This window comes from Oxynema mangrovii CENA135 (assembly GCF_016632315.1).
GTDB classification, from domain to species: domain Bacteria; phylum Cyanobacteriota; class Cyanobacteriia; order Cyanobacteriales; family Laspinemataceae; genus Oxynema; species Oxynema aestuarii.
Genome location: NZ_JAEOXH010000001.1, coordinates 632802 through 690472 on the forward strand (window position 1 = coordinate 632802; position 57671 = coordinate 690472).

A 57671-nucleotide genomic window follows, 5' to 3' on the forward strand; every position below is an offset into this window, starting at 1 on the left:
GAGGGGTTTGGTAACCAAACCCCTACAGGACATTCCTTCGGGTTTCAATCCCCTTGCGGGGAGTTGGGCATAAGTGACTAAAGTGTACTCTCCCGAATGTAACTGGTTCTCAGAGGAATCTCCTGAGTTTCAATCCCCTTACGGGGAGTTGGGCATAAGTGACTGAGTACGATGAACAGTGGGAAAGCTGTAAGGAAGTCATTCCGTTTCAATCCCCTTACGGGGAGTTGGGCATAAGTGACGATTGTGGGGATAGAATCCTTTACGCTTCTCTAGAAGACCAGTTTCAATCCCCTTACGGGGAGTTGGGCATAAGTGACTTGATGCAGAGGAGATCTTCCTGGCTCCTTCAGAGGTGTTTCAATCCCCTTACGGGGAGTTGGGCATAAGTGACCTAAGTTACTATCTCGCTTGGAAGAATTAGGTGTAAGGTTTCAATCCCCTTACGGGGAGTTGGGCATAAGTGACTTACCTTTCAATATCAATCTTCCTATCAAGGGAGAACTGTTTCAATCCCCTTACGGGGAGTTGGGCATAAGTGACTCGGAAAGTACTTATGAATATCGATTCCATTTGGGATCAGTTTGTTTCAATCCCCTTACGGGGAGTTGGGCATAAGTGACCCGAGTCGTATGTATGGTCACCCCAGTCCCTTAAATAAGTTTCAATCCCCTTACGGGGAGTTGGGCATAAGTGACTTTATTATTTGAATAGCTAAAGAGAAGTCTTCTCGATGTTTCAATCCCCTTACGGGGAGTTGGGCATAAGTGACGGAAGATGGACACCGGGAGACATTCAACCATATGGATGCGTTTCAATCCCCTTACGGGGAGTTGGGCATAAGTGACGGAAGATCCGAATACCCTTTAAGTATTTAGGCAATCAAAGGTTTCAATCCCCTTACGGGGAGTTGGGCATAAGTGACTTCTGTAATCACTACAACTCCTCGTAACAGTAACGGTGAAGCTGTAAGGTTTCAATCCCCTTACGGGGAGTTGGGCATAAGTGACTGTGTGCTACAACTGGAACCCCAATAAAGAAGGGTTCAAGGTGTTTCAATCCCCTTACGGGGAGTTGGGCATAAGTGACAGAGTTACCCGCTCAGTTCCCTGAGAATAATGAGTACAGTTTCAATCCCCTTACGGGGAGTTGGGCATAAGTGACAGATGATCTCTAAAGCAACCTCCCCAATAGGTTTCATATCATTAGTTTCAATCCCCTTACGGGGAGTTGGGCATAAGTGACAGATTGGATGAAGCGGGAACGTACCTGGTGGGCTGAAGGTTTCAATCCCCTTACGGGGAGTTGGGCATAAGTGACCCTATGCCATTGAAACCCTTGCTGTATCTGGTTTTCAAGGTGCGTTTGCGCCAGAGTACGGAGACCGTCCGTTACAAAACTTAACGCTTTGTTTTAGCGACTGAGGATTTGCCCAAAATCGGGCAAAAACGAGGAAGAAGGTAATCACGACACCGTAACTGCGGAAAAAACAGATAAGGCTCGCTGCCAATCCCTTAATCGCTGTATCCAACCATAAAGCTCTTTCCGTCATCGGTCAACCCTCGCGCAAACAATCGTTACAAAAACCCCGATCGCCCGACCTGAAGCCGATCGCGCCCACTGCCGACCCCCTTATCCCCGAGGAACCCGAATGAGGGCTTCACAAATCACTGCCGATCCGGCCCCGGGACGACAGGCGTGCTCGCTGATGTGGCGCTTCCAGGCGCGCGACCCCGGCTGTCCGGCAAACAGTTGCAACAGGTGACGGCTCATTTTGTGCAAGCGCACCCCGGCGCCCACCCAGCGATCGATATAAGGCACCATCCGTTCCACCACCTCGTGACGGGTCGGCGGCGCCGAGGCTACCCCGAAAATAGCGCGATCGCACGGCGCGAATAAATAAGGATCGTCGTAAGCGGCCCGTCCGACCATCACCGCATCGACCTGCTGCAACTGCTGCTCGATTTGCGCCACAGTTTTAATCCCGCCGTTGATTTCGATCCACAAATGCGGAAACTCCTGCTTCAACCGATAGACATCGGCGTAACGCAACGGCGGCACATTGCGATTTTCCTTGGGATTCAACCCCGACAACCACGCCTTGCGCGCGTGGACCGTGAAGCGACGACAGCCCGCCCCGGCGACCACCGACACAAAGTGAGCCATGTCCTCGTAGCGGTCGCGATCGTCGATCCCGATCCGGTGTTTGACGGTTACGGGTAAGCGCGTCGCCGCCCGCATCGCCGCTACCGCCTCCGCCACCCGTTCCGGTCGAGCCATCAGACAGGCGCCGAAATTGCCATTCTGCACCCGAGAACTGGGACAACCGACGTTTAAATTGAGTTCGTCGTAACCGAAATCTTCGGCAATTCGGGCGCATTCCGCCAATTCGCGCGGGTCGTCGCCGCCAATTTGCAGTGCAAGCGGTTTTTCTTCCGGGGAAAACCCCAGGAGGCGATCGCGATCGCCGTGAATAATTGCCGCCGAGACCACCATTTCGGTATACAACAAAGTCTCGCGGGTAATTTGACGCATGAAATAGCGGAAGTGGCGATCGGTCCGATCCATCATCGGCGCCACACTCAAGGGACGGCCCGCCGGGCGATCGTCGGGGGAGTGGAGGACGGAAGCAGAACGGGGAAGGGTTGAGGTCATTTTGATTTGAGATTTTAGATCCTTATTGATTTTAGATTGTTTTGATTTTAGATCTTTGGGTGGGAACGGTCGATATACGTTGCAAAGCTAATACAAAATTGAATTAATTTTTTCAAAAAAACGGGAGACGGGCGATCGGGCGATCGCCGGGGTATGCTATAAAAGTACAGTATCCCGACTAATTTACCGTAGATTCTGACCGAGGCGATCGTCCCGTCTCGGCCAACTTGTGGATCTCGTGTCACAATTAAGTTAGGGAAAACGACTTTTAAATCACTCCCTGAGAGGTCACCAATCGTGGGTATTGTTGTTGAAAACGTCTCGAAACGATTCGGAAATTTTGCCGCCGTCGATTCCGTCAGTTTGACCGTAAAAACGGGCTGCCTGATGGCCTTACTCGGCCCGTCCGGTTCGGGAAAATCCACCTTATTGCGCTTGATTTCTGGCTTGGAAACCCCGGATAGCGGCAAAATTTGGCTGATCGGCCAGGATGCCACCTACCAAAGCGTCCAAGAGCGCAATATCGGTTTCGTTTTCCAGCATTACGCCCTATTTAAACATCTGAGCGTTCGGCAAAACATCGCCTTCGGGCTGGAAATTCGGAAAATGCCCAAAGCGAAGGTCAAACGGCGCGTCGAACAACTGCTCGATTTAATCCAATTAGAAGGTTTGGGCGATCGCTACCCCAACCAACTCTCCGGCGGTCAGCGACAACGGGTCGCCTTGGCCCGGGCCCTCGCCGTCGAACCCCAAGTGTTGCTCCTCGACGAACCTTTTGGCGCTTTAGATGCAAAAGTTCGCAAAGATTTACGCGCTTGGTTGCGCCGCCTCCACGATGAAGTCCACGTCACCACGGTGTTCGTCACCCACGACCAGGAAGAAGCGATGGAAGTCGCCGACGAAATCGCCATTTTCAATCAAGGTCACATCGAACAAGTCGGGTCCCCCTCGGAAATTTACGATCGCCCCGCCACGCCGTTCGTGATGAGTTTCATCGGTCCGGTCAACGTTTTACCCAGTCATTCGCGCATTTTCCAAGATCGGCCCGTCGATGGCGCCGGAAAACAGGTGTTCGTTCGCCCTCACGATGTAGCCGTCGCCCCCGTCGCCAGCGACAACAGCGCCCCGGCGCGCGTCGTGAGAATCGTCAATCTCGGTTGGGAAATTCAAGCGGAACTGCAACTCGATGACGGTCAGATGGTGGTCGCCCATTTAAGCCGGGAACGGTTCGACGAACTCAATCTCGAACCGCAACAACGAGTCTTCGTGAGTCCCAGAGAAGCAAAATCGTTTCCCCTGCATTATTCGATTTAATTTGGCTAATTCTCCCTGATTTTAGCTTAAATTCCTCTTTTTTAACCGATTATCTCGCTTCAGATCCGGTTTCTCTTTTCAAAGAGAGCGCGCGGGGGGCAGCCCGGTTGGCTCTTCTCTCATTTCCCTCTCTCATTTCCTCCCTGGTGGGATTGCATTTCTATCTCAAACCATGTAAAATCGACCCTCGTCATTGTTAACCCCATAATCTCGACCGATTTACCGTAGATTAAAAGGAAAAGCACTCATGAATTGGCATCGTTCTATCGCTCTATTGCTGGTCGGAACCTTTTCCGGCGTGGCGATCGCCGCCTGCACCGGGGGCGATCGATCCTCCGAAAATTCCCTCGAATTGACCCTAGTTTCTTATGCCGTCACCCGCGCTGCTTATGAAAATATCATTCCTAAATTTACTGCGGAATGGAAAGAAAAACACGGCCAAGATATCACCTTCACTCAAAGTTATGGCGGTTCTGGATCCCAAACTCGTGCCGTAGTTGACGGTTTAGAAGCGGATATCGTCGCCCTCGCCTTAGCCTTAGATACTCAAAAAATTGAAGAAGCCGGACTGATCGATCCGGGCTGGGAAAATGAAGCGCCGAATGGGGCGATCGTTCATAAATCCGTCGCCGCTTTAGTCACCCGAGAAGGCAATCCCAAACAGATTAAAACCTGGCAAGATTTAGCCAAACCAGATGTCGCCACCATTACCGCCAATCCGAAAACCTCCGGGGGCGCGCGCTGGAATTTCCTCGCCTTATGGGGTGCCGTAACCCGCACGGGAGGCGACGAAACGGCAGCCGGAAACTTCGTCACTCAAGTTTTTGAAAACGTCCCCATCTTACCCAGAGATGCCCGGGAATCGAGCGACGTTTTCTTCAAACAAGGTCAAGGAGATGTGTTAATTAACTATGAAAATGAGGTAATTTTAGCCGCAATTAACGGTCAAAAACTTCCCTACGTTGTTCCCGATGTCAATATTTCTATTGATAATCCGATCGCCGTGGTCGATGCCAATGTAGACCGACATGGAACCCGGGAAGTCGCCGAAGCTTTCGTCGAATATTTGTTCACGCCAGCAGCACAACGGGAATTTGCTAAGGTCGGCTTTCGTCCCGTCGATGCCAGTGTCGCTGAAGAGTTTAAAGAGCAATATCCGGAGGTGAAGACTTTATTTACTGTTGAGGATTTAGGCGGCTGGGATAAGGTGCAAACTCAATTCTTCGATGAAGGAGCATTTTTCGATCGAATGCTCGCCGAAATTAATCGCTAAGGTTCAGGGATATTGCGGATATGAATGGCAATTTCGGGTTTTGAAAATGAACAAAAATCGCTTTTACTGGCGAATTTTCCCAGCGCTGACTTTGGGAATCGGGACAGTTTTAATCGGGGCGATCGCGGGGTGTTCGCCCTCGGGAAATTCGGGGAACACGGTAGAGTTGACCCTCGTATCTTACATGGTGACTCATGCCGCTTACCAGCACATTATTCCCCAATTTGCCGAGCAGTGGCAGCGCGATCGCGGTCAAACCGTGGTCGTTCGTGAAAGTTACGGCGCCTCTGGAAACCAGACCCGGACGGTGTTACACGGATTGGAAGCCGATGTCGTCGCCCTCGCGTTGACCCTCGATATCCGGCAAATTGAGAAAGCCGGACTGATCGATCCGGGGTGGGAACAAGAGGCGCCAAATGGGGCGATCGTGACGCGATCGGTTCCAGCCCTGGCCGTTCGCGAGGGCAATCCCCAGCAAATTAAAACATGGGCGGATTTAGCAAAACCCGGGGTGACTGTCCTGACGCCCAACCCGAAGACCTCCGGTGTCGCTCGTTGGAATTTCCTCGCTCTCTGGGGTTCGATAACGCAAACGGGGGGGAGTCCGGAAGAAGCTTTGCAATTTACCCGCAATGTATTTGCCAACGCTCCCGCCTTGCCGAAGGACGCGCGCGAAGCGACGGATATTTTCTTTCGCGACCATCGCGCCGACGTGCTGATTAATTACGAAAACGAGTTGATTTTAGCACAATTAAACGATCGCCCGATTTCTTACTTCGTTCCCGAGGTCAACTTGGCGATCGAACATGCGGTCGCCGTGGTCGATCGCAATGTCGAAGCCCACGGCAATCGAGAAGTCGCCGAAGCTTTTGTGCGATACCTGTTTACGCCGGAAGCTCAACGGGAATTCGCCAAAGTCGGTTTTCGTCCCGTCGATCCCACGGTGGCGGCAGAGTTTAGCGACCGCTATCCCCCAGTGAATCGTTTATACACTATCGAAGATTTAGGCGGTTGGGATGCCTTACAAGCCCAGTTTTTCGACGAAGGGGGGATCTTCGATCGCATTGAAGCGGCGATCGGCCCTTAAATCCGTTGCTAAATACCATGCAAAACCAACGTAAAACAACGTGAAATAACCTGAAATAATGAAACATATTTCTTGGCCGTGGCGGATAACTTTCGGCTACATGACCATCATGTTACTGTTACCGATTGCCGCTTTATTCCTCAGTGCTTCTACCAAAGGATTCGCCGAATTTTGGCGAATTGCGACCAGTCCGATCGCGATCGCCGCTTACGATGTTACCTTTATCACCGCCTTACTCGCTGCCGGACTCAATGGTATTTTTGGCACCTTAATCGCTTGGGTTTTAGTGCGTTATGAATTCCCATTCAAGCGAATTGTCGATGCGACGATTGACTTACCTTTTGCCCTTCCCACGGCGGTTGCCGGATTGAGTTTGGCAACAGTTTACAGTGAAAATGGTTGGATCGGTTCTTTACTCGCACCCTTTGGGATTAAAATTGCGTTTACGCGATTGGGAGTTTGGGTCGCGATGCTGTTTATTTCTTTACCATTTGTGGTCAGAACGTTGCAACCTGTATTGCGAGAAATTGAACCCGAGATCGAAGAATGTGCCTGGTGTTTGGGGGCATCGAAAAGCCAAACCTTTTGGCGAGTTCTTCTCCCTCAAATGATTTCGCCTATTTTAATCGGTGTCGCCTTGGGATTTTCAAGAGCAGTCGGTGAATACGGCTCGATCGTGATTGTCGCGTCCAACATTCCTTTTAAAGATTTAATTGCTCCCGTTTTAGTGTTTCAACGCTTAGAACAATACGACTATTACGGAGCAACGGTTATCGGTACGGTTTTGTTAGTTGTTTCGTTGCTTATTTTATTAGCTATCAATTTTTTACAAGCTTGGGGAAGACGCTATGCATGAAGTCAATCAAACTCGATCTGATTTAGCGATTTATCACTCTCAAAAATCGATTGAGTGGGGAAGAAAAATTGCAATTGTTCTCGCGATTATTTACCTCGCTTTAGTGTTATTTATTCCGGCAATTAATGTATTTTTTCAGGCATTTCGTAAAGGGGTTGCTCCTTTTCTCCATAATCTCGCGGAACCTGCGTTTTTACATGCCGTTACTTTAACCGTAATTGTGGCTGCTATTGTGATTCCAATTAATACAATTTTTGGATTATGTGCGGCTTGGGCGATCGCCCGCGATAAAATTCCGGGACGAACCTTAATTACTAGCGTCATTGACTTACCCTTTTCCGTCTCTCCGGTGGTGGCGGGATTGGCGATTGTTTTGCTTTACGGACGCAATGGATGGTTTGCTTCGATCCTCGATTTTGCCAACATTAAAGTGATTTTTGCCCTTCCCGGCATCGTCATTGCCACTTTGTTTATCACTTTGCCCTTCGTCGCCCGTTCCGTGATTCCCGTTCTCGAAGAAACAGGCGCCGACCAAGAAGAAGCGGCGAAAACCCTCGGCGCCACAGACTGGCAAATTTTCTGGCGCGTCACCTTACCTAACATTCGCTGGGGTTTACTCTACGGACTGATTCTCACAAATGCGCGCGCGATGGGCGAATTTGGGGCCGTCGCCGTCGTTTCCGGGAATATTATCCGCAAAACCCAAACCCTGCCTTTATTTGTCGAGGAAGCGTACAAGCAATATCAAACCCAAGCCGCCTTTTCGGCGGCGGTGTTGCTGTCGTGTCTCGGGGTCGTCACTTTAGTTCTCAAGGAAATTTTGGAACGCAAAACCAAAATTGAAGACCTTTGATAACACCGGGTGTATGATTTAAAGAGATCTTTTAAAGAGATCTTTTAAACAGATGCGATCGGGTGTGAGACCGTGGAAGAATTAGGGCGCTTCTTTGAGGTGGGCTTCAATATCGGCATTTTGGCGGAGATCGAACGTCGCAATCTCCGCCATCCTTTCGGTTCGTGTTACCGACAGGAGTTAGCAAGTCTCAGGTTATCGAAAATTGTCCGCCGAATTGTTAAGAAATATGAGGCGATCGCCCCTCAAAATGTCGCGATTGTCACTCAATGGACGCAGTTTTTTTTACTCAAAGGATTTGTATCGGGATTAAACTTTTTTCGAGAATATTTAAAGGCTACCAATTGGAGCGATCGCCAACTTCAACAACTAGAAATTCTTTACTATCAATGCAATTTTGGTAACGACAACACGGTAGGAACTTCCCAAAAAACCCATAGAGATCGAATACGGGACTATTTCGCTCAATTAGGGATGGCAGAAGAAAGCGATCGCCTCAACCTGCAGTACAAAGGTAAAGGCCAATTTTTGCAAGCCGATACTCTTTTATGGTTGCGTCATCGTCAAAAACACCGGATTGTTTGTGTCGATTTATCCGTATTTTCGGTCAAATCCGCCGCCGATTTAGTTCCCCTCGACGAAATCGAAATATTGCGACAGCTACTCGCGACTGAAATCAAGTATTTGCGATCGAAAAGTGTGTTTTCCAAACTGCGGATCGATACCGGACAGCAAGAAGATTTTGACTTGCACTTTTCTCAAGATTTAAGGCGCTATTTTACCGCTTTTAAGCGTAAAGACAAAGAAAGTGCTAAATTAATTCAAGCCGGATCTTACACGTATAGTTTTTATCAGTTTTTGCAAAAACTCGGTCGTTTAGACAATGCAAAATCGGTTATTTTAAATGTTGTCGGCTACAGCGATCGCCAGATTAGTAATTTATCGATCTCTCCCGAAAATATCGATCTTTTAAAAACTTGCGCCTATATTTATAAAAACGAACCATCAGACGCTCAAATTAAAGAGACACGACATCAAGTATTAGAGATCGTTCGGCGTAATGCAGCCAAAAGTTTTGAAAATGGAACTGATTTAGTCAATCAATTATTAGATATTTTGTCTAATAATTCAGCCAATGGTATTTCTCAAGTTGTTCATCAAGAACATCTCGATAACTTTGTCAATTCCATTGGGATTGTAGGCGACGATCTCGCCGATCGCCTGCAAGTGGAAAGAGGGAGTCAATTGCGATCGGCGCACGCTCAACTTATTGAAAAAGCTCTTAATTCCGACGATATTTATTTATTTTTAACGGGAAATCCTGGGATCGGTAAAACAACGGCGATCGCCAATTTCTTAAAACAACATTTTGATGAAGGCTTTTTGTTTTTATATATCAGTCCGCGAAAACAAGTAAATTTAGATATTATTGAAAAATTTAAAGATGAAACTAGCAATTTATGCGACGATCGTCTTTTCTGTATTACTAGCAACTCGGTCATTATCAAAGAAAATAACGGCCTCAAAACAGTTCTCTATCACGCCAATAAAAACCAAAATAATTTCACAGTAAACACCGTCAATTTTATCCCAATCAACGATCGAAGTTCCAATTCTAAAAAGTCGGAACGACCCACTTCGTTACACCAACCCCGACAAGATACCATCTGTAGTTTAAAAAATCGAAGTTCTGGAGTTTTACAGAGTTTATGTGAAGCTATTAATGGCATTCTTATTCAAGAAATTTCTAACCATACAATTGCTACAGTTGCCATTCAGTCTTTACGTATGACTGGCGAAGAGTCTTCGACATTAACCCATCTCGATCGCATTTTTGCTAGTGCCTACAATAGTAGAGAACAGCGAGTTATTCCTGCAAAAATGGCGGCAATATCGCGACGAATTAAACATTTGTTTATCGCGATCGATGAGATTACAGGAGATGATAGTGGGGTTAGCTTTTTTAAAGGAATTCGCGAGTTTATCGATAAATTTAATCTAACTGAATATGGATTTAATCTTAAAATTATTGTTGCCGATGCTTCAATTGTCGATTCTCAAGTCATCGAACAACATCTATCCGATTCTTCACCGGAACTGGATAAAATATATGTTCGGCGCACGAAATCGGATATAGAACCGCTTTCCGTACAGGAATTTAATTTTAAAAATAAGAAAGCGCGATCGATTAACACCAATTCTTATCCCGCGTCCAGTTTAGATTTAACTTACAAAGTTTTTCTGGAAACCATCGAATTTTCGCGAAATCCTTTTAAATACGATGCTAATAATGCGCTAGTTTCGAGTATCCAAGAGAGTATTTTTCAAGATATCTGCAATCTACTCGATCGCGAGGGTTCGGCGCAAATCTTAGTTTATATCCAGGACAAACGACGATTGCAGCAACTGATCGAACAGTTAAAAAATCAGCGCAAACGATTTCAATACGGTTCTGACTATTTAGAAATTCATGCAAATTTATCCGATGCAGAAAAATCGCTCATCCAACAATACAAACAAGATGCAAAAGTTATTTTTATGACCTCTTCGGCGAGTCGTGGCTTATCCTTCCCAAAAGCACGACATATTTTAGTAGATATTCCTCAATTTCAAATTGAAAGAAACTTGATGGAAGTTATCCAAGTGATTTATCGCGCGCGCGGGAATTACTGGGAAAATGGAGAATTAAAGACTCTCGATAATTTGAGCAAAGAGATTGTTTTCTATTTAGGAGATCGCGCCATTTATTATCCTGGGGATTCCGAGAGTCATTCCGAGGAAGAACTCAAGTTATCTAAAGCTTTTTCACGTCAGGAAAGCTTACTGAATATCTTAAATATTCTGTTGATTCTCAAAGTTTCGATTTTAACGCGAATTGTCGGCGCGGGACGCCTCGGACGCAAGAAAGATTACAGCATTATTCCAATTGGTGGTAAATCTGTATCGGCGTCAGGAATGACATTTACCGATCGCATGGCGAATTTAATCCGTCAGTTAAAAAACGAACATCGCCGCCTTCCCAGTCACCAACAACTTAAAAGAGTTTATACCAGTTTAGAAAAGTTGCTCGGTGATGCAGAATTTGTTTTAGATAAGCGTTCTCAAAAAGATTTTAAAGAAACTTATTTATCTTTAAAGAATTCTTTTTTCTCTAAATTTGTGAAAGCTTGCGATCGCTTCGATCGCCTCCTGGATTTAAAAGATATAGAAACGGGCTATTTAAACGGAAATTTGCTCGTCGTTCCCATCTCAAATCGTCGATTAGAAGAAAGTTACACGATTGCTTTAGAAACACAAATTAAGCGATATGCAACGCCAGATTTAATCGAAGATATGCGCGCGATCGGACGCAATCGGCAATATCCCGAAAACTTACAAACGGCGATCGAAGATGGCGCACTCGAACTCATTGAATTACTCGAAAGCGAGCGATCGCAAAGTCAGTCTTTAGAGCTCAATAGTGCGGACAGCGATCGCTATTATGCAATTCCTTTATTTGCATTTGTCAGTTCGGAAACTTTACGCGATTATTTTCAAAATTACCCCCGAGACCTGGAAGAACATCGGCGATTTAGAAGTTTGCTCTCCAGGTACGTTCGTTGTTTGTACCCCGTTTATCATACCTTACCGATTGGCTATAAATATGAAGAATTTCCCTTTTTAATTTTTCGCAGTTATAGCTTGGAACAAATGCGCTACAAAATGTTTGCCGATCGCTATTTACTCCGTTCTCATGAATTGAATGTTTTAAACTTGATTTTGGCTAAAGAATAATATAACAATTCTAAGCTGTTTCTCTTTTAATAACACTTCATGGATGGAAATACTCGTAAATTTGGCGGGCAAGACGCGGACCGATGCCGGGAACTTCGGCGATTTGTTCCGGTGTTGCGACTCGAAGATAATCGATCGAGTGAAAATGTGCGAGTAATTGTTTTTGTCGCTGAAAGCCGAGTCCCGGGATCTCGTCCAAGCGCGATCGCCGCATTCGATCGCCCCGTTGCTGGCGGTGGAACGTGACGGCAAAACGGTGTGCTTCGTCGCGAACGCGCCGCAATAGCCGAACTCCCGGCTGTTCGGGATCGCTGGCAACTGGGGCGGATTCGCCGGGTCGAAAGATTTCTTCACGTTGCTTAGCCAAACTCACGACGGTGAGTAGATCGGCAATCTCCAGTTGTTCTAGCACTTCGATGACGGCAGAAAGTTGACCTTTGCCGCCATCGATCGCCACCAGATCGGGCCAGTCCGATGCATTTATACAGCGATCGCGATCGCCGCGACTGTGGCGAAAACGCCGACCGAGAACTTCTGCAAGGCTGGCAAAGTCGTCAGAGTGACCCGATCGCACCTCCGGATTCCGAATTTTGTAGCGACGATAATGCTGTTTGGCGGGCATTCCATCGACGAACACCACCCGAGAGGCCACCGCATCGGAACCCTGAATGTGAGAGATATCGTAGCACTCGATCCGGCGCGGCCAATCCGGTAAATCCAGTAATTCCGCCAAATCTTGCAAGGCTTCGGCGTTGCGATCTCTCTGACGCTGCAAACGCTGCAACTCGTATTCTGCATTACGTTCGACCATTTCGAGCAAATCCGCTTTCGTCTGACGTTGGGGGGTGACGATCGCCACTTTTCGACCTTTACGATCGCCCAACCATTCTGCTAACATAGGGCCGTCGGTTAAGTCGGATTGCACTAAAATTTCCGTGGGAATTTCCACCGATTCAACATATTGGTAATGTTCCTCTAAAACACGCTGCAAAATTTCCCCCGATTCGGCATTTTCTGCACTGGCAACGAAGCCGAGACGTCCGACTAATTGTCCTGCTCGAATTTGGAATAATTGAATACAGGCATGGTGTCGATTTTTAGCTAAGGCGATCGCGTCGCGGGAGATGCGATCGTCGGGTAAAGCCACTTTTTGATCGCTATTTAACGAGTTTAATCCAGCAATACGATCGCGCAATTTAGCTGCTTGCTCGAAGTTCAATGCTTCTGCTGCTTGTTGCATTTGTTCGCTTAAAATGCCGACCAAATCTTCCGTTCGACCTTGAAAAACCATCGCCACTTTTTGAACAATTTGACGATAGTTTTCTGGAGAAATGAGCTGCTGACAGACCCCGGGACAGCGCCCGATATCGTAATTCAGACAGGGACGATTTTTGAAAAGTGGTTGCGGACGCTGGCGTAACGGGAAAATTTGTTTGACTAAATGGAGGGTATTGCGCAACGCCGTACTATCGACATAAGGGCCATAATAGCGGTCTTTACGATTGCCCAGTTTCCGCTTGCGAGTAATAAAAATTCTCGGGTAATCTTCCGACCAAGTAATACATAAATATGGGTATTTTTTATCATCTTTAAGTAAAACATTAAAAGGGGGTTGATGTTGTTTGATTAAATTCGCTTCTAAGGCGAGGGATTCGGCTTCAGTGTCCGTAACAATAAACTCAATTTCGCAAACTTGCTGCACCATTAAAGCAATGCGCGGACTCAGTTGTTGCGAATCTCTAAAATAAGAACGAACCCGCGATCGCAGTTTCTTAGATTTACCGATATAAAGAATGCGATCGTTGTTGTCTCGCATGAAGTAAACCCCAGGAACTGGCGGGATTTCTTTGAGTCTGCTTTCCAAGCGATCGGGGTCTTTAATGAGGGGAACTGTTGATAGTGAAGAAGTCATCATTTCTTAAAATCTTACCAAATTTACTGACAACATCGATCGCGAGTTAAAACGATCGCCTTTTTCTAATTATCTTCAAAAATCGATAAAACATAATCAGATTGATTGACCGATTCATTGACAGAAATATCGTAAATTACACCATCACGTTCGGCTTCGATCTCGACTTCAGTGGGACATTTGCCGTTCTTATGAAAACTCAGGAGGGTATAGAGGCGATCGCCTGCTTTGACAACGCTTCCGAGAGGCAGGCGATCGCGCAAAATACCCCCAGCAACAGCGTGATATCTTCTCAATTGATGTTTTTGAAAAAACTGGACTTGATGCTGGCGGGTTTCTGCCAGTGGAAAACCGGGAATAGTTAACATTTGCTTCCCTACTAAATAGTTTTTAATACCCCGAACGCCTTTTGCTACCGATTGGGGATTGACTTCCATTCCACCCCCTAATTCTAAAGTCCAGGATTCGAGATCGAAAATAATCTTTCTGCCTTGTTTAGCCAACGCTTTTTCTAAAGCAAGCCACGGTTTTAGAAAAGCTTCATCAAAGGTGTAGCCGTCGTAGCTTTCTAGGAAGATCCCACGATCGATTAAAAAATATTTGGCACTTTCTTCGCGATCGTGGAAACAATAAAAATAATCAATCGTTCGATTGGAGGAACTATGGCAGTCAATAACGTAGTTGGCATCTAAGCATAACGATTGTAGCAAATATCGATAACGCTTGTGGAGGGGAACGCCCGAAGCTGAATCGAGATTGCGATGATGGCGCTTGAAAGTTGTTTGAATGAGTTTTAAGTATTCTTTGCGAATAGTTTCAACTTCTAATTCACAAAAATCTCGGGCAACTTCATCGAGATCGTGACCGACTTTATGATAATCCCAAAAAATTCGATTCCAATCTCGACCGTCGTAGGGATTGTAACGACCGCTTGAAAAATGGTGCGATCGCGCATTCATGGCCATTGGATTACAGGCCGGAACGATAACAACTTCGCCTTCAAGCTGACTGCGATCGAGGGATTGGAGAAAATTAATTAATTCGTGAAGAACGGCATTTCCAGAAATTTCACAACCGTGTAAATTTGATTGTAAGTAAGCCTTTTTCCCAGGGCGATCGCCTCGAAAATGATAAATTTGAAGGGATAAATAATCGCCAGAAGCGAGTTGTAAAATAGGGAGACTTGAAATTTCAGGAAGCACGAAATTAAATTCCTTTTAACAGGTTACAATACAAAATAATACGCGGGATCTGTGCGATCGAGTGATGGAGTGCAATGATTCGATCTTGCCATCTTCAAACTTAACTGAAATTGGCCAATGTAAGCATTTGCAATTGCCTCTAAATTCAACAAATAAAGAGTAATTTCTCAATTTTGACGGTCGATTTCCGCGAACTCGGGACGATCTGCGCGAGACGTGCAGCTTGACTGCAAATCCCGTTATACTACAATTTAGTTAAGAAATGTTACTGCAACACGAGTGAACCCCGATGAATCCTAACGTAGAAATTTACACCTGGAGCAGTTGTCCGTTTTGCTTGCGCGCCAAAGCGCTGCTCAAGGAGAAAGGTGTCGAATACGAGGAATACGTCCTCGATGGCGACGAGGAGGGACGGGACAAAATGGCCCAACGCGCCAACGGACGCCGTACCGTTCCGCAAATTTTCATCGACGATCGCCACATCGGGGGGTGTGACGACCTTTACGCGCTCGATTCTCAAGGCGAACTCGACCCCTTACTGACAGAAAAGTCGGCTTAGTTGTCGCCTTCACCTACTTTTTCAAGTCTTCGGCGATCGCCGCACGCGCGATCGCTTTTTTGCGTCAATTTAACGCTTAAATAAAAGTTAGGTCAACTAACCCCCTAACTCGATCTTAACTTCAATCTAAACAGGGAGAATCGGCGTGAAACTTGCCTTTATTATCGACCCCATCGAAAAACTCGATCCTACTCACGATACGAGCGTGGCTCTGATGGAAGCGGCGCAAGAAATGGGACATGAAGTATGGATAACTCAAGCGGGTTTGTTGAGTGTTATTGAGGGTAAAGCTTGCGCCTTACTCGATCGGGTTTACTTGAATCCCGTACAGTTAGTAGACGGTCGATGGGTCAAGCCGCATTCATGGTATGAAATTAAACCCGGCAGTTTTCAACCTTTAGAAGAAATGGATGCGGTGTTCATGCGAACCGATCCCCCCGTGACCATTCCTTATCTCTATGCTACTTACATTCTCGACGCGATCGATCCGGCGAAAACCCTGACAGTTAACGCACCGCAAGGCATTCGAGCGGCGAATGAGAAAATGTATGCCTTGCAATTTCAATCGGTAATTCCCGAAACAATTGTTAGCGAAAGTAAAGTAGTTATTCGTAATTTTGTTTCTAAAAAAGGCTCGGCAGTGTTAAAGCCTTTGGGAGGCAAAGCCGGAGAAGGAATTTTGTTTTTAAGGCCGGATGATGCTAACTTAAATTCTTTGATCGAGATCAGTACCAAACAGGGAAAAGAACCCGTAATGGTACAAACTTATTTACCTGAAGCTCGCCAGGGAGACAAGCGAATTATTCTGCTCGATGGTGAGGCAATCGGAGCCATTAACCGGGTTCCGAGTGGGGGAGAATTCCGGGGAAATATGGCAGTTGGCGGACAAGTTGTCAAAACAGAGATTACCGATCGCGATCGCGAAATTTGCGAAATAGTCGCGCCGAAATTGCGATCGGACGGCTTGTATTTTGTCGGTTTAGATGTCATTGGCGGTTATCTTACAGAAGTGAACGTCACCAGTCCCACGGGAGTGCGAGAAATCGATCGCTTTGCGGAAGATGAAACTCGTTTGGGTGAGTTAACGATTCGCTGGGTTGAGGAAAAAGTGAAGTCTCTACAAGGCTAAAGTTTTCTCTAGTTTTCAAGAGCAAATCGTACATATAAGGCGGGCATTTTGCCCGCCCCCTAAAAGCATTTTTTGTCTGGTCTACTGACGGGTGATTTTTGGTTTCTAGCGCTCAAGATTCGCGCAAAATTTCCAACTTACAAATTCTCATTTCTCTCTGATTTGCTAGATCGATCCACGAAACGATGCAAATCGATCGGATAATAGTTTACGAACGAACTCAAATTATTATAGTATTTTGACAATTCCAATCTATCGTTATTTTCGAGAAAATTTGACTGATGACTAATTTAAGCAAAGCGAATTCGGGAACGATTGGCGTGGCGATCGTCGGGACGGGATTCGGGCAAAAAGTCCATATTCCCGCCTTTCAAGCGCATCCGCGCACGGAAGTTGTCGCCGTTTACCATCGCGATATCGATAAAGCGACGGCGATCGCCCAAAAACACGGCATTGCCAAAGCCTGCGACACGATCGCCGATTTAGTCAATTTGCCAGAAGTGCAAGCGGTCAGTATTTCGACTCCACCCTTTTTACATTATGAAATGGCGAAAATAGTGTTAAATGCAGGCAAGCATTTACTGTTAGAAAAACCGACCACACTTAACGCCACTGAAGCCAAAGAATTACATCAAATTGCTCGAACCAATGGTTCCATCACTGCAATGGATTTTGAGTTTCGTTGCGTCCCCGCATGGCAACAGTTTAAACAACTCATTGATGAGGGATATTGCGGTACGCCTCGACTGATTAAAATTGATTGGTTAGTAGCGAGTCGTGCTAACTCCGAACGTCCTTGGAATTGGTATGCTCAAAAAGAGAAAGGTGGCGGTGCATTGGGGGCGATCGGATCCCACTGTTTCGATTACATTTATTGGCTATTTGGTCCGATTCGTCGCCTGTCCGGGCTGTTGACTGTCGGCATTCCCGAACGCCCCGATCCGAGTGCGGGCGGACAATTAAAGCCCGTGGATGCTGACGATACGTGTGTCATTACACTCGAACTCGCAGACGACAGTCCCTGTCAGGTAAATTTGAGTTCGGCGACTTACGCCGGACGCGGCCACTGGGTCGAAGTTTACGGGAGTCGCGGCACCTTAGTTCTGGGTAGCAGCAACCTCAAAGACTACGTTCACGGCTTTGAACTTTGGGGCGCCCCGGCTGGGGAGGGTCTTCAAAAAATAGAAATTCCCCAAAATTTAGCGTTTCCTAAAACTTACGATGACGGTCGAATTGCGCCCTTAGTTCGCCTGATCGATCGCTGGGTACAAAGCATTGATGCGGGACAAGCTTTTACCCCTTCATTGCGAGAAGGAACTTACTCTCAATTATTGATGGATTTAACCCATCAATCTAACGATCGCCGAACTTGGGTTGACGTTCCCAACTTAGACGATTTCTTGAGATAATTCCACACCCTAAACCTCCTCATCCGTAGGGACACGGCATTGCCGTGTCCTAATTTTTCCATGATTTTACCCGATAATTTCTAAACAGCATTGCAGCGAATTTCTACAATAAATCCATCGGGGTCGTAAACGTAAATTCCGCGTCCAGTTGGACGAGTAACTGGGCCGTGGTCGATGGGAACGTCGCGCGATCGCAACACCTCAACCGCCTCATCAAATAAACTCGGATCGATATCAAAAGCTAAATGATTTGCCCGGGTAAAAGGGCGAGTTGGATCGGGATCGGGCGGCGATAAATTCGGTTCGTAAAATAAATCGATAACCGTTCCATCTGGGGTGACAAAATTGCTAACTTTTCCCGATGCGACTAACTCCCGTAAAGTGCTGGGAACTTCTTCCCCTTGGAGTTCGTGCAATCCTAATATTTCACCGTAAAAATGCCGGGAGGCTTGTAAATCTTTAACATTAAAAGCGATATGGTGAACTCGTCGCAAACTTCCCGGCGCGATCGCCCCTTTTGAGCTTAAATTTTCAGATTGCATTTCGATCTCCTTTCTCTTTCAACTTTATTTCCACTCAATTAAAATAAAAACAACTGTTGTAAAACCTGCCATCCGGAGACGAACTGGGCAATCAATAAAATCACGACAATTCCATTTAAAGTTAAATGAACTGGACTCGCCCAAGTTCGCTGTCGAAATAATAACATGACTAACGCACTCACGGCTAAAATGAACATTAAACCTACTGCAAATAACTGATGGAGATAGTCATAAACAATACCATTGAGAACGAGTAAAGAGGCGATCGCCATCCCAGCGCACCACACGATAAAGGTCATCCATAACAAAGCCATTCCCAAACGTTGGTGTTGTTGCATTAACTGAAACGTTCCGGGAACGTCGTGACCGCTTTTACCGAGTCGGGCGCGACGGTAACGCCAGCCGAAAACACCCACGATTCCCGCTAAAATCAAAAGCAAAAAACCAGCAATAGGATGCAGTAATGCCAGGGTATAACTGACGATCGCCCGGTCGAGTAAAGCTTGAATTTTCATGTTTTAAAATCGTGAGAATTGTCGGTTAAAGTTGATTTGTGGGATCGAATAAGTCTCAAACTTAACTTAAAATTGTTCCCAGTTTTCCCCTCATCCTTTAAAATAATTAAGGGACTGGTAATTTGAGGAAGTGATGGCCCGCACACCGATTCTAAAATACGATCGCGGTACGTTGACAATCCACCCGCCGCCGAGAGGGAAAGCGTGGATCGATTTTGCCACGTGGGACGATCGCGTGGAAAAATATCGGATTCCGGCCATCCACTACCGCAATTTTGTAGAAGCATTGCAAGGTGAAGGTTCGGAATTTACCGACGAAGCCCGCGCCTTTGAACCCTTAGAACTGGTTCCGGCGATCGAAATGCCGCCCTATCCCCACCAAGCGGAAGCCCTCCAAGCGTGGAAAAAGGCCGGACGATGCGGGGTTGTGGTGTTACCGACGGCGGCGGGGAAGACCTATTTAGCGCAGTTGGCGATGCAGGCGACGCCGCGAACGACCTTGATTGTGGTGCCCACCCTGGACTTGATGCATCAGTGGTACGCCCATTTAGAGGCGGCATTTCCCGATGTCGAAGTCGGGTTACTCGGGGGAGGATCGCGCGATCGCACGCCAATTTTGGTGTCAACTTACGATAGTGCGGCCATTCATGCAGAATCTTTAGGCGATCGCTACGCTTTGGTCATTTTTGACGAATGTCACCACTTACCGACGGATTTTAACCGGGCGATCGCCGAATATACGATCGCGCCCTACCGCCTGGGACTGACCGCTACCCCAGAGCGATCGGACGGCAAAGAAAGCGATCTCAACGCCTTAATCGGATCGCAAGTTTATCGCAAAACTGCGGAAGAATTGGCCGGAGGCGCCCTCGCCGATCATGAAATCGTGCAGATTAAAGTCAATCTTTCCCGACAAGAACGCGATCGCTACGACCATTTAATTCAAGTTAGAAACAACTTTTTAAAATCCGCGAATATTTCCCTCGGTAGTATCAAAGGATGGCAAAACTTCGTGATGGCTAGCGCGCGATCGCAAGCGGGAAGACGCGCCATGTTAGCCCATCGAGAAGCGAAAGAAATCGCCCTCGGAACCGACGGCAAAATTCGCCTTCTCGCCGATCTTTTGGCGCAACATCATCCCGAACGCATTTTAATTTTCACCGCCGACAATGCCACAGTTTATCGCATTTCTCAAGAATTTTTAATCCCCGCCCTCACTCACCAAACTCCGGTTAAAGAAAGACATGAAATTCTCAGCCGTTTTAAAACCGGAGAATATAAAAATATTGTCGCGTCCCACGTGTTAAACGAGGGGGTGGACGTTCCCGACGCTAAAATCGCGATTCTGCTGTCTGGAACGGGTTCCGCCCGCGAATATATTCAACGACTCGGGCGGGTATTACGCAAAGGCAGTGAAACAAACAAACAAGCTATTTTGTATGAAGTGATCGCCCAAGATACCGCCGAAGAAGGCACCTCAAAACGGCGCCGTCGCGGGACAACTGTAGCGACAGGAAAACCGAAAAAAGCCAAGAAAAAAGATCGCGGCGACTACCGTCAGTTAGAATTAATCAAAAGCGATCGCCCTTCTCCGTCTCCTTCCCCGTCTCCTTATGAAGTTAAAAAAGCACCGCAAAAGCGGGCAGCCGAAAAAACAGAAAAGTGGGAAGAAAAGCTGAATTCAGAGACAAGCGATCGCCCCGACAACTAAGTAACGTTCAAATTACTTAATTTATTGCCGAACGAACCAAAATTCGATATCCTAAAACTAGACTCACTCCTCTCTCAATTAACATGGTTCATCAAGAAAATATTGTCATTTCAACCAACAAAAATGGCGACATGCACGACTTGACCGATGCGGTCAATCGAATCGTCAAACAGTCCGGAATTAGAAGCGGAATGGTCAACATTTTTAATGTCGGAAGTACCGCATCCGTGGGGACGATTGAATTTGAACCCGGACTTCAACGAGATTTACCAGAAATGCTCAATCGTTTGATTCCTCCCAGTCGGGACTACGGACACGAACAAACCTGGCATGATGGAAACGGACATTCTCATTTACAAGCGACTTGGTTGGGACCTTCGTTAACCGTTCCCGTCCGTAATGGCAAACTTGAATTGGGGACTTGGCAGCAAATTTTTCACCTCGAATGCGATATTAAACCCCGTCGCCGAACCATTCTCGTAACCATTTACGGCGAATAGAAATTGACAGAAACAAGTCGGGCATACATCAATAATCTTAATAATATTGAATTAAAATCATGTTACCGACCGACTTATTAAGTTTTCGCTATTATGGCGAAACCATTGCCCCCAAAAAGCTAGAAATCGACGATCGCAACTTAGCAACAGCCCGCCAACTGATCCAATGTTTTCAAGAGGCGCAAGGTTGCACCCAAGGAGATCTAGACTACCAATTACAAGACCTCGAAGGTGACAGTCCGGACTATCGGATTAAACGAGGATTGGCGCATATTCTCAAAAGTAATTTAAGTACCTTTGCAGTCGTCAGTCCTCTCGAACCGCAAGAATTACGGCAGCGCGTTTTTACCCTCGCCGCCACAACGGTTCCCTGCAAAGAATCCACCGTAATTACTCTCGAAAAACTTGCCCATCAACTCTCTAAAGAGTTAAAACGAGAAGTGCTTCCCGTCGAAATTAAAGCGGGACTGTACTCGGATTTGAACGAAAATAAAATACTGACCGAGTTCGACTGTCCCACCCCAGAAGCCTTGCTACATCGCTATAATTTATCGCAAGTTCAAGGGGTATTTTATCGGGCAACTGCTATTAAAATTACGGCCCATCGCAACGATCCGGGAGAATATAAACTTTTGTTTCGCTATTTAAAATTGTTTCAATTAATGGCGTATATCGAAGGAGATGCAGACTACGGTTTTACGATTACGATTGACGGACCGACGAGTTTATTTAAACCGAGTACCCGTTACGGACTGGCGTTAGCGAAAATGTTGCCCGCTTTACTCCACGTGACTAAATGGAGTTTAGAAGCGAATTTACAAACCCGAGATCCGTTTAGTGGAAATTGGAAACAGGGACGATTTAGCCTCAATTCCGAGTGCGATTTAGTCAGTCATTATCCTCCGGGAAAAACTTATGATAGTGCGTTAGAAGAGTCTTTTGTCGATCGCTGGAATTCCAGCAAAACCGAATGGAAACTCGAACGAGAAGTCGATTTAATTCCGATTCCCGGTAGCGTGATGATTCCCGATTTTCGTTTAGTCCATCCCGACGGGCGATCGATGTTATTAGAAATTGTCGGATATTGGCGTCCGGAATATTTACAGAAAAAATTTGCTCAAGTTCGCAAGTCTCAATGCGATAATTTAATTTTGGCGGTTTCGGAACGTTTGAATTTGGAAAAAGCGGGGGTTAAAGTGAAAGATGTTCCCGTTCCGATTGTTTGGTTTAAAGATAAACTTTTGCCGAAACAGGTTTTGTCTGTTTTAGAATAAGCGATCGATGAATTTGTGCCGATCTAGGAATAAGCTATTTCTCTATTTTTCTTTTGAAATGCACAAATTCAAATTTATAAATGCATAGATGTAAGTGTAAAGAGTCAGACAAGATTTCTTTCTATTCTAGCATGATTTTCTATAGTACTTTTAGAATAAATTGCTGTTTTTCTTCATTTTGAATCTATAATAGCCTATACAGCATTTTCCTCTGCTATGCAAGACATTTAGATCCCCCTAAATCCTCCTCGCCAGGTAGGGGTTTGGTTACCAAACCCCTACTTTCCTCGTTCCCCTCGAAATCCCCCCAACCCCCCTTTGAAAGGGGGGCAAAGGGGAGTTAGGGTGGATTGGCACTGTACGTCATCAGACGCCCGAGTGTTATAAGAGCTTAGAACGAACAAGATAGTTTAAACCGTTAAAAAACGATAGAATTCAATTTAAAAATATCAAAAATGATTAACTTTACAGAAATCAACGATCCTAAAGCCCCAGAGTTTGAGGAATTTTCTAAAATTTATATCGAATCTTTCCCGCCACAAGAACGCCCGGATCTCGAAACGATCGCCCACCGCTTAACCGATCGCATCTCGCGCTTATTTGTCGGTAAAATCGGCGATCGCGTGGTTTCGATCGCCCTTCTCTATGCCTTAAAAAATCCTAACTTTGTCTTACTCGACTTTATCGGAACCGATTCCCAATATCGCAGTCAAGGATTGGGAACTCAAATGATGAATCATTTAGGAGAAACATTAAAATTAAGACAGATTCAGTTAATTATAGAAGTCGAAGATCCGCAATATAGTAGCAATTCTCAACAAGGAGAAAGACGAATTGCGTTTTACCGACGTTTGGGGGCGAAAATCTTGGAAAATGTACCTTATCTCCTGGCGCCATTTGCTGGAGAGACGCCCACCAAAATGAAATTAATGATTTGGCCGGATTACGGTCAACCTTGCTTGAGTGGGGCATTATTAACCGAATTAATTTATGATATTTATCAAAATCTCTACGATCGCGATCGCGACGATCCATTTCTCAACAGTTTTATTAACGACATCCCCGAAACGATCCAGTTAACTTAGCCAATCGGTGCGATCGCCCCCATTCCGTCGCTGTTATTTTATTTGATTATAAAAATCTAAAATCTAAAATTTAAAATCAAAAATCTAAAATCTAAAATTAGAATGAAATTTCGTTTATCCTTCGACCGAAATATATTCAAAAACGAGGAGATCGCCGCCTGGTTATTTCTCTCCCCCGCCTTATTTTTTCTTAGCTTATTCATTTTTTGGCCGATCGCCTATCTCTTTTATCTCAGTTTAACCACGGGCAGTTTTACCGTATCGGGAACCGAATTTATCGGCTTAAAAAACTATTGGCGCTTGCTGATTTCCCCCGACTTTTGGCAAGTTTTAGGTAATAGCGTTTACTTCACCGTCGCCACCGTCATCCCCAGTATCGTCATTCCCCTCGCCTTAGCCGTTTTACTCGATCGCGAAATTCCCTTACGCGGCTTATTAAGAACCGCCTATTTTATTCCCTCAATTACCTCCCTCGTCGCCGTCGGCTTGGGATGGCGCTGGTTATTTCAAAATGACGGCCCGGTCAATCGTTTGCTCGCCAGCGCGGGACTGACTAGCGTAGAATGGTTGAGTTCGACCACATGGGCCATGCCCGTGTTGATCCTGTTAACGGTTTGGAAACAACTCGGTTTCAATCTCGTTATCTTTTTAGCCGGACTACAGGCCATTCCCGTACAGCGTTACGAAGCCGCCGAACTCGACGGGGCCAATGGCTGGCAAAAATTTTGGTACGTCACCCTTCCAGGGTTGCAGCCGACATTAATATTTGTTGCGGTGACGACAGCCATATTCACCCTACGCAGTTTCGAGCAAGTCTACGTGATTACGGGGGGCGGTCCATTGAACTCGACGAACGTCCTCGTCTACTACATCTACGAGCAAGCTTTTGCCTTATTTGACTTTGGTTATGCGGCAGCCGCCGCTACCGTTTTACTGGCAATCGCCTTAATTTTGGTTTATTTTCAGGTGACCAGTTGGGGTCAAAACGATTGAGATCGCGATCGCCCGAGATGGAGTGTAGAGGCTAAACCCCTTTAATACCGTTCATTGAATTCCGTTCAACCTTGCTGTTTTGGAGTGAATGGCGACTCGTGCGCCATCAGCAATCAATCATGAATGTCCATTGGGTTTACCGGGCGATCGCCGCATCCATAGGAGCCATTACCCCTGTTTTGACCTCCAGCAGCGCGATCGCCTCATCCGCCGCAATTTCACCCGCAATTTCAGCCCCGATCGCCCAGGAGGAGCGCCAACTCGCTCAAAGCTTCGCCGAAGACCTCCCCGCAGACGTAGCCACCTTGGTAAAAGACAACAACGCTTTTGCCCTCGATCTCTATCATCACCTGCGTCAGCAACCGGGAAACCTGTTTATCGCCCCTTACAGTTTGTCGAGATCCTTAGCCATGACCTATGCCGGGGCGCGAGGTCAGACGGCAGCAGAAATCGCCAAAGTCCTGCACTTGAGCTTACCGGAACCACGAGTCCACGAAGCCTTTGCCTCCCTGGTCGTGATTGTGCCCCACCAAGCCGAAGGTATCCCGCGTCTCGAATCGATCGATCGCCTGTGGGGACAGGAAAATTACCCGTTTCAAGACCCCTTCGTAGAAACGATCGCCCGACATTACCAAGCCTCCCTCGCCCGCATCGACTTTGCCAAGCAGCCCGAACTTGCCCGAGAAACGATCAACCAATGGATTGCCGAACGCAGCAACGGCAGAATTCAGAACCTTTTACGCCCCAAAGATATCGGCGCCAACACGCGGCTGATTTTAACCAACACAGTTTACTTTAAAGCCCAGTGGTTTTCGCCCTTTTCCCCCAAACGAACCGAATCGGCCCCCTTTGCGATCGCCCCGGGACAGACCGTACCCGTCCCGATGATGTACCAACTGATGAACCCGACCAGCATCGTCGAATACGACGACCTGACCCTGCTCGATCTGCCCTATCGCGATACCACTATTTCCACCGTCATCTTATTACCGACTCAGACCGCCGAACTCCAACGAGTCGAAGCCCAAATCACCCCCGAAAATCTCCAACGATGGTTTTCCGATCTCGATCGCGGTTGGTCCACAGAACAGCCCCTCAGCGCCCACATCTGGTTGCCGAAATTTGAACTGCAATCGAAACTGGATCTGAGTCAAGTCCTCTCCAGCCTGGGAATGCCGAGTGCGTTTAGTAAATCTGCCGATTTTTCCGGGATCGACAACAGCCGCGATCTCTATCTCTCCGCCGCCATCCAGCAAACCTTTATCACCGTCAACGAACAGGGAACGGAAGCATCCGCCAGCAGTGCAGTCGCTAGCGGCGTGCGCGGCGCCCAAAACTCGACCCTGGAGTTTCGGGCCGATCGCCCCTTCATCTTCCTGATTCGCGACAATACCTCGGGAAGTCTCCTATTCATAGGGCGCCTGGTCAATCCCGGGGAGCTTTCGCCATAAAGCCTGACGGCACCTGTAATTGCGAAAGACGCTCCGATAAGCTAGTCTTTCTGTGAATCTCGACAAGGGTAAAAAATTGGTGGTCAATCGCACGTCCTTATCGATCCTCTCCGCGATCGCGCTGCTGCCTGGAGTGGCCGTCGCTCAAACCCCTACCGTAGAGACTCCTAGCCCCGCCGTACCGAAAGTTGCCGAAGTCTTGCCCGCACAGATCGGCGGTCTGGTGCTTCTCAATGGGGATGCCAGGGTCTGGGACGGCTTAAAACGGTTTGTGGGTCTACCACCCTCCTTTGTCGGCCCGGGATTTTTGCCTTACCTCCCCGCCAGCGTCGATTTTGCCGCAACCATTCAACCCGCGTTAGGGGATTGGGTCGCCATTGCCCTGATGCCGCCGAGTACCCCGGAAAGCGTCGCCACGTTTGAAGAATCGCCCTTAATGCTGGCTCCCCTCACCGAGACGATCGCGGTCGAAGAGATCGTCGATCGCATCGCCAGCACTCGGGAAAGTGCCGTTCGGCGCCGGGAATACCAAGGGGTGACCCTGTTCGAGTGGCCCGAAGAAGAACTCGCGATCGACGAACCGACGCCCTCAGAAGCTCCGGGCGAACTGGAATTGACCCCCGCCCCCTTCAAATCCTCGGGAGCGGTGAAATCTCCGATTCTCAAGCGCTTATTGCCCTTTGGCGGGGCGAAGGGTCTCCAATGGCCGATCGCCCAAGCCGAACCGGAACCCGCCCCCTTTCCCGAAGAAAACTTTCCCGAAGCCGATTTTCCCGAAGAAGACTTTCCCGAACCGCCGCCACCGATCGTTCCCCCTCTGGCGATCGCCGTCAGTGACGGGTATCTCGTCGCTGCTCCCGGCGCCGCACCGATCGAGCGCTGGCTCGACAGTCGCCAAACCGGACAGCCCAAACTCGCCGACGATGCCCGTTTCCAACGCACGATCGCCCGACCGGAGTTTGGGCGATCGTTGTTTGTCGGCTACACCGACACCGATTTCCTGCGGCGCTTCAACCTCGCCGAAGTCCCGGAACTCCCCCCGGTACCGCTTCCCTTACCCCTGCCGATGCCGGGTTCCCAAGGGTTTAACAACGCCCTCGATCGCACTGCCGACACTTACGAGGCGATCGATTTCGCCTTCTGGATCGATAACAACGGCTTGCGCGCGCGATCGACCACCGCCTACCGCACTCCCCAACCGGAAAACGCCTCGCCGCCCTCCCTCGCCGCCCTTCCCTCCCGTCTTCCCGCCTCCACCTATCTCGCCTTGACCAGTCGCGGTTTTGATAGCTTGTGGAATGCGATCGTTCCCCAACCTTCTACAGACCCGGAAGCCATGCCCAATTGGGGAACCCAATTTCGCGCTGCCGTCCGTCAAGCCCTCAATTTAGACTTGGACGAGGATATTATTCGCTGGATGGACGGCGAATATGGGGTGTTTTTCTTCCCCAGCAAACGCGGCTTGTTTCCGGCGGTCGATCCCCGCTTGCAGTTCGGGATCGGGTTGATGGTCGAGACCAGCGATCGCCCCGCCGCCGAGAGCTTCTTTAGCACCCTGGAAAGCTACATTAGAGACGTCTCTCAAGACGCCGTCGCGATCCATACCCGCCAGATCGACACCGATGGGGTCACCCACTGGCAAGTCACCAACGAGGAAACAGGAGAAGTGCAAAGCGCATTCTCTTACGGCTGGTTAGACGACAACCTCCTGCTCGTCACCACCGGGATCGGCCCGATGGAAGAACTCAATCCCAAACCGTATTTATCTTTAGAAGATTCCTACACCTTTCAGACGGCAACTCAACCGTTTCCCCAGCCCAACGACGGCTATTTTTACCTCAATGTCGGCTCGACTTTGGCCTTCGTTAATAATTTATTTCCTCAAAATCAAGAAGGAATTAATCCCGCCTTTTTTATCACGCAAATTTTAGGAAATATTCGCAGTTTGAGTCTATCGACTTCGGGAAGCGAGAGTGCCAAACAAACGGACTTCTTCCTGGTGATTTCCCCGCGTCAGTGAAACTTTTCTAAAAGTTAGAGGGCGATCGCCTACGAGTTCAGGCGATCGCTGCTTTTTGTCTTCATATTTTTTGCCTTGGTAATAAAAGAGAACGGGGAACTTTTAAAGAAATCGAACCGTCCCCGTTGTCGTCAATTCTCAGCCATTTTTCACCTAGAAATGGCGCGGCGCGATCGCCTCCCCGGATCCCGGTCGATTCGGTGAAAGGGTTCGACCGTCAGTCGGGGCGATCGTCCGCCATCGCTACCCATGTAACGATTTCGGCGGCGATCGCTCTAAAATTCAATCCCCAATGGTACTATCGAAGCGCGATCGAAGCGCGATCGAAGGTCAACGGCGCGATCGTTCCGACCCCGAGCCGCCTTCCTCTCCCTCTCCCCTATAGATTTCCGTGAATCTTCCTAGAGGAGAACGCCAAAATCGCAATCTTTTCTTCAGAAAAGTTTCCTACGGTATACTCTAGTCTGAAAGCAGTCAAGATCGTCAAACCAATCGATCTGAGTTTTGTATCAGGAGTAAAGGTATGTCTTTTCCTTCTCGGTTCGATCTCGGTGAAACCATCCGCAAAACAAGCCGGATTTTAAAGAGTACCAGTCAAAAATATTTCTCTATTTTGCTGGCACTCGTTTTAGTGAGTTCGACAGTCTTTTTCTTCCATACCCCGTCCGCCCTCGCTGCCGATGAAATCTTATTGATTTATGGCAGCTCCAGCGAAAATGTCACCTTAAACGAATTAGAAAGTTTTGCACGCACCGGACAAGAACCCGACGTGTTCCGAACCCGCTTGGGGGTCACCGACCAAGACGCGAGCGACCTGCGAACCTTGTTAAATCAAGAAATTCCCGTCACTCGCGATTTTCTCGAAAGAATCCTCCAAAGTTCGATCGGTCAGTACGTCCTCTCTCGTATCGAACCGGTCATCGGTGAAGAAGGATTGCGCCAAGATGTCGAAGACGTCACCGAAGCCTTGTTACGAGCGGCTGACGACGGCACCATCGAACTGCTCGAAGTCATGCGTTACTACCCCGTCGATCGCATCTCCGTCAACGGTCCACTCCTCGCCGAAGCTTACAATAAAATCAGCTTCATCGCCGAAGATGTCCGACCCGTGATCGAAGTCGTCAGCAACTTCATGTACGACCTCGTTTGTGAAGGCGATTTTGCTTCTGATTTTGACGCCCCCAGTCTCGAAGCCTTCAGTCGCGCTTCGACCTCGAACTTGGCGTGGCCCAACTAATCGCGCCGAACCCCATCAGGTCGGGAGTTCTCGGGGGGTACTCCCCCAGATCCTGGCTCTCGACGGGGTGCGCTCGGTTCTCTTTTCTCTTGGAGAACTGAGCCAAAATCCATCGTCGAACGGGAGTAATAGATATGAAATTTCGTCTTCCTTTACGGCTGAGCCTTGGTCAGGGGTTGACACGGTTTGCTCAACGATGGTTTAAGTGGGTGGCACTGGCTCTGGCCGTATTTTTGGCCACCACCTCCGTGGTCGTCCTCAACACGACCCCCACAGTCGCCCAACAGAAAGTCGTCGAGAAAGTCACTCTGACTTACGGTCCGCAACGCTTGAGTATTCCAGTCAGCGATCTCGAAATGTTCGCCACGACTGGAGAGCGATCGAATGTGGTCGATTTCATTATTAGCGTTACCGACCAAGAACCGGAACTGTTCCGCAATGTCTTGACCACACAAATTCCCGCGAATTTGGGCATCTTAGACGATTCGCTCAACTTCATCCTCGGGGAATTAGTGCTTTATGAAATCGGTCAGGTGATTCACCCGCCATCGCGGCGATTGGTGATTGAAGCCCTGCGCGCCAGTATCGTCAATTCCGCCAGCGATGACAGTCAAGTTTCCCTGCTCGAAGTCATTCAAAATTTTCCGGCCCAAGAATTAATTATCGAAGGTCGGCAGTTGAATAAGGCTTACGGTCAAGTGCGCTTTTTAGTCGAAGGCGTCGAAACGGGCGTCCAGTTCCTGCGAGACGAGTTAGGAGATTTGATTTGCTAACCCCCGGGTTAGTGCACTCGCCTCCTCGATGAGGCACTCCACTGTCGTCGTGGATTCCCTGTTCCATCTTTCCTAGAGTAGAGACGTAACCCGAGTGCGTCTCTACTCTTGTTTTTGTGCCTTTTACCTCATTCTAATTCTTCGGGATCGATACCCATTTGGCGCAATCGTTCGGCGAGGCGGTCGGCGCGCTGGCGTTCGCTTTCGGCGCGCTGGCGTTCGCTTTCGGCGCGCTGGCGTTCGCTTTCTAATGCCTGTCGGGTGCGATCGAGTTGTGCTTGTACTTCGGCGTAACTGCTAAATGGTTCGCCATTGGCGCGATCGAGTTTTAACTCGGTCTCCGTCCACTCGAAGCGAATTTGCAGGCGCGGACTGACCCATGTTTCGATATTGTCGATCGCCTCCAACCGCCCCTCCCGGCGCAACCAACCGCTCAAGTCGTGGCGATCGGGATCGTAAAGATAATATTCTTCCACGCCGTAGCGATCGTAAAACAGTAGTTTTTTATCCATTTCCTTCTGGCGATTCCCGGGAGAACGGATCTCAAAGACCACTTGCGGGGCGATATTCTCTTCTTGCCATTGCAAATACGACCCGCGATCGCCTTTCGGTCGTCCGAACGCCACCATCACATCCGGTGCTTGGCGAATTTTCGGCTGACCTTCCACCGGATACCACAATAAATCGCTGGCGACAAACACGTTGGGATCGTTTGCAAACTGCCACTCGATATTAAAGTGAATGACCGTAATCCAGCGAAACTGTTGGGTATTGTCGGCCATCGGCTGACCGTCACGCTCGGGATAGACAACTGGCGAGTGGATGTGGGTTTCGGACGGGGCTACCATGGCCAGATTTCCTCAATTCGCCACTCAAATTTTATCTTAACTCCTCTTGCCCACGTTACAGTTTAAACCAGCCAACCTTTCCCCCGCTCGCTCTCGTTGCCGTCCTTGCGTCGATTGGCTTGGCCTCAGTACGATTTAGACTTTTCTATCGATCCTCTCTCTCTTCTTCCCCCTTGTTTTTACCATCGCAATTCTGAATCAATCTCAATTCGGTTTTCAATCATGCCTACCGTTTATGTCAATCCTTATATCGGTCGCGATCGCGCCTCCGGAAGCGAAGCCGACCCCCTCAAAACGATCGCAGAAGCTTTGCAAAAAGCGACGGCGGGAACGACGGTGCAACTCGCCAGCGCCACTTACAGCAGCAACAACGGCGAAAAATTTCCCCTCGTGGTTCCCTCTGGGGTCAAACTGGTCGGTAACGAAGCAAAAAAAGGCAACGGCTATTTAATTTCTGGGAGTGGCGAATATATCAGCCCTTCGTTCGCCCGCCAAAATATCGCCCTTCGTCTCGACGAGGGGGCCGAACTGTGCGGCGTGTCGGTGACGAACTCTGCCAGTCGCGGAACCGCCGTCTGGGTGGAATCGACCTCGCCGCGCATCGCCAACAATACTTTTGCCAGTTCGGCCCGGGAAGGGGTGTTTATTACGGGAACGGCGAAGGCGATCGTCGTCAATAATGTTTTTTCCGGGAACTCGGCCAACGGCATTTCTTGCACGCGCAATGCAAAAGGTGAAATTCGCGGCAATGTTTTTCAAAAAACGGGTTACGGGATGACCGTGGGGGACACTAGTGCGCCGCTTATTTCGGGGAATAAATTTATTGAAAATCGCTGCGGTTTGGTGATTTCCGGCGACGCGCGCCCGGTGCTGCGGAAAAACTACATTAAAAATAACGCCCAAGATGGGATTACCGTAATTGCGAAAGCGCTGCCAGATTTGGGGACGAGCGAAAATCCCGGCGAGAATATCATTCTCGACAATGGCGGCTACGATTTGCAAAGTACGAGCAATCAAACGATTATTTCCGTGGGTAACCAACTCAACCCGGCGAAGGTGAAAGGGACGGTGGAATTTGTCACCAGTGAGGTTCCCCTACCGAATCCGAATCCGTCGGAAACGCCCCCCGTGAGTCCGCCCGTGAGTCCGCCGCCGGATGCCGAACCGCCGTCTTCTACGCCGCCGCCCGTGCGGACGACGTTAACGGACATTCGGGGACATTGGGCCGCCGGGTTTATTCAAGCGATGGTCGATCGCCAATGGATTAGCGGTTTTCCCGACAATACGTTTAAACCGGATGAAAGTTTGACCCGGGCGCAATATGCGGCGATCGTCGCCAAGGCGTTTGACGAACGTTTCGAGCGCGAGGCGAGCCAATTTTCGGATATTAATGCGGATTTCTGGGCGTTTGAGGCGATCGTCAAGGCGAATCGCATGGGTTTTCTCTCGGGCTTTCCGAACGGGACGTTTCGCCCGAACGATAAGTTAACCCGGGTGCAGGCGTTTGTCTCTCTGGTGAATGGGGCAAATTTACGGGACGGCAACACCAATTTGCTCGGATATTACCGCGATCGCGCCCAAATCCCCAGCTATGCTACGGAAATTCTGGCGATCGCCACCCATAACGGTCTGGTGGTGAACTATCCCGAACTGACCGAACTCAACCCCATGCGCGAAATTACCCGCGCCGAAGTCGCCGCCGTTATCTATCAAACCTTAGTCGCTAAAGGTCGAGCTGAGGCGATCTCCTCCCCCTACATCGTCGCCGCCAGTGGCTTGATTCCCGAACCGTTGAGCGATATTCAAGGCCACTGGGCGCAGTCGTTTATCGTCGAATTGGTCAATCGCGGCATCCTCAACGGCTTCCCCGACGGCACGTTCAAGCCACAAGCGCCGATGACTCGGGTGCAATATGCGGCCCTCCTCAGCAAAGCCTTCGATCCGTCGCCCAAACGAGAATCGGCGAATTTTCAAGATGTCCCGGATACCTATTGGGGCTATTTACCGATTCAAAAAGCCTATCGCGGCGGTTTCCTCTCCGGTTATACTGCCGATACGTTCAAGCCGAATGAAAACGTCCAACGGATTCAGATCGTTCTGTCCTTAGTCAACGGTTTGGGCTTGTCCGGCGGCGATTCGGGGTCTCTGTATAAATTCGCCGATAAAGACGAGATCCATCAATATGCCCGGGATGCGGTGGTCACCGCCGTTCGCCACCGCCTGATCGTCAACTATCCCAATCAAGAACAACTCAAACCCCGACAACAGGCAACCCGCGCCGAGGTGGCGGCCATGGTTTATCAGGCGTTGGTCGCGACGGGTCAGGTGGCGGCGATCGACTCTCCTTATATCGTTTCGGCTTAGAGCGCTTTCCATCTGATTTCACATCAAAAAACCGGGCCTTTAACCCGGTTTTTCCCTTGAATCGTCAAGTTAGAGTCCGAATTCGTTCAAGTGCCAATTCGGAGTAATTCCACATCGAAAACTAAGGTAGCGTTGGGAGGGATGACCCCACCCGCACCGCGATCGCCGTAAGCCAGTTCCGGTGGAATCACCAATTCCCGTTGTCCGCCCACTTTCATCGTGGCAATCCCTTCGTCCCATCCTTTAATCACTCGTCCGACACCGAGTTTGAACGAGAACGGTTGGGAGCGATCGCGGGAACTGTCGAATTTTGTCCCATCTTCCAAGCGTCCGGTGTAATGAACGATCGCCGTATCCCCCGGTTGGGGACTGGCCCCGGTTCCTTCGACGATATCTTTATACTTCAAACCCGAAGGCGTGGTTTCGTACTCCCCGGATGTTTCCCCCGATGTTTCCGTTGCACTCGTCTCGGCGCGGGCAATTTGAGTGGGGGACATCAACCGCTCGGCGAGTTTCGAGGCTTTCGGTTGTACAACCTCGGTTTGGGGTTGGGTGGGTTCCGTTTCTCCGGCGATCGCCTCGCCACCGCGATCGGTAAGTTGAGCGACCACCAGCACGACGATGCACGCCAGCATGACGCCCAAACTGATTAAAATTTCTCGCAAAATCAGTCCTCCTCTATAGCCTCAACGTCTCTGCGATTTCCTAGTCTCTCATCAATGGTCGCGCGATCGCATCCCGATCGCCGATCTAACGCCATAACTTATTTTCTAAATCCCGAATTTGGCGCTCCAAACGATCCAAACGCCCGCGCAATTCGTCCATTTCCGCCTGTCGGGGAACGCCGATATCCTGCATGACATTGCGCATCTGCCGTTCTAAATGCGCTTCAAAATTGCCCTGTTCCGCCTTCATCTGCTTCATCAGGTCGTCTACGAAGGTATTGGCTTGTTCCGGATTGAGTTTGCCCTCTTTCACCCATTGGTCGCTGACTTCCCGCAGTTTTTCGGCAACTAACGAGGTGGTACCCACCCCAATCATTAATAACTGCTTGATTAGATTATTGCTATCCACGGTCTTTTTCCTCTATAGCGATTCTGAGAAGGCCACAACTTCGCAGGCGTACCGCAGGGGCGTCCTACTCAAATTATTGTGACCTACGGTTCTATTCTTTGACAAAACTCGCCGAGCTACTAGGGGGAATTCCCGTTCGCTCGATTCCGGTCGGCACGATCGCGCTCTCCAATCCCGATCGCTCCCCCTCGCCTACCGTCGAACCCCTTTCCTAAAAACCCAAGTATTGCCGCCCTCCCAGCCTGCCCCCTACAATCTAAAATCTACAATCTAAAATCTAAAACCGCTCCCCCATGACCGATCCATCGATCCTGTTTTGGCACCGTCGCGACCTGCGCCTGAGCGACAATCTCGGACTGGCGAAAGCGCGCGATCGCAGCGCCAAAGTGGTCGGCGTCTTTTGCCTCGACCCGCAAATTTTGCAAGCTGACGATATCGCCCCCGCCCGGGTAAAATACCTGCTCGGCTGTTTGCAAGATTTACAAAAAAGTTACACCCGCGCCGGGAGTGAGTTACTGATTCTCCACGCCAATCCCGACGAAGGAATCCCCAAATTAGCCTCGGCATTGGGGGCGCGGGCCGTCTATTGGAATCTCGATGTCGAACCGTATTCCCAACAGCGCGATCGCGCGGTCCGCGCTGCTTTAGAAAGGGACAAGATCGAAGTTCGCACCTTCTGGGATCAACTGCTGCACGAACCCGACGCCATTCGCACCACCACGGATAAACCCTATACGGTTTACACCCCCTTTTGGAAAAACTGGGCCAAACGAGACAAAGCCGAACCCGTTCCCGCGTTAGACGGGGCGATCGCCTTGAGCGAGAGTGAGAGACAAAGCGCCCGCAACGCTGGGGTTCGCGAGTTACCGGAGTTAGCCGAACTGGGATTGACCTGGGACGCCGATTTACTGCTCGAACCGGGAGAAAACGCCGCCCGCGAACAATTGGAATGGTTTTGCGATCGCCCCATCTTCGACTACGACGAACAGCGCAACTTTCCCGCCAAAAACGGCACCTCTTCTCTGAGTGCGGCGCTTAAATTCGGGGCGATCGGCATTCGCACCGTCTGGGCCGCTACCGTAGAAGCCGAGGGACGTTGCCGCAGCGACGAAGCCCGCCAAGGGGTGGAAACCTGGCGCAAAGAACTCGCCTGGCGGGAATTTTATCAACAGGTCATGTATCATTTCCCCGAACTGGCCGAAGGGCCCTATCGCGATCGCTGGAAAGACTTTCCCTGGGAAAATAACGAAGCCCATTTTCAAGCCTGGTGCGAAGGACGCACGGGTTATCCGATCGTCGATGCCGCCATGCGCCAACTCAACGCAACCGGATGGATGCACAATCGCTGTCGGATGATCGTCGCCAGTTTTTTAACCAAAGATTTGATCGTCGATTGGCGCAAGGGCGAAAAATATTTCATGCAAAAACTGTTCGACGGCGATTTATCGGCCAACAATGGCGGTTGGCAGTGGAGTGCTTCGAGTGGCATGGATCCGAAACCGTTACGCATTTTCAATCCATCGAGTCAGGCGCAAAAATACGATCCGGATGCCGAGTACATTCGTCAATGGGTTCCCGAATTAGCTTCCATGGATACGGAGTGCTTGATTTCCGGCAACATTTCCCCGTTAGAACGGGAAGCGTGCGGTTATCCACAGGCGATCGTCGATCGCAAAGTGCAAGTGAAGCGGTTTAAGGCGATGTATGCAGAAGTGAAAAGTTAGAAAATGGGGGATTTTAGATTTTAGATTGAATTTGACCGGATGAAAATCTGGTGAAAGCGGGCAAGATACCCGCTTTCACCAGTCTAATAGACTTGCTGAATCCACTCCCATTCCTGCCGCAATCCTTCGGCGAGGGAGACTTTGGGCTGATACCCGATCGCCTTGTTGGCTTTAGACACGTCGGCCCCGGTATGGCGGGCATCGCCGATCGCCGAAGGTTGATAGTCCCGTCGGATCGGACGACCGACCACTTGTTCCATGGTCTCGATCACTTGGATCAGAGACACCCGACTGCCGCCGCCTATATTAAATACTTCCCCGATCGCCTCCGGGGAACTCGCGGCGCCTAAATTAGCGGCGATCGCGTCGCTGACGAAGGTAAAGTCGCGGGTTTGCCCTCCGTCCCCGTAGATGGCGATCGCCTCGTCTTCGAGAACGGCTTTAAAAAACTTGTGAAAGGCCATATCCGGGCGCTGTCGCGGTCCGTAGACGGTGAAATAGCGCAATCCCGACACGGGAACCCCAAAGTTTTTATAGTAAAGCAAGCACAATTGTTCGGCGGCGAGTTTGGTGATCCCGTAGGGGGAAACGGGTTGTGGGCAAGTTTTTTCGCTGGTCGGCAAGGTTTCTGCATTGCCGTACACCGAGGAGGAAGAGGCGAAAACCAGCCGTTGCAAGCTTTTCGAGCCTTTGGCCGCTTCGAGAATCATTTGGGTGGCGTCGAGATTGCGGGCGGTGTAAGAGCGAAATCCCTGACCCCAACTGGCACGGACTCCGGCTTGGGCGGCTTGATGGTAGACGAAATCGGTGCCGTTTAAAAGGGCGTTCCAGTCTAAATCGCGAATGTCGGCTTCGATCAGTTCGAAGTTGGGGCGATCGCGGAAACTTTCAATATTTTTGCGTTTGAACCTCGGATCGTAATAATCGTTGAATTCATCGATACCGATCGTGCGATCGCCGCGATCGAGTAAGGTTTCGGCCAGATGAGATCCCACAAAGCCAGCAACACCAGTAACAATATTTTGAGTCATGACTGAACCGCAAAATTAATAAGTGAAATCAAAACAACTCGATCGCGAACTCCCCTACCCTGCGGACGAGGCGATCGACTTACATCGAACGCGCGATCTTTTTCTAACATAGAGTTACAATTTAGCTTGCAAAAAAAGCGCCCGCCTCCCTCAAATCGGCGGTTGGGCGTACCGAGTTCGACGAGCGCGAGGAAAAGTAGGATACTGTGAAGGTTTTAGTGGTTGGCAATGGTGGTCGGGAACATGCCCTGGCCTGGAAACTCTTACAATCAGACAAGATCGAGGGCGTCGTCTGCGTTCCCGGAAACGGCGGCACGGCTTCGATGGCACGCTGTGAGAATATCAAGTTGGCAGTCGATGACTTCCACGGTATTAAAGAAGTGGCGTTAAATCACGAGATTGCCTTCGTGGTCATCGGTCCGGAAGTTCCCCTCGCGATCGGACTGGCGGACTATTTGAAACAGCAGAACATTCGCGTTTTCGGTCCGACTCAAACAGGCGCCCAATTGGAATCGAGCAAGTCTTGGGCGAAAGGGTTTATGAAAGATGTCGGCATTCCTACGGCACAATGGGGTGTCTTTACCGAGGACGAAAAAACCGCCGCTTTCGAGTTTGTCGATCGCTACGGCGCGCCGATCGTGGTCAAAGCGGACGGCTTGGCGGCGGGGAAAGGCGTGACGGTCGCGGCGACGGTGGAAGAAGCGAAAGCGGCGATCGTGGCGGCGTTTGGCGGTCAATTCGGTATGGCGGGGGAATGCGTCGTCGTCGAGGAGTTTTTACACGGACAGGAAGCTTCGGTATTGGCGATTACGGACGGGGAAACGATTCGCCCGTTGTTACCCGCCCAAGATCACAAGGCGATCGGGGAAGGAGACACCGGACCGAATACGGGGGGGATGGGGGTGTACGCCCCGGCGCCCGTAGTGACGGATGAAATGATGGCGCGGGTCGAAACGGAGGTGTTGCAACGGGCGATCGCCGGATTGAAAGAACGGGGAATCGACTATTGCGGGATTCTCTACGCCGGATTGATGATTTCTCCCGAGGGAGAGGTGAAGGTGTTGGAATTTAACTGCCGTTTTGGCGATCCGGAAACTCAAGCGATCTTGCCGTTGTTGGAGACGCCGTTAGACGAGTTGATGTTGGCGTGTATCGAGAAGCGATTGGCCGATTTTCCGCCTTTGCGCTGGAAATCCGGGGCCTCTGCTTGCGTGGTGATGGCGTCCGGCGGTTATCCCGGGTCTTACGAAAATGGTAAAACAATTGCGGGACTCGATCGCGCCGCCGACGCGGGGGCGATCGTCTTCCACGCCGGAACTGAGGTCAAGGCGGGAGAATTGGTCACTGCTGGCGGTCGGGTGTTGGGGGTCAGCGCGATCGCCGATAATTTCGACCGTGCGTTCGCCAAAGCGTATCACGCGGTAAACTGTATCGATTTCGAGGGCGCCTACTACCGCCGCGATATCGGACATCGAGTCAGAACGATATAAGCAGACCGAACTTGACGGGTGGGAGGCGATCGCCTCTCCACCCCTGTCTCCAGCCCTGAGATTCTTTTCCGGTTACGCATCCGCCACAGCGAACCGATTCGTCCTCAGTCAGAAGGAACTCGTGGTCGCGCCGAACGCATGTTTGATTCTCTCGAACCGGGAGAATCAAACATGCGTTCGGGTCGGCATTGGTTTTGGGGACGACAGGTTGACGTCATCGGTTCTCGTCTGGTTGATTCGGGGGCATTGCTGATTCTCATCACTGACTCTCGTCCCGAAATGGCCCTGAGAGATTATGCTCGCCGTTGGGGCATTGAAAACCTGTTCGGAGCATTCATGACTCGGGGCTTCTGTCTCGAATCGACTCACTTGAACGACGCCGAGCGCTTGAACCGTTTACTGGCCTTGCTTAGCCTGGTTTTTACTTGGGCTATGAAGGTGGGTTTGTGGATTCACCAATGTTCACCTATTCCTTTGAAGGCTCACGGACGATGCTCCAAGAGTCTTTTCCGTACTGGCTTCGGTTTTCTACGCCGCACTTTCTCTAATCTGTCTCTATTTCACGACTCTTTTCACCAGACTTTACAACTTTTGTCCTGTACTTATAATCCTTCATTATAGTAGATCGGAGTCTTCATCTCAACAGCCGATCGCCTCAATCCTCTGCCGTCAAATAACCGGGAACCAATAGTATAAAGGTGGGCAAAAATTGCCCACCCTACTTTCCATCAGGCGCTGAAATATTTCGCTACCGGGTGATAGGTAATAATCGCCGTCGTCGATTGTTCAGGATAAAGCTGTTCGCTTTCATCCATGTACATCGAAATACGATCGCTCCCCAATAACTCCAACTGCTTGTATTGATCCTCAATATTCGGACAAGCGGGATAACCAAAACTGTAACGAGAACCGCGATAACGCTGTTGCAAAATATCGCGAATATTATCCGGTTCCTCACTCCCAAATCCCAACTCGCGACGGATGCGCGCGTGCAACCATTCCGCCATCGCTTCCGCCGTTTGTACCGCCATACCGTGGAAATACAAATAATCCGTATATCGATCCGAATCAAACAGTTTTTTCGCGTATTCCGTCGCAATTTCGCCCACGGTAACCGCGTGCATCGGGAACACGTCAACGATACCCGTTTCTTTCGGGGCGAAAAAGTCGGCAATACACAGGCGGCGCATCGATTTTTGACGGGGAAACTCGAACGTCGCCACCACCGTTTCCGGCTGAGAATTATCATCTTTCATTTCCGCCGGATCGTAAAGAAACAGCGTATTTCCTTCCGCCTGACAGGGGAAATAACCGTAAATCGCTTGCGGATGTAATAAATTATCCTCGACAACGCGTTGCTTCCAAGTCTCTAAAATTGGACGAACTTCTTTATCGATAAATTCGTCGTACTCCTCCCGAGATTGACCCTTCGGCTTGCGGAACTGCCACTGTCCGACAAACAACGCTTGCAAGTCCAAGTACCAGAAAAGTTCCTCCAGGGGCATATCTTCCGGTTGCAGAACTTTCGTGCCCCAAAATGGCGGTTTGGGGCGATCGATAGCGATATCTACCGCTTCCGATCGCCGCGTGTCGATCGCTTGAGGTTCCGCAGCTTCTTGCTTTTTCTTCTTCGCCGATTTACGGCTAACACCGCCATTACTTTCAGCAGTTTCTACCGCTTCCGACTCGGCTGTAGCCACTTTACCGTTGTCGCTGGCTTCATCCAAAAAGCCTTTAAAATCGTCCCAATTGTTGGCCGATTTGGCAGGCATCAACTTGTCCATAAAGTGAAGGTCAGAAAAAGCATCTTTCCCGTAAACGACCTTCCCTTGATAGGTATTTTGACAATCTTCGTGAACGAATTTCGGGGTTAAAGCGGCACCGCCTAAAATCACCGGAACCGAGATGCCGCGTTCGTTGAAGGTTTCTAAATTATCCTTCATAAATGCGGTCGATTTCACCAACAGACCGCTCATGGCGATACAGTCTGCTTTGTGTTCTTCGTAGGCTTCGATGATATTTTCGACGGGTTGTTTGATGCCTAAATTAATCACCCGATAGCCGTTATTGGTCAAAATAATATCGACCAAATTTTTACCGATATCGTGAACGTCCCCTTTCACCGTGGCAATAACCACCGTACCTTTAGCATTATCCCCGGCTTCACCTTTTTCCATGTACGGTTCGAGATAGGCGACGGCAGCTTTCATTGTTTCCGCCGATTGCAACACGAACGGAAGCTGCATCTGTCCGGAACCGAACAGTTCGCCGACCACTTTCATGCCGTCGAGGAGATATTTGTTGATGATATCTAAGGGGGGATGCTTTTCTAACGCTTGAGCGAGAACGTCTTCCAAGCCGATCCGTTCGCCGTCGATAATATGCTGTTTGAGTCGTTCTTCGATCGGCAAATTGGCATCGAGGGAACGATCGCGCTTGGTGGTTTTACCTTGGAAGAGTTCGGTTAACTTGGTGAGGGGATCGTAGACGCAATTATTCCCTTCAAATTGGCGGCGATCGTAGATCAAATCGCGACAAACTTGCTGGTGTTCTTCGTCAATTTTGGCTAAGGGGAGAATTTTGCTGGCGCTGACGATCGCCGAATCCAAACCCACCTGCATTGCTTCGTGTAAAAACACGGAATTGAGTACCTGACGCGCCGCCGGATTTAATCCGAAAGAAATATTAGACACCCCTAACAAAATGTGACAGTGGGGCAGTTCTTCGCGCATTTGGCGGATGGCGTCGATGCTGGCTTTACCGTTGCCGCGATCTTCCTCAATCCCGGTGGAAATCGGCAAGGCGAGGGGGTCGAAAAAGATTTCGTGAGGGGGGATACCGTAGGCGATCGCCGCCTCGTAAGCGCGTTTGGCGATCGCGAACTTCTTCTCGGCAGTGCGGGCCATTCCGTCTTCGTCGATCGTCCCGACCACGACCCCCGCGCCGTATGTCTTCGCCAACTCCAGCACTTTGTAGAATCGCGGTTCGCCGTCTTCATAGTTGGTCGAGTTGAGCAGACATTTACCCCCGGCGACTTTTAACCCGGCTTCCATCTTCTCCCATTCCGTGGAATCGAGCATTAGGGGAAGAGTGACGTTAGTCACCAGGCGGGAGACCAACTCGTGCATGTCGCGGACGCCATCGCGACCCACGTAATCGACGTTGACATCGAGAATGTGGGCGCCTTCTTTCACTTGAGCTTTCGCCAGGGCAACTAAGCCGTCCCAATCTTCATTATTGAGCAGGGTGCGGCATTTTTTCGACCCACTGGCGTTGAGGCGTTCGCCGACGATCAAGAACGAGTTGTCTTGTTCGTAAGGTTGGGCGCTGTAAATGGAGGCGGCGGCGGGGATGTATTGGAACGAGTCCCGTTTTGGCGGTTCGCCGTCGCCGTCCCAGGTACGGACCGGGCGGGCTTTGGGGTGTAGGGTTTTGGCAATTTCGGCGAGTTGTTCGATATGTTGGGGGCGGGTTCCGCAACAACCGCCGATCACTTGAACGCCGAGGTCTTCGATGAAGTGCATCAGGGCCATGCGCAGTTCCATCGGCGTGAGTTTGTAGTGCGCTTGTCCGCCGACGTTTTCCGGGAGTCCGGCGTTGGGGATGCAGGAGACGACGAAGGGGGAGTTTTCCGACAGGTAGCGGATGTGTTCCTTCATCTTGTCGGGCCCGGTGGCGCAGTTGAGACCGAGGATGTCGATCGAATAGGGTTCGAGGATGGACAGGGCCGCGCTAATTTCGGAACCGACGAGCATGGTTCCCATGACTTCCATCGTGATCGAGACCATCAGGGGGAGGCGGCAGTCTTTTTTAGCGAAGACCTCTTCGATGGCGGTGAGGGCGGCTTTGATTTGCAAGACGTCCTGACAGGTTTCGACGATCAGGAGGTCGGCGCCGCCGTCGATTAAGCCTTCGGCTTGTTCGGCGAAAGCGTCGTGGAGGATGTCGAAGTCGATATGCCCGAGGGTGGGGAGTTTGGTTCCCGGACCGATGGATCCGGCGACGAAGCGCGGTTTTTCGGGGGTGGAGAATTCGGCGGCGACGCTTTTGGCGAGTTCGGCGGCTTTTTTGTTGATTTCGTAGGCACGATCGCCGAGGTCGTATTCGGCGAGGACGATCGAGGTGCCGCCGAAGGTGTCGGTTTCGATGACGTCGGCGCCAACTTCGAGGAAACCGCGATGGACTTTTTTAACGGCTTCGGGGTTGGTAATGACGAGGTATTCGTTACAGCCTTCGTATTCTTTGCCGCCGAAGTCGTCGGCGGTGAGATTTTGGAATTGCAGGCTGGTTCCCATGGCGCCGTCGAAGACAAGGACGGGGCGATCGGGGCTGTGAAGACGTTGGAGAAATGGACTTTTCATGGTCGCAATTGGCACGAGTAAGGATTGAATCAAACACGAATGTGAATGAGGATGGCTATGGGTTTTTTCCCTTAACCTATTGTGCAAAATTATCAGAGTTCGGTGGGGAGTCCAACTCACGATCGCCCGTTTTGGAAGGAAGATCGCACGGATTGAGAAAGTAATTTTCGTATTTAATGCAGTTTACCGAACCCGAGGGAACGGTTGCCGAATGGCGGCGAGGCGTTCGCCTCAGTCGGCGCTGACTGTTTCAAGTTTATCAAGGCCAACGAAAGTTTTTGGGTTGAAAACCGTGCCTTTTTAAGGCAGCTTTGCGATCGAGTTAGGACGAAGCGGAAAATCAGATGTGTGGTCGTAGTCTGCGAACTGACTGTCGCCAACGGGCTACTGTCTCCTACTGTCTGCTTCCTAACCTATCCGACGATTGACGTCAGGCGATCGGGGGTTCTCACATTGGGTCAGGATAAGGATCGCTGCGGTCTTGACCCAGAAGCTTCTTATCGTGTCGGTAGCGATCGCTACTGAAGTCATAAACTAACCTGAATTTTTTAAAAATTATGTGAAGTTATGATATAATTTAGTTAAAGAAGCCGCCTAGAAGCCCCCAAAGATTTGACCAATTTGTTTAAAAGCTCGTACATTTCCCAAAAAATAAGCAATAATACTTTACAACTGGGGGAACTTTCAACCGCGTGCATCTGCCTCTAGGTTGGATAAGATTTTCGCTTCAGGGAACGCATCACAAAATCCAAAAGGGGCGCTGGTGCCAGCCGCATCTTCCTAACGTTTAACCCTCGCTCGCGGCGATCGCGAGATCGATAGAATTTGCCGATTGTTCCAGCAATCGGTCGATTTTCATAGCCTAAATCAGCTAAATAAAAATCGAGTGCCTATTTAAGCTAAAAAAATCGGGATAAGCTGCAATTTTGCCTGAAATAAGCTTTATTCCCGAGCGATCGCCGTAGCTATTTGACTGAATTGACAGCAGAAGACAAGCATCCAGGAGGTTTACCCCCGTGCGGAAGACACCCGCCACCCCCCGTTCGCGAACCACTTCGACCCTGACCCATCCGAGGGCGCCGATGTCGCCACAATCCAGTGCAAACCGCTCGTCCGGGATTCGTGCGTCAACCGCTTTCGAGCAGTTTGCGCGAGCCGTCCCGGTGCCAATGGCCTTACTCGACCGTCAAATGCGCTACATCGCCGTTTCCCAACGGTGGTTGGACGATTACGGCATCGACGAAAACGACATTGTCGGGCGATCGCACGCCGAAGTATTTACTCACCTCTCCCGAGCATGGCACGAGAACTTTCGCCGTTGCTTGTACCACGGCGAAACCCACAACCAACGAGATCGCCTCATCAAACCCGACGGTCAAGTCGATTGGGTCGAGTGGAAGATCGAACCCTGGTACGGCGACCCCGGCGAAATTAGCGGGGCGATCGTCATCGCCGAAATCGTCACCGTTCGCGAAGCATCTGCGCAAGAGCAACGCCAGCAACTCGACGAAGCCCTCGAACAAAGCCAGCAGTCGGCTTACATCCACCAATTCGCGATCGAAAAAGCCGTCGATGCCATCTTTTGGATCGACCCCGACAGCAAACTGAGCTACGTCAACGAAGCCGCCTGTCAACTGCTCGAATATCGACGGGACGAACTGCTCGCCCTCAAACTGCACCAAATCGATCCGGCATTTTCCCCAAATATTTGGTCGGAACATTGGAAAGCCATCAAACAATTCGGTTCCTTTACCTTTGAATCGACCCACCGCACGAAAAGCGGGCGTATTTTCCCCGTCGAAGTGCGAGTGAACTACCTAAAATATAAACATCGCGAATACCACTGTGCGTTCGTGCGCGAGATTACCGAACGCAAACAATACGAAACCGCTTTACAAAGTGCCAACGAACAACTGCAAGCCGTTCTCGATGCCGTTCCCGGCTTAGTCTCCTGGCTCAGTCGCGATCTCAAATATCTCGGCGTCAACCGCCAGTTAGCCAGCACCTTCGGGCTACGCCCGGAAGATTTTAGCAATCGAGAAGTCGGCTTCATAGAAAGTCACCCTGGATTTGCGGAATTCGCCCGGGAATTTTTCGAGAGCGAAACGAAAACGATTTCTAAAGAAATCTGCATCGGACTCGAAGGACAACGGCGCAGTTACTTACTCGGGGCCCAAAAATACCACCACAACAGCCGCGCGGTCTTTGTCGGACTCGACATCACCGATCGCAAACAGATGGAAGCCCAATTGCGCCGCAGCGAAACCCTCTACCGTACCTTGGCGCGCAACTTCCCCAACGGGGCCGTCTGTTTGTTCGATCGCGACTACCGCTATACCCTCGCGGAAGGAACCGAACTGGCAAAAGTCGGCCTGTCCAAAGCCGCAATGGAAGGTCAAACCTGTCGGGACGTGTTCGACCCGGAAACGGCGGAAATCATCGAGCCGTTGTACGCTAAAGCCCTCGACGGCGAAGAAACCGTCGCCGAAATTCCTTATGCAGGTCGGATTTACCTCACCCACGTCTTGCCTCTCAAAGACGATACTGGGGAAGTCATCGCCGGGATGATGATGACCCAGAATATTACCGAACGCAAAAAGAACGAACAGGTGTTGCGGCGATCGCGCCAACGCTTGCGCGAACAGGCCCACCGCCTGCGCGACGCCCTCGCCGAACTCAAACAAACCCAAACCCAACTCATTCAAACCGAAAAACTCTCCAGTTTGGGTCAGTTAGTCGCCGGGGTCGCCCACGAAATTAACAATCCGGTCAGTTTTATTTACGGGAATATCGCCCACGCGCGCCAATATGCGAACGAACTGCTAGAGTTAGTGGAACTGTACGCCGACGCCTATCCCGAACCGACGGAGGCGATCGCCGAACGGATCGAGACCATGGGGTTAGATTTCGTACGCGAAGACTTTCCCAAACTGATGTCATCGATGCAAGTCGGGGCCGATCGCATTCGCGAGGTGGTGCTGTCGTTGCAAAACTTCTCGCGGTTGGATCAGGCGCAGAAAAAACCCGTCAACCTGCACGAAGGGATTGACAGTACCTTGTTAATCTTGCAAAGTCGGCTCAAAGCCAAAGGGGGACGTCCGGGGATTGAAGTGGTCAAAGACTACGGCGACTTGCCGAAAGTGGAATGTTACGCCGGACAGCTCAATCAAGTGTTTATGAACTTGCTCGCCAACGCGATCGACGCTTTGGAAGAACGAGGAATCGAGTGCGATGCCTCCGAATCCGGGGAAGAACCGACGATCGCGATCCGTACCCGGGCGATCGCGGGCAATCGGGTCGAAATTCGGATCGCCGATAACGGCTTGGGAATGACCCCTAACGTGCGGCGCAAACTGTTCGAGCCGTTTTTTACCACCAAACCCCCTGGCAAAGGGACGGGTTTGGGGTTATCAATTAGTTATCAGGTTGTCGTTCAAAAACATGGCGGCCAACTGAACTGCGATTCGACCCCCGGACGGGGAACGGAGTTTGAGATCGTCTTGCCGATCGAGGCGAAATGAGCCGCAAGCGGTAGGGAGATTGAGGGGACAGTGGAGTCGGTCGTCTTGATGGTAAACGAATCGAGGATCGAGGGTGAATTATCGTAAGTTGGTCTTGTTATTGTTGGCCGGATGTGGGTTGGCGATCGCCCTAGGAATGAGTGGGAGTCTGGTAGGACGGGCGATCGCCCAGACGCAATCTCCCCCAGCCCAAACCCAGCTTGCTTTACCGGAACTGCTCGATCGCGTCTCCACTTCCGAAGCGGTCGCGGCGATCGAAACGCGCTGGGAAAATGCTTACGAGAGTTATTTCGGGGCGAATTTCGGCGATATTGAGATCGACGCCGCCCAAATTGCCGAGATTCTCGACCGTCTCGGACGGCAAACCGGGAAGCGGTCGGCGCTGATTTACGCGATCGCCGCCCCCAAACAATTAGAATTGATATTAGTGTTACCCGGTCGCGACCCGATTCGCAAAAGTATTCCCGAAGCAGACCGGGAAACCGTTCTCGACGCGGTTTTACAACTGCGTCAGGAAATTACGAACCCTCGCAAACGCAACCGCGAGAGTTATCTCGAACCGGCGCGATCGCTTTACGATTGGATCGTGCGCCCGTTAAAAGCCGAATTAGAGGCGAACGAGATTAGCACTTTGTTGTTTTGTGTCGGCAATGGCTTGCGGACGTTGCCCTTTGCGGCCCTGCACGACGGCGAACGGTTTTTAATTGAAGAATACGGATTTACGCGCATTCCGGCGTTTAAGTGGACCGATACCCTTTACGGCGATTTGCGTGAGTCGAAAGTCTTGGCGATGGGGGCGTCGGAGTTTGAAGAGCTTTCGCCGTTGCCTGCGGTTCCCGTGGAACTGGCGGCGATCGCCGGGGATTTATGGTCCGGTCGGGTTTTTCTCAACAACCGTTTTACCTTAGAAAATCTGCGATCGCAAGTGCAAGAGAACGACTATCGCATCGTTCACCTCGCCACTCACGCCGAATTTAAACCCGGCGATCCGAGCAATTCCTTCATTCAATTGTGGAACGAAAAACTCACCCTGGATCGAATGCGTCAACTCGGTTTCGATACGGCGAATATGAGTTTGTTGGTGTTGAGTGCGTGCAAGACCGCCTTCGGGGATGAAGATGTCGAGTTGGGTTTTGCCGGATTGGCGGTGCAAAGTGGGGTGAAAACGGCTCTGGCGAGTTTGTGGTACGTCAGCGATTCGGGAACCTTGGCCCTGATGAGCGAATTTTATCGAGCCTTGCGCGCAACCGACGCCAACGGTCAGCCGAAGATCAAAGCCGAAGCGTTGCGACAAGCGCAAATCGCGATGATTCGCGGTCGGGTGCGCGTGGAAGGGAGCCAGTTGCGCGGCTCCGGAGAAGAGGTCGATTTACCCCCTGCCTTGCAGACCTTCGCTCCGGATAATTTGTCCCATCCTTATTATTGGGCTGCGTTTACGGCGATCGGCAGTCCGTGGTAAGGAGAGCCTGGCGGCGGCGATACTCCAAGGGAGCCGCTTTACGAACGCCCCCCACTTAAAACACACTCACGAGCCTCGATCGATGAAAACCGCAAGACAGTTAATTCCCCGATCGCATCTATAGCACGAGGGAACGATCGCCCCCCGTTCCTGGGGTCAAAACCATTTTTTCAGATAGAATGCACGGGAATGGCTCATTTTGCAGGAAAATAGAAAAGGCATAGGGGAGCGGCGTGGAGGTTGTCGGGTTCTAGGGCAAGGATTGAACGGCAAGAAAACGAGTCTAGATACAGCCGAAGCGCAATCTGTAAGTCTTTCACTGTTGTCAGGGTCGCTGTTGTGGGAATGCTTCGAGGGTTGGGAGGCGATTGCTCGGCGTCTCCCCTGGAGAGTCGCCGGACCGATTGTAGATTCAGGGAATAGCCAGCACGCATCCGGCGATCGCGAAGTCTCTGGGGAGGAGCATCGTCCTCGGCGGTGGAATTTTGAGGGACGGACCGAAGGCAGCCAACCCGCCGCACCCTTCCGCCTGCCGTCGTGAGACGTCCACACCCTCTCCATGGCCCGAGTTTTTGAAAATATAGGCAACATCTAACCGATAAAATGTCTCTTATTGATTGAACAATTCGTTCACTTGACGTTCAGCTTAACCGCTATTCCTCCCGGCACTGTACCCGAAGGAATAGCGGTCAACTTCGATGGGGTTCAATGCCCCAGAGACGCCCAGACTTCTAATGTATTGCCGCAAAACGTCGGTTTGATTGCGTTCCGTAAGTTTACAATATCTGTCTAAATGTTCCTTTTCAACATCCGAGATTCTAAGGCTTATTTGGCTTTTAAGTAGCAATCGTATTTATATCTACTAAAATGATGGCATGAAACTAGCCTACCAGTACAAGCTATTGCCGACCTACGAGCAACGATGCCGCATGGATAAGTGGCTCGATAGGTTGCGCTACCAGTACAACTATCTGCTGGCAGATCGCTTTGACTGGTGGGAGATGAATCGATGTCCTGTTAATGCCTGTCCTTTGGTGTGCAGTATCGCTCAGCCCAGAGAACAGCCCGAATACTACGGGCAAAAACGCTCCCTGGTCTCACTTAAGCAGGAGCGGGAATGGTACGCCGATCTTCATGCTGATGTCTTGCAGGAAACGGTGAAGCGGGTAGACCTCGCATTTGCTCGGTTCATCAAAGGCGACAAGAACGGTAAACGTAGCGGTAAGCCTAGATTTAAGGGGAAGAACCGCTATCGCACCTTTGCCTATCCGCGAGTCAAACCAGACTGCATCCAGGGCAATCAAGTCACCCTGCCCAAGCTGGGTGAAGTCAAGTTGATTCAACATCGCCTTGTACCAGAAGGATTCACGATTAAGCGGGCTTTGGTAACCAAGAAGGCGGACGGCTGGTATGTCACATTAACCCTTGAAGACAAGAGCGTTCCTGACTTGCCAGCGATCGAGATCCAGCCCACCGAGACCAATAGCATTGGCGTGGATGCCGGACTGGAATACTTCATCGCCTGCTCTGATGCTTCAACCAAGCAACCGCCAAAGTTTTACCGCCAATCTGAAGACAAATTAGCTAAGCTCCAGGGAAAGCGAGACGCCAGGGCTAAAGGTTCAAAGCCGCGCCGTAAGCTGAATGAGCGTATTGCCAAGTTGCACCAACGCATTGCACGGCAACGGAAGCAGTGGCATTTTGAAACCGCTCGAGAGTTAATCGATAAAGCGGAAGTCATCTTTGTCGAGGCTCTGAAAGTCTCTAATATGTCCCGACGACATCAGCCGAAGCCGGGGGAGAAGGGAACATTTCTCCCTAACGGGCAAGCAGCCAAGTCGGGCTTGAATAAAAGTTTTGCTGATGCTGGGATAGCTGGGTTCCTGAACGATGTACTGCCTTACGTGGCTGAAAGAGCTGGTAAGCGGGTTGTGAAGGTTCATCCGGCTGGCACATCCCAACATTGTGCAATGTGTCTGAACCGAGTGCCGAAGGAATTGTCCGATCGCTGGCATGAATGCCCTGATTGCAAGGCGTCCATGGCGCGAGATCTCAATTCTGGGTTACTCATCAAAAAAGTGGGGTTGGGCGTTCGCCTCACGATAAAACGCGAATCCCGTAACAGGAGGAGAAGCCCGCGCCGTACTGCTTAGCGGTCGGCGTCGGGAGTACGTCACGCAAGGTTGAGTCTCTCAAACCCTCTCGGTCGTCATGATTTTGGTCAGCTCGGGGAATTGGCCCCAAGCCCGTTGTTAAGCCCTTGTCTTCCATGCTTGAAAGCTCTGCGTTTTCGATTCATTTAGCTATTGAGCGCCATCCCGTTACCGTCGCTCCTCAGACTTCGGTCGGCGAGACTATTTTGCTGATGAGTCAGGCCAAAGCGAGTTGTGTGGTCGTGGTGGAAGATCGAACTCCCGTGGGGATTTTCACCGAACGAGATTTAGTCAAGTTGACGGCCCGATGTGCGGCGAAGGATCGAGTGCCATTTCTGGAACGGTTCGGTCCGGTCGAGATCGCCGAGGTGATGAGTCAAAAGCCGATCGCCTTAGAAGAAACGAGTCTCGACGACTTGCGATCCGTACTCAATTTGCTCAGACAATACCAGATCCGCCATTTGCCGATTGTCAACCGCGAGGGGGATTTGGTCGGAATTGTCACCCACCAGAGTATCCGGGATACGATTCAGCCTGCGGACTGGATGCGTTTGCGACGGGTCAAGGAAGTGATGGGCGATCGCGTGATTACGGCGCCGGAAACGGCTACGGTGAACGATTTAGCGCGGTTAATGCACGAAGCTCGGGTCAGTTGCATCGCGATCTCCCGTCCCCTAGAGTCCGACGATCGCACGGATTCCCCGAAATTGGGGGACGCCGAGGCTCCGGTGATTCCTTTGGGCATTGTCACGGAACGCGATATCCTTCAATTTCATGCGTTGGGGTTGGACGCGCGATCGCTCCACGCAGCCCAGGTGATGAGTAGCCCCCTGCTCCAAGTTCAGCCGACGGATTCGCTCTGGTCCGCCCATCAGTTGATGAACCGCCACCGCATTCGCCGTCTGGTGGTCACCGACGAACGGGGCTGTTTGTGCGGCATCATCACCCAAACGAGTTTACTGCAAGGATGGGCGCCAATGGAAATGACCGACGCCCTTTCGGCTTTGCAGCGCTTGGTCGAAGAGCGCACCAGCGAACTGCAACAGGCCAATACTCAATTAAGACGGGAAATTCAAGACCGCAAACAAACGGAAGAAGCCCTGCGGATTTCCCAAGCGAGGCTGGCGGGCATTTTAAATATTGCCGACGACGCGATCGTTTCCGTGGACGAACATCAATGTATTCAGTTGTTCAATCAAGGGGCGGAAAAAATCTTCGGTTATCGTGCCAGCGAGGCGATCGGTCAACCTTTAGATTTACTCCTCCCCGAAGCCGTGCGCGCCATCCACCGCCAGCACGTCAATCAATTTCGCCATTCCCCAGATGTGGCCCGTCAAATGGGCAGTCGCGCCGAAGTCCTCGGTCGTCGCAAGGACGGCAGCGAATTTGCGGCGGAAGCGTCGATTTCTAAATTGCAAGTCGGTTCGGAAAAACTGCTGACGGTGATCTTGCGCGATATTACCGATCGCAAACAAGCCCAAGCGGCATTGCAACTGCAACTGGATCGCGAACGGTTGATGGGGGCCATGCGCGATCGCATCCGCCAGTCTCTCAATCTCGATGAAATTCTCAATACCACCGTCGCCGAGGTGCGCCAATTTTTGGTCACCGATCGCGTGATCGTCTATCAATTCAATCCCGATTGGAGCGGTCAAGTGGTGGTCGAATCGGTCAGCGCCGACTGGCTGCCGATCTTGGGTCTCAACATCCACGATCCCTGTTTTGGCGAGGAATACGCCCAACTCTACGCCAAGGGTCGTGTCAGGGCAATTCCGGATATTTTTGAAGCTCCTCTGAGTCAGTGTCACCGCAATTTACTCAAGCAGTTTCAGGTCAAAGGCAATCTGGTCGTTCCGATTTTGCAGACGGAAACCACCGTGCAGATGCCGGACCTGCGTTCGCGAATCCTCTCCCCAGGAGAATCGAATCATAATCGCTTGTGGGGACTCCTGATCGCCCACCACTGTCGCTCTCCCCGTCAGTGGCAAGATTGGGAGGTGGATTTTCTCACGGCTTTGGGAACGCAAGTGGCGATCGCCATCCAACAATCCACCCTGTTCGAGCAGTTACAAGCCGCCAACCAACAGTTACGCCGCCTCGCCACCCTCGACGGTTTGACCCAAGTCGCCAACCGCCGCCGTTTTGACGAATATCTCGATCGCCAATGGCGGCACATGGCGCGAGATCGTCATCCGCTTTCTCTTATTTTATGTGATATAGATTGCTTTAAGCTATACAACGATACCTACGGTCACCAAGCTGGAGATGAATGCTTGCAAAGCGTCGCCGCCACCTTAACCGAATGCGTCAAACGCCCCTGCGATTTAGTCGCCCGTTATGGCGGCGAGGAATTTGCCGTGATTCTTCCCGACACCGACCCCGAAGGCGCCCGCAACGTCGCCGAACGCATTCGCCGCAGCATTTTCGAGTTGTCGATTCCCAACCACAACTCCTACGTCAGCCCCTACGTCACCATGAGTGTCGGCGTCGCCACCACGACCCCCGAACCGGATTCCTCCTGGAGTGAATTAATTGCACTCGCCGATAAAGCGCTTTATGCGTCGAAAAATAAGGGACGCAATCGGGCGATCGCGATGGTGTTGTAATTTCAGATTTCAGACGGGAGGGAACTCTAGGGAGAAATTCTCAGCGTCTCTGAGAAGATCGGCTTCACCAAGACCAAAACACTGCCGATCCTTGGTTTTCATCGTCGGTACCAAAAATGACGCCTCCCGCTTCCCCGGGAACCAACTCGATCGCCTCGATTTTGCGATCGCCGAACCGCCACAAGGGTACTAAGCTGCTATTGGAACGAAAATCGAAACCTCCCTCATTGTTACCCTCGAAGACTCCCGCTACGTAAACCGCCGACGCAAACGGACCGTCATCGCCGTAATCTACCGCCGCACTGACCCATAAAACTCCGGCGCCGTCGATTTTGAGGTCGGAAATCGATCGCCCGTTCTCCGGAAATGGGACGCGAAACGATACCGTACCCGTCGGCGCGATCGCGTTCGTCACCGGATCGAACGTTCCCCAATAAATCCCACCGGGTTCGCTACCACTACCGCGATCGCCCCAGACCGCCAGTAACTGCCCCTCGACTTCGGCGATCGCAAACCCTTCGATATTCAGACTTCGGCTCACATTCGGTAACTCGAAGACCTCGGCGAGGGACAGCTCACCCGTGGTCCCGTCCCACTCGAAACGGAAGACCTCTCCTTGACTGCTACAAGCGATGAACGTTCCGGGAGTTCCGGGAAGAGCGGTGAGGGCTTCGAGATCGACCGGATATTGAGTCGGCGAGGGCCAGGCGATCGTCCGATAGTCTACCGACCGATCCGCCGAGATCGAAACTAATCCAATAAAGGGCAGATCGGGGAATTTATTATCGTGAACGATCAGGAAACACGCATCGCCAGCACTACACCCCGAATCTCCACCCGGCGCATTCACCCGCGCTATCCCGCTAATTCCATATTCAATCCCATCGCGAACCGGATACCAGGAGGAAACAGCAGGTTTTTCGATCGCCATACAACTGGTTAGAGTCACCAGAAGACCGATTAAAATCTTGAATTTAGGCATTTTTAAGCGATTGCAGCAGGTTTTCTCGCCTCAATCTCAACTTCGCCAATGGTAGGGGCGATCGATTTGAACTTAGTGGAGATCGCCACCGCGATCGCGGTGGTTATCCGGTTCGAGTGCTGGAGGCTTCTTCGTTATTATATGAGGTCAACCAAAAAGCGAGACCACTTTTAATGATTTCGGCGATCGACCCCACCGATCGCGCAGCGACTCCATTTGAGATTAGCCGATCTTTACCCCCGTTGCCACGCCAACCAACGCTCGAATAACGTTTTGACGAAGGGCGTTAAGCGGGTACGGTTATAAGCATCTGCTGCTTTTTTAATCGCTTCTGCTTGGGTCGGATAGGGGTGAATGACATTGGCGATCGCCCCCAAACCAATCCCGTTAACCATTGCCACAGTAATTTCACTAATCAAATCTCCCGCATGACGGGCGACCACCGTCGCGCCGACCATTTTATCCGTTCCTTTGTTGACGTGAATTTTCACAAACCCTTGGGTTTCTCCATCGGCGATCGCCCGGTCTACCGAACTCATCGGCACCATAAACGTATCGAGATCGATCCCTTTTGCTCTTGCTTCTTGTTCGTACAATCCCACGTGGGCGATCTCGGGATCGGTATAGGTAGACCAAGGCATGGTTAGATCGCTCAAGCGGGATTTACCGAGGCCAAAAACCGAAAATAAACTATTTTTAATCACGATTCTCGCCGCCGCATCTGCCGCATGAGTAAATTTCCACTTCATGCAGACATCTCCCGCCGCATAAATATTCGGATTCGAGGTTTGTAAATAGTCATTGACTTCGACGCCTTGGCGGCGATCGTAGTTGACGCCGACCGCTTCTAAATTTAAGCTTTCTACATTCGGCTGTCTGCCCGTCGCCACTAAAATTTCATCGACGGCGATCGCCTGAGTTTGACCGTTACTTTCATAAGATAAAGTTTTTCCCGCTTCCGTAGTTTCCACTCTTTGCAATTTCGCATTTAAAACCAGTTGAATCCCTTCATCCATAAATTGCTGTTGGACGATCGCCGCCGCATCCGCATCTTCGCGATCGAGCAAATGAGCGTTTTTATGAAACAAAATCACTTCCGATCCGAGGCGATCGAACGCTTGCGCCAACTCACACCCAATCGGACCGCCGCCGATGACGGCGAACCGACGCGGACGTTCGGTTAACGAAAACACGGTTTCGTTGGTCAAATATCCTGCCTCGACCAACCCCGGAATCTCCGGAATCGCCGCCCGGGCCCCCGTGGCGATGACTGCTTTTTTAAACCGTAACTGCTTCCCGGCGACGGCGATCATATTCCCGCCGACAAAAGACCCGGCCCCTAAAAAGACATCCACCCCTAGATTTTGGAAGCGTCGGGCCGAATCGTGATGGCTGATTCCCGCCCGAATTTCGCGCATTCGCCCCATCACCGCCGCAAAATCGATCTCCGGATCCCTGGGAACCCCGATCCCGAAGTCGCTGGCGTGACGGAAATCCCCAACCAGCCGCGACGAGGCGATAATCGCTTTCGACGGGACGCAACCGACGTTGAGACAGTCGCCACCCATTAAGTGTTTTTCGATTAACGCCACTTTGGCGCCGAGTCCCGCCGCCCCCGCCGCCGTCACTAATCCGGCAGTCCCGGCGCCGATGACTACGAGATTGTATATCGGTTCCGGTTCCGGATTGACCCAATCCGACGGGTGAACGTGAGCTAATAAGGTTTGATTGTGCGTATCCCAGGGAATCAGTTGGAGGCGATCGTCTGCCATAATTGCTACTTTTGAATAAAAAACTGATTTAAATACTCCGGATTTAGTCGCCAGAAATTTCGCTATTGAGCGCTTTACTGGCAACTCTCGTCACGTAAATCGTCCCAAAAATGGTGACGATCGCCCCGACAATTTTAAACGCCGTTTCTGCCCCGGTACTATTTTGAGCGTCGGTTCCGATCGTCGCCAATCGGGCTAAGGAACCGATATAAACGTACATAATCGTACCGGGCAGCATTCCCAAACAACCGATAACATAATCGCGCAAGGAAACCCGTGTCACGCCAAAGGCATAGTTTAAAAGATTAAAAGGAAAAAAGGGCGACAGTCGAGTTAAAACCACAATTTTTAATCCTTCCCTCGCTACGGCATCGTCAACGGCTTTGAATTTTTGATTGCCTTCAATTTGGCTTTCAACCCAACTGCGTGCTAGGTAGCGACCGATTAAAAAGGCCAATGTTGCCCCTACGGTGGCCGCGACGAATACGTACAGGGAACCAAAGCCGACTCCAAAAATAACTCCCGCGCCAAGGGTGAGGAGAGAACCGGGAATAAAGAGAACGGTGGCGAGAATATAGATCGCCATAAAAATCGCAATTCCGAGGATTCCTAAGTCTTGAATCCACTGGAGGGCATCGCGCAAATAGGTTTGAATTCCTAAATATTTGCCTGTAACGACAAGAGCGGCAATTAGGGCAAATATTAGAATAATTTTGCCATTTTTTTTAAGTTTTGAAGTTGCGCTTTTTTCTTGATTAACCTGTTGTTTGTTAGACGGTTGAGTCATTATCCCCCCTTGGCTTGTTTTAAAGATAAGTAGCCGTTCAAAAATCCTTCCCACGGATGAGGGATTTTAGATCTTGGATTTTAGATATTAGATGTAAAAGGTAACCCTTTTTTCTATTGTTTATTTTCTCACTCTCGTTACTGATTTTTCTATGCTTTGTCTTACTTGCCGACTTTCAAGAATGCCGCTACTCGCAGCACTTCTGCGACCGTCCAGGCTTGGGCGATCGCCCCTTGCGGTCGGAAGGGAGGGTCGCCGTCGAAAATCTCGCTGAGACTGCCGACTCCGGCTTCGATGAGGCTGTCGGCGATCGGGTCGAGGAAGCTTAAGGCGCGATCGCGATCGCCGTATACTTTGAAATCGGCTAAAATATAATGCCCCAACAACCATCCCCACACCGTCCCCTGATGGTAAGCTCCATCGCGCTGGAGGACGTCGCCGCCGTAATGACCGACGTAATCGCGATGGTGGGGGCTGAGACTGCGTAAGCCGTAGGACGACAGGAGCGATCGCCCGCACACCTCCACCACGGCGCGCTGTTGGGGCGCACTCAAGGGGCTGTAAGGTAGAGAAACGGCGAAAATTTGGTTGGGACGCAAAGAACAATCGCGACCTTCGGGGGTATCGATGACATCGTCGCAATATCCGGCAGATTCGTTCCAAAATCGCTCGAAACCGACGATCGCCGCTTGCGCCATCTGCCGATAGAGATCGGTTCGTTTCCCTAATTTTTTGCCGAACCTAACCATCGACTGCAAAGCGTTGTACCACAAGGCATTCACTTCGATCGGTTTGCCGATTCGCGGGGTCACGACCCAGTCGCCGACTTTGGCATCCATCCAGGTCAACTGCACCCCCGGTTCCCCCGCATATAACAGACCATCCGCCGGATCGACGTGGATGTTATAACGAGTGCCTTTTGCGTGCCACTCGACGATTTCGACCAGCAAGGGCCACAACTGTTTGAGGAATTTTTTATCTTTTGTAGCTTCGTAATAGGCGCGAACGGCTTCGACGTACCAGAGGGTCGCATCGACGGTGTTGTAATCGGGGGTTTCGCCTGCGTCGGGAAAGCGGTTGGGAATCATGCCGCGATCGCAGTAACGGGCGAAGGTTTGCAAAATCGTGCGCGTCAGCTTGGGTCGTCCGGTACAGAGGGTCAATCCACTCAGGGCGATCGCCAGATCCCGGCCCCAGTCGCCAAACCAATGATATCCGGCCACGATCGTTTTGCCGTCGGGATTTTCCGGCGAGGGACGGTTGACGACGAACCGATCGGCGGCGAGGACGAGGCAATCGACCCATTGCGGGGCTTTACGGTGTAAGGCATACAGTTTTTTGCCCTTTTTCTTGAGTCCTTTCGCTTTTTTTGCCA

42 protein-coding genes, 1 pseudogene and 1 CRISPR repeat array (1 of these 44 only partly in view) are annotated in these 57671 nt (G+C 50.4%); of the genes and pseudogenes, 28 read left to right on the forward strand and 15 right to left on the reverse strand.

Annotated features, from left to right (window positions below; translation table 11 throughout):
* The first annotated feature begins 41 nt into the window (after positions 1–41).
* Positions 42–1320: a CRISPR direct-repeat array (repeat unit 37 nt; unit sequence GTTTCAATCCCCTTACGGGGAGTTGGGCATAAGTGAC).
* Positions 1321–1632: 312 nt separating this feature from the next.
* Positions 1633–2655, reverse strand: a complete 1023-nt coding sequence (gene dusA / locus JJD41_RS02505; protein WP_200664567.1) for a tRNA dihydrouridine(20/20a) synthase DusA — start codon at positions 2653–2655, stop codon at positions 1633–1635.
* 297 nt (positions 2656–2952) lie between these two features.
* Here dusA and JJD41_RS02515 point away from each other — a divergent pair, with 297 nt between their 5' ends.
* The 6 genes from JJD41_RS02515 to JJD41_RS02540 all read left to right on the forward strand — a co-directional run bounded on the left by JJD41_RS02515 (position 2953) and on the right by JJD41_RS02540 (position 11812).
* Positions 2953–3969: a sulfate/molybdate ABC transporter ATP-binding protein gene (locus JJD41_RS02515; RefSeq protein WP_200664569.1), complete on the forward strand. Its 1017-nt coding sequence runs from the start codon at positions 2953–2955 to the stop codon at positions 3967–3969.
* A gap of 247 nt (positions 3970–4216) precedes the next feature.
* Complete coding sequence (locus JJD41_RS02520; protein ID WP_200664570.1) at positions 4217–5242, forward strand: sulfate ABC transporter substrate-binding protein; 1026 nt, start codon at positions 4217–4219, stop codon at positions 5240–5242.
* 46 nt (positions 5243–5288) lie between these two features.
* On the forward strand, positions 5289–6329 hold the full coding sequence (locus JJD41_RS02525; protein WP_200664571.1) for a sulfate ABC transporter substrate-binding protein: 1041 nt from the start codon (positions 5289–5291) through the stop codon (positions 6327–6329).
* A gap of 58 nt (positions 6330–6387) precedes the next feature.
* Entirely contained in the window at positions 6388–7185 is a 798-nt protein-coding gene (cysT, locus tag JJD41_RS02530; protein WP_200664572.1) for a sulfate ABC transporter permease subunit CysT, read from the forward strand.
* A complete protein-coding gene (cysW, locus tag JJD41_RS02535; protein WP_200664573.1) occupies positions 7178–8038 on the forward strand; it encodes a sulfate ABC transporter permease subunit CysW in 861 nt (286 codons plus the stop codon). Before cysT ends, cysW begins: the two co-directional genes overlap by 8 nt.
* A gap of 72 nt (positions 8039–8110) precedes the next feature.
* A complete protein-coding gene (locus JJD41_RS02540; protein ID WP_200664574.1) occupies positions 8111–11812 on the forward strand; it encodes an ATP-binding protein in 3702 nt (1233 codons plus the stop codon).
* Positions 11813–11849: 37 nt separating this feature from the next.
* On the opposite strand, the gene uvrC is transcribed toward JJD41_RS02540, so the two are convergent.
* Together uvrC and JJD41_RS02550 are read right to left on the reverse strand one after the other, a co-directional pair.
* Complete coding sequence (gene uvrC / locus JJD41_RS02545) at positions 11850–13724, reverse strand: excinuclease ABC subunit UvrC (RefSeq protein WP_200667013.1); 1875 nt, start codon at positions 13722–13724, stop codon at positions 11850–11852.
* Positions 13725–13789: 65 nt separating this feature from the next.
* Positions 13790–14926, reverse strand: coding sequence for a succinylglutamate desuccinylase/aspartoacylase family protein (locus JJD41_RS02550; RefSeq protein WP_200664575.1), 1137 nt, complete (start codon positions 14924–14926; stop codon positions 13790–13792).
* 289 nt (positions 14927–15215) lie between these two features.
* Between JJD41_RS02550 and grxC the strand changes: the two genes are divergently transcribed.
* From grxC to JJD41_RS02565, 3 genes are all read left to right on the forward strand, one after another.
* Positions 15216–15485, forward strand: coding sequence for a glutaredoxin 3 (gene grxC, locus JJD41_RS02555; protein WP_168570517.1), 270 nt, complete (start codon positions 15216–15218; stop codon positions 15483–15485).
* A gap of 145 nt (positions 15486–15630) precedes the next feature.
* Positions 15631–16614, forward strand: coding sequence for a glutathione synthase (gene gshB, locus JJD41_RS02560; RefSeq protein WP_200664576.1), 984 nt, complete (start codon positions 15631–15633; stop codon positions 16612–16614).
* A 281-nt stretch (positions 16615–16895) separates the two neighbouring features.
* Complete coding sequence (locus tag JJD41_RS02565) at positions 16896–18023, forward strand: Gfo/Idh/MocA family protein (protein WP_200664577.1); 1128 nt, start codon at positions 16896–16898, stop codon at positions 18021–18023.
* A gap of 80 nt (positions 18024–18103) precedes the next feature.
* Here the strand turns inward: JJD41_RS02565 and JJD41_RS02570 are convergent, their stop codons facing one another.
* Positions 18104–18565 (reverse strand): VOC family protein, encoded by a 462-nt coding sequence (locus tag JJD41_RS02570; protein ID WP_200664578.1) that lies wholly within the window; start codon positions 18563–18565, stop codon positions 18104–18106.
* Positions 18566–18603: 38 nt separating this feature from the next.
* The gene (locus JJD41_RS02575) at positions 18604–19080 is read right to left on the reverse strand and encodes a DUF4079 family protein (RefSeq protein ID WP_200664579.1); all 477 of its coding nucleotides are present in this window, start codon (positions 19078–19080) and stop codon (positions 18604–18606) included.
* A gap of 133 nt (positions 19081–19213) precedes the next feature.
* Here JJD41_RS02575 and JJD41_RS02580 point away from each other — a divergent pair, with 133 nt between their 5' ends.
* The 10 genes from JJD41_RS02580 to JJD41_RS02625 all read left to right on the forward strand — a co-directional run bounded on the left by JJD41_RS02580 (position 19214) and on the right by JJD41_RS02625 (position 30124).
* The gene (locus JJD41_RS02580; protein ID WP_200664580.1) at positions 19214–20791 is read left to right on the forward strand and encodes a DEAD/DEAH box helicase; all 1578 of its coding nucleotides are present in this window, start codon (positions 19214–19216) and stop codon (positions 20789–20791) included.
* 83 nt (positions 20792–20874) lie between these two features.
* Positions 20875–21291: a secondary thiamine-phosphate synthase enzyme YjbQ gene (locus JJD41_RS02585; RefSeq protein ID WP_200664581.1), complete on the forward strand. Its 417-nt coding sequence runs from the start codon at positions 20875–20877 to the stop codon at positions 21289–21291.
* A gap of 59 nt (positions 21292–21350) precedes the next feature.
* Positions 21351–22565: a DUF790 family protein gene (locus JJD41_RS02590; protein ID WP_200664582.1), complete on the forward strand. Its 1215-nt coding sequence runs from the start codon at positions 21351–21353 to the stop codon at positions 22563–22565.
* Positions 22566–23020: 455 nt separating this feature from the next.
* Positions 23021–23650: a GNAT family N-acetyltransferase gene (locus JJD41_RS02595; protein ID WP_200664583.1), complete on the forward strand. Its 630-nt coding sequence runs from the start codon at positions 23021–23023 to the stop codon at positions 23648–23650.
* Positions 23651–23752: 102 nt separating this feature from the next.
* Complete coding sequence (locus JJD41_RS02600) at positions 23753–24643, forward strand: carbohydrate ABC transporter permease (RefSeq protein WP_200664584.1); 891 nt, start codon at positions 23753–23755, stop codon at positions 24641–24643.
* Between the two features lie 119 nt (positions 24644–24762).
* Positions 24763–26094 carry a serpin family protein gene (locus JJD41_RS02605; RefSeq protein WP_200664585.1) on the forward strand — a complete coding sequence of 444 codons (1332 nt, stop codon included), beginning with the start codon at positions 24763–24765 and terminating at the stop codon, positions 26092–26094.
* A 52-nt stretch (positions 26095–26146) separates the two neighbouring features.
* Positions 26147–28114 carry a DUF3352 domain-containing protein gene (locus JJD41_RS02610; protein WP_200664586.1) on the forward strand — a complete coding sequence of 656 codons (1968 nt, stop codon included), beginning with the start codon at positions 26147–26149 and terminating at the stop codon, positions 28112–28114.
* Positions 28115–28239: 125 nt separating this feature from the next.
* Positions 28240–28509: a hypothetical protein gene (locus JJD41_RS02615; RefSeq protein ID WP_200664587.1), complete on the forward strand. Its 270-nt coding sequence runs from the start codon at positions 28240–28242 to the stop codon at positions 28507–28509.
* Positions 28510–28637: 128 nt separating this feature from the next.
* The gene (locus JJD41_RS02620) at positions 28638–29351 is read left to right on the forward strand and encodes an alpha/beta hydrolase (protein WP_200664588.1); all 714 of its coding nucleotides are present in this window, start codon (positions 28638–28640) and stop codon (positions 29349–29351) included.
* Between the two features lie 209 nt (positions 29352–29560).
* Positions 29561–30124 carry an alpha/beta hydrolase gene (locus JJD41_RS02625; RefSeq protein ID WP_200664589.1) on the forward strand — a complete coding sequence of 188 codons (564 nt, stop codon included), beginning with the start codon at positions 29561–29563 and terminating at the stop codon, positions 30122–30124.
* Positions 30125–30252: 128 nt separating this feature from the next.
* Here the strand turns inward: JJD41_RS02625 and JJD41_RS02630 are convergent, their stop codons facing one another.
* Complete coding sequence (locus JJD41_RS02630) at positions 30253–30972, reverse strand: Uma2 family endonuclease (RefSeq protein ID WP_200664590.1); 720 nt, start codon at positions 30970–30972, stop codon at positions 30253–30255.
* 222 nt (positions 30973–31194) lie between these two features.
* On the opposite strand from JJD41_RS02630, the gene JJD41_RS02635 reads away from it, so the two are divergent.
* A complete protein-coding gene (locus JJD41_RS02635; RefSeq protein WP_200664591.1) occupies positions 31195–33336 on the forward strand; it encodes an S-layer homology domain-containing protein in 2142 nt (713 codons plus the stop codon).
* A gap of 86 nt (positions 33337–33422) precedes the next feature.
* On the opposite strand, the gene JJD41_RS02640 is transcribed toward JJD41_RS02635, so the two are convergent.
* On the reverse strand, positions 33423–34001 hold the full coding sequence (locus JJD41_RS02640; protein ID WP_200664592.1) for an FKBP-type peptidyl-prolyl cis-trans isomerase: 579 nt from the start codon (positions 33999–34001) through the stop codon (positions 33423–33425).
* Between the two features lie 85 nt (positions 34002–34086).
* On the reverse strand, positions 34087–34410 hold the full coding sequence (locus JJD41_RS02645; protein ID WP_168570499.1) for a phasin family protein: 324 nt from the start codon (positions 34408–34410) through the stop codon (positions 34087–34089).
* Positions 34411–34703: 293 nt separating this feature from the next.
* Between JJD41_RS02645 and JJD41_RS02650 the strand changes: the two genes are divergently transcribed.
* Positions 34704–36134, forward strand: coding sequence for an FAD-binding domain-containing protein (locus tag JJD41_RS02650; RefSeq protein ID WP_200664593.1), 1431 nt, complete (start codon positions 34704–34706; stop codon positions 36132–36134).
* Positions 36135–36217: 83 nt separating this feature from the next.
* On the opposite strand, the gene JJD41_RS02655 is transcribed toward JJD41_RS02650, so the two are convergent.
* Complete coding sequence (locus JJD41_RS02655) at positions 36218–37165, reverse strand: GDP-mannose 4,6-dehydratase (protein WP_200664594.1); 948 nt, start codon at positions 37163–37165, stop codon at positions 36218–36220.
* Between the two features lie 206 nt (positions 37166–37371).
* Between JJD41_RS02655 and purD the strand changes: the two genes are divergently transcribed.
* Positions 37372–38655, forward strand: a complete 1284-nt coding sequence (gene purD / locus JJD41_RS02660; protein WP_200664595.1) for a phosphoribosylamine--glycine ligase — start codon at positions 37372–37374, stop codon at positions 38653–38655.
* 18 nt (positions 38656–38673) lie between these two features.
* Positions 38674–39276 (forward strand): annotated as a pseudogene (locus JJD41_RS24555) (transposase family protein); the annotation flags it as partial.
* A gap of 107 nt (positions 39277–39383) precedes the next feature.
* Here JJD41_RS24555 and metH read toward each other — a convergent pair.
* Positions 39384–43016 carry a methionine synthase gene (gene metH / locus JJD41_RS02665; protein ID WP_200664596.1) on the reverse strand — a complete coding sequence of 1211 codons (3633 nt, stop codon included), beginning with the start codon at positions 43014–43016 and terminating at the stop codon, positions 39384–39386.
* A gap of 348 nt (positions 43017–43364) precedes the next feature.
* On the opposite strand from metH, the gene JJD41_RS02670 reads away from it, so the two are divergent.
* From JJD41_RS02670 to JJD41_RS02680, 3 genes are all read left to right on the forward strand, one after another.
* Positions 43365–43541, forward strand: a complete 177-nt coding sequence (locus JJD41_RS02670; protein ID WP_200664597.1) for a hypothetical protein — start codon at positions 43365–43367, stop codon at positions 43539–43541.
* Between the two features lie 491 nt (positions 43542–44032).
* The gene (locus JJD41_RS02675; protein WP_370583703.1) at positions 44033–46537 is read left to right on the forward strand and encodes a PAS domain-containing protein; all 2505 of its coding nucleotides are present in this window, start codon (positions 44033–44035) and stop codon (positions 46535–46537) included.
* A 73-nt stretch (positions 46538–46610) separates the two neighbouring features.
* A complete protein-coding gene (locus JJD41_RS02680) occupies positions 46611–47996 on the forward strand; it encodes a CHAT domain-containing protein (protein ID WP_370583704.1) in 1386 nt (461 codons plus the stop codon).
* Positions 47997–48408: 412 nt separating this feature from the next.
* On the opposite strand, the gene JJD41_RS02685 is transcribed toward JJD41_RS02680, so the two are convergent.
* On the reverse strand, positions 48409–48546 hold the full coding sequence (locus tag JJD41_RS02685) for a hypothetical protein (RefSeq protein ID WP_200664598.1): 138 nt from the start codon (positions 48544–48546) through the stop codon (positions 48409–48411).
* Between the two features lie 325 nt (positions 48547–48871).
* Here JJD41_RS02685 and JJD41_RS02690 point away from each other — a divergent pair, with 325 nt between their 5' ends.
* Together JJD41_RS02690 and JJD41_RS02695 are read left to right on the forward strand one after the other, a co-directional pair.
* Positions 48872–50149, forward strand: a complete 1278-nt coding sequence (locus JJD41_RS02690) for an RNA-guided endonuclease InsQ/TnpB family protein (protein WP_200664599.1) — start codon at positions 48872–48874, stop codon at positions 50147–50149.
* A gap of 116 nt (positions 50150–50265) precedes the next feature.
* Positions 50266–52755, forward strand: coding sequence for a diguanylate cyclase domain-containing protein (locus JJD41_RS02695; RefSeq protein WP_200664600.1), 2490 nt, complete (start codon positions 50266–50268; stop codon positions 52753–52755).
* Between the two features lie 64 nt (positions 52756–52819).
* On the opposite strand, the gene JJD41_RS02700 is transcribed toward JJD41_RS02695, so the two are convergent.
* The 4 genes from JJD41_RS02700 to JJD41_RS02715 form a co-directional block, all read right to left on the reverse strand.
* Complete coding sequence (locus JJD41_RS02700; RefSeq protein WP_200664601.1) at positions 52820–53737, reverse strand: hypothetical protein; 918 nt, start codon at positions 53735–53737, stop codon at positions 52820–52822.
* A 233-nt stretch (positions 53738–53970) separates the two neighbouring features.
* Positions 53971–55509, reverse strand: a complete 1539-nt coding sequence (locus tag JJD41_RS02705) for a mercuric reductase (RefSeq protein ID WP_200664602.1) — start codon at positions 55507–55509, stop codon at positions 53971–53973.
* A 43-nt stretch (positions 55510–55552) separates the two neighbouring features.
* Complete coding sequence (locus JJD41_RS02710; RefSeq protein ID WP_200664603.1) at positions 55553–56296, reverse strand: TVP38/TMEM64 family protein; 744 nt, start codon at positions 56294–56296, stop codon at positions 55553–55555.
* Between the two features lie 161 nt (positions 56297–56457).
* On the reverse strand, positions 56458–57671 hold the 3' portion of the coding sequence (locus JJD41_RS02715) for an amylo-alpha-1,6-glucosidase (protein ID WP_200667027.1). The gene runs 802 nt beyond the window's last position; the window shows 1214 of its 2016 coding nt (coding positions 803–2016); the start codon falls outside the window, past its right edge; its stop codon occupies positions 56458–56460.

What these genes read in the sequence shown, in the direction of transcription:
- dusA (WP_200664567.1), bottom strand. Translation starts at nt 2,655, where the DNA reads ATGACCTCAACCCTTCCCCGTTCTGCTTCCGTCCTCCACTCCCCCGAC.
- JJD41_RS02520 (WP_200664570.1), top strand. Translation starts at nt 4,217, where the DNA reads ATGAATTGGCATCGTTCTATCGCTCTATTGCTGGTCGGAACCTTTTCC.
- JJD41_RS02525 (WP_200664571.1), top strand. Translation starts at nt 5,289, where the DNA reads ATGAACAAAAATCGCTTTTACTGGCGAATTTTCCCAGCGCTGACTTTG.
- cysT (WP_200664572.1), top strand. Translation starts at nt 6,388, where the DNA reads ATGAAACATATTTCTTGGCCGTGGCGGATAACTTTCGGCTACATGACC.
- cysW (WP_200664573.1), top strand. Translation starts at nt 7,178, where the DNA reads ATGCATGAAGTCAATCAAACTCGATCTGATTTAGCGATTTATCACTCT.
- uvrC (WP_200667013.1), bottom strand. Translation starts at nt 13,724, where the DNA reads ATGACTTCTTCACTATCAACAGTTCCCCTCATTAAAGACCCCGATCGC.
- grxC (WP_168570517.1), top strand. Translation starts at nt 15,216, where the DNA reads ATGAATCCTAACGTAGAAATTTACACCTGGAGCAGTTGTCCGTTTTGC.
- JJD41_RS02565 (WP_200664577.1), top strand. Translation starts at nt 16,896, where the DNA reads ATGACTAATTTAAGCAAAGCGAATTCGGGAACGATTGGCGTGGCGATC.
- JJD41_RS02570 (WP_200664578.1), bottom strand. Translation starts at nt 18,565, where the DNA reads ATGCAATCTGAAAATTTAAGCTCAAAAGGGGCGATCGCGCCGGGAAGT.
- JJD41_RS02575 (WP_200664579.1), bottom strand. Translation starts at nt 19,080, where the DNA reads ATGAAAATTCAAGCTTTACTCGACCGGGCGATCGTCAGTTATACCCTG.
- JJD41_RS02580 (WP_200664580.1), top strand. Translation starts at nt 19,214, where the DNA reads ATGGCCCGCACACCGATTCTAAAATACGATCGCGGTACGTTGACAATC.
- JJD41_RS02585 (WP_200664581.1), top strand. Translation starts at nt 20,875, where the DNA reads ATGGTTCATCAAGAAAATATTGTCATTTCAACCAACAAAAATGGCGAC.
- JJD41_RS02590 (WP_200664582.1), top strand. Translation starts at nt 21,351, where the DNA reads ATGTTACCGACCGACTTATTAAGTTTTCGCTATTATGGCGAAACCATT.
- JJD41_RS02595 (WP_200664583.1), top strand. Translation starts at nt 23,021, where the DNA reads ATGATTAACTTTACAGAAATCAACGATCCTAAAGCCCCAGAGTTTGAG.
- JJD41_RS02600 (WP_200664584.1), top strand. Translation starts at nt 23,753, where the DNA reads ATGAAATTTCGTTTATCCTTCGACCGAAATATATTCAAAAACGAGGAG.
- JJD41_RS02605 (WP_200664585.1), top strand. Translation starts at nt 24,763, where the DNA reads ATGAATGTCCATTGGGTTTACCGGGCGATCGCCGCATCCATAGGAGCC.
- JJD41_RS02620 (WP_200664588.1), top strand. Translation starts at nt 28,638, where the DNA reads ATGTCTTTTCCTTCTCGGTTCGATCTCGGTGAAACCATCCGCAAAACA.
- JJD41_RS02630 (WP_200664590.1), bottom strand. Translation starts at nt 30,972, where the DNA reads ATGGTAGCCCCGTCCGAAACCCACATCCACTCGCCAGTTGTCTATCCC.
- JJD41_RS02635 (WP_200664591.1), top strand. Translation starts at nt 31,195, where the DNA reads ATGCCTACCGTTTATGTCAATCCTTATATCGGTCGCGATCGCGCCTCC.
- JJD41_RS02650 (WP_200664593.1), top strand. Translation starts at nt 34,704, where the DNA reads ATGACCGATCCATCGATCCTGTTTTGGCACCGTCGCGACCTGCGCCTG.
- JJD41_RS02655 (WP_200664594.1), bottom strand. Translation starts at nt 37,165, where the DNA reads ATGACTCAAAATATTGTTACTGGTGTTGCTGGCTTTGTGGGATCTCAT.
- metH (WP_200664596.1), bottom strand. Translation starts at nt 43,016, where the DNA reads ATGAAAAGTCCATTTCTCCAACGTCTTCACAGCCCCGATCGCCCCGTC.
- JJD41_RS02690 (WP_200664599.1), top strand. Translation starts at nt 48,872, where the DNA reads ATGAAACTAGCCTACCAGTACAAGCTATTGCCGACCTACGAGCAACGA.
- JJD41_RS02695 (WP_200664600.1), top strand. Translation starts at nt 50,266, where the DNA reads ATGCTTGAAAGCTCTGCGTTTTCGATTCATTTAGCTATTGAGCGCCAT.
- JJD41_RS02700 (WP_200664601.1), bottom strand. Translation starts at nt 53,737, where the DNA reads ATGCCTAAATTCAAGATTTTAATCGGTCTTCTGGTGACTCTAACCAGT.
- JJD41_RS02705 (WP_200664602.1), bottom strand. Translation starts at nt 55,509, where the DNA reads ATGGCAGACGATCGCCTCCAACTGATTCCCTGGGATACGCACAATCAA.
- JJD41_RS02710 (WP_200664603.1), bottom strand. Translation starts at nt 56,296, where the DNA reads ATGACTCAACCGTCTAACAAACAACAGGTTAATCAAGAAAAAAGCGCA.